The organism is Paenibacillus glycanilyticus NBRC 16618, assembly GCF_004000805.1.
GTDB classification, from domain to species: domain Bacteria; phylum Bacillota; class Bacilli; order Paenibacillales; family Paenibacillaceae; genus Pristimantibacillus; species Pristimantibacillus glycanilyticus.
Genome location: NZ_BILY01000046.1, coordinates 1 through 54,279, shown reverse-complemented (window position 1 = coordinate 54,279; position 54,279 = coordinate 1). Strand labels below are relative to the sequence as shown.

Annotated in this window: 46 protein-coding genes; 40 read left to right on the top strand and 6 right to left on the bottom strand. The window is 47.8% G+C overall.

The genetic code is table 11. From position 1 onward, the window contains the following. Nucleotides 1-148 precede the first annotated feature (148 nt). The gene (locus tag PGL01S_RS26815) at nucleotides 149-2,266 is read left to right on the top strand and encodes a glycoside hydrolase family 36 protein (protein ID WP_127498131.1); all 2,118 of its coding nucleotides are present in this window, start codon (nucleotides 149-151) and stop codon (nucleotides 2,264-2,266) included. Between the two features lie 1,060 nt (nucleotides 2,267-3,326). Here PGL01S_RS26815 and PGL01S_RS26810 read toward each other — a convergent pair. Next, nucleotides 3,327-4,010 (bottom strand): PDDEXK family nuclease, encoded by a 684-nt coding sequence (locus tag PGL01S_RS26810; protein ID WP_127498129.1) that lies wholly within the window; start codon nucleotides 4,008-4,010, stop codon nucleotides 3,327-3,329. A gap of 960 nt (nucleotides 4,011-4,970) precedes the next feature. Continuing rightward, nucleotides 4,971-5,312 carry a bacillithiol system redox-active protein YtxJ gene (gene ytxJ, locus PGL01S_RS26805; protein WP_127498127.1) on the bottom strand — a complete coding sequence of 114 codons (342 nt, stop codon included), beginning with the start codon at nucleotides 5,310-5,312 and terminating at the stop codon, nucleotides 4,971-4,973. 189 nt (nucleotides 5,313-5,501) lie between these two features. On the opposite strand from ytxJ, the gene PGL01S_RS26800 reads away from it, so the two are divergent. The 24 genes from PGL01S_RS26800 (at nucleotide 5,502) to PGL01S_RS26685 (ending at nucleotide 32,969) form a co-directional block, all read left to right on the top strand. Further along, nucleotides 5,502-6,608 carry an ABC transporter ATP-binding protein gene (locus tag PGL01S_RS26800; protein ID WP_127498125.1) on the top strand — a complete coding sequence of 369 codons (1,107 nt, stop codon included), beginning with the start codon at nucleotides 5,502-5,504 and terminating at the stop codon, nucleotides 6,606-6,608. Then, the gene (locus tag PGL01S_RS26795) at nucleotides 6,598-7,422 is read left to right on the top strand and encodes an ABC transporter permease (RefSeq protein ID WP_127498123.1); all 825 of its coding nucleotides are present in this window, start codon (nucleotides 6,598-6,600) and stop codon (nucleotides 7,420-7,422) included. Before PGL01S_RS26800 ends, PGL01S_RS26795 begins: the two co-directional genes overlap by 11 nt. Beyond that, nucleotides 7,400-8,203: an ABC transporter permease gene (locus PGL01S_RS26790; protein WP_127498121.1), complete on the top strand. Its 804-nt coding sequence runs from the start codon at nucleotides 7,400-7,402 to the stop codon at nucleotides 8,201-8,203. The genes PGL01S_RS26795 and PGL01S_RS26790 overlap by 23 nt, the downstream gene beginning before the upstream one ends. Beyond that, nucleotides 8,200-9,270, top strand: coding sequence for an ABC transporter substrate-binding protein (locus tag PGL01S_RS26785; RefSeq protein WP_127498119.1), 1,071 nt, complete (start codon nucleotides 8,200-8,202; stop codon nucleotides 9,268-9,270). Before PGL01S_RS26790 ends, PGL01S_RS26785 begins: the two co-directional genes overlap by 4 nt. Before the next feature lie 524 nt (nucleotides 9,271-9,794). Next, entirely contained in the window at nucleotides 9,795-11,936 is a 2,142-nt protein-coding gene (locus PGL01S_RS26780) for an S-layer homology domain-containing protein (RefSeq protein ID WP_127498117.1), read from the top strand. A 165-nt stretch (nucleotides 11,937-12,101) separates the two neighbouring features. Further along, entirely contained in the window at nucleotides 12,102-12,866 is a 765-nt protein-coding gene (locus PGL01S_RS26775; protein ID WP_127498115.1) for a YveK family protein, read from the top strand. Beyond that, the gene (locus PGL01S_RS26770) at nucleotides 12,847-13,539 is read left to right on the top strand and encodes a CpsD/CapB family tyrosine-protein kinase (protein WP_127498113.1); all 693 of its coding nucleotides are present in this window, start codon (nucleotides 12,847-12,849) and stop codon (nucleotides 13,537-13,539) included. Before PGL01S_RS26775 ends, PGL01S_RS26770 begins: the two co-directional genes overlap by 20 nt. Nucleotides 13,540-13,824: 285 nt before the next feature. Continuing rightward, nucleotides 13,825-14,712 carry a UTP--glucose-1-phosphate uridylyltransferase GalU gene (gene galU, locus PGL01S_RS26765; protein ID WP_127498111.1) on the top strand — a complete coding sequence of 296 codons (888 nt, stop codon included), beginning with the start codon at nucleotides 13,825-13,827 and terminating at the stop codon, nucleotides 14,710-14,712. Nucleotides 14,713-14,730: 18 nt separating this feature from the next. Then, nucleotides 14,731-15,432 carry a sugar transferase gene (locus PGL01S_RS26760; protein ID WP_127498109.1) on the top strand — a complete coding sequence of 234 codons (702 nt, stop codon included), beginning with the start codon at nucleotides 14,731-14,733 and terminating at the stop codon, nucleotides 15,430-15,432. Nucleotides 15,433-15,451: 19 nt separating this feature from the next. After that, nucleotides 15,452-16,390, top strand: a complete 939-nt coding sequence (gene fcl, locus PGL01S_RS26755) for a GDP-L-fucose synthase (protein WP_127498107.1) — start codon at nucleotides 15,452-15,454, stop codon at nucleotides 16,388-16,390. 33 nt (nucleotides 16,391-16,423) lie between these two features. Continuing rightward, nucleotides 16,424-17,518: a GDP-mannose 4,6-dehydratase gene (gene gmd / locus PGL01S_RS26750; RefSeq protein ID WP_127498105.1), complete on the top strand. Its 1,095-nt coding sequence runs from the start codon at nucleotides 16,424-16,426 to the stop codon at nucleotides 17,516-17,518. A gap of 3 nt (nucleotides 17,519-17,521) precedes the next feature. After that, nucleotides 17,522-18,778 (top strand): glycosyltransferase family 4 protein, encoded by a 1,257-nt coding sequence (locus PGL01S_RS26745; protein WP_127498103.1) that lies wholly within the window; start codon nucleotides 17,522-17,524, stop codon nucleotides 18,776-18,778. Between the two features lie 40 nt (nucleotides 18,779-18,818). Beyond that, on the top strand, nucleotides 18,819-19,679 hold the full coding sequence (locus PGL01S_RS26740) for a glycosyltransferase family 2 protein (RefSeq protein WP_218032387.1): 861 nt from the start codon (nucleotides 18,819-18,821) through the stop codon (nucleotides 19,677-19,679). A gap of 52 nt (nucleotides 19,680-19,731) precedes the next feature. Next, the gene (locus PGL01S_RS26735) at nucleotides 19,732-20,841 is read left to right on the top strand and encodes a glycosyltransferase family 1 protein (protein ID WP_127498101.1); all 1,110 of its coding nucleotides are present in this window, start codon (nucleotides 19,732-19,734) and stop codon (nucleotides 20,839-20,841) included. 6 nt (nucleotides 20,842-20,847) lie between these two features. After that, nucleotides 20,848-21,924: a glycosyltransferase gene (locus PGL01S_RS26730; protein ID WP_127498099.1), complete on the top strand. Its 1,077-nt coding sequence runs from the start codon at nucleotides 20,848-20,850 to the stop codon at nucleotides 21,922-21,924. Between the two features lie 19 nt (nucleotides 21,925-21,943). Further along, on the top strand, nucleotides 21,944-23,239 hold the full coding sequence (locus tag PGL01S_RS26725; protein WP_127498097.1) for an O-antigen ligase family protein: 1,296 nt from the start codon (nucleotides 21,944-21,946) through the stop codon (nucleotides 23,237-23,239). A gap of 78 nt (nucleotides 23,240-23,317) precedes the next feature. Then, nucleotides 23,318-23,845 (top strand): acyltransferase, encoded by a 528-nt coding sequence (locus PGL01S_RS26720; RefSeq protein ID WP_127498095.1) that lies wholly within the window; start codon nucleotides 23,318-23,320, stop codon nucleotides 23,843-23,845. A gap of 172 nt (nucleotides 23,846-24,017) precedes the next feature. Next, nucleotides 24,018-25,427 (top strand): lipopolysaccharide biosynthesis protein, encoded by a 1,410-nt coding sequence (locus tag PGL01S_RS26715; RefSeq protein ID WP_127498092.1) that lies wholly within the window; start codon nucleotides 24,018-24,020, stop codon nucleotides 25,425-25,427. Nucleotides 25,428-25,875: 448 nt separating this feature from the next. Continuing rightward, the gene (locus tag PGL01S_RS26710; RefSeq protein WP_127498090.1) at nucleotides 25,876-26,916 is read left to right on the top strand and encodes a GDP-mannose 4,6-dehydratase; all 1,041 of its coding nucleotides are present in this window, start codon (nucleotides 25,876-25,878) and stop codon (nucleotides 26,914-26,916) included. 211 nt (nucleotides 26,917-27,127) lie between these two features. Beyond that, nucleotides 27,128-28,504, top strand: a complete 1,377-nt coding sequence (locus PGL01S_RS26705; protein WP_127498088.1) for a sugar phosphate nucleotidyltransferase — start codon at nucleotides 27,128-27,130, stop codon at nucleotides 28,502-28,504. After that, nucleotides 28,504-29,598, top strand: a complete 1,095-nt coding sequence (locus PGL01S_RS26700; RefSeq protein ID WP_127498086.1) for a hypothetical protein — start codon at nucleotides 28,504-28,506, stop codon at nucleotides 29,596-29,598. Before PGL01S_RS26705 ends, PGL01S_RS26700 begins: the two co-directional genes overlap by 1 nt. A 2-nt stretch (nucleotides 29,599-29,600) precedes the next feature. Further along, complete coding sequence (locus tag PGL01S_RS26695) at nucleotides 29,601-30,938, top strand: UDP-glucose dehydrogenase family protein (protein ID WP_127498084.1); 1,338 nt, start codon at nucleotides 29,601-29,603, stop codon at nucleotides 30,936-30,938. 28 nt (nucleotides 30,939-30,966) lie between these two features. Next, entirely contained in the window at nucleotides 30,967-32,007 is a 1,041-nt protein-coding gene (locus tag PGL01S_RS26690; RefSeq protein ID WP_127498082.1) for a hypothetical protein, read from the top strand. 20 nt (nucleotides 32,008-32,027) lie between these two features. Next, entirely contained in the window at nucleotides 32,028-32,969 is a 942-nt protein-coding gene (locus PGL01S_RS26685) for a stalk domain-containing protein (RefSeq protein ID WP_127498080.1), read from the top strand. A gap of 62 nt (nucleotides 32,970-33,031) precedes the next feature. Here PGL01S_RS26685 and PGL01S_RS31495 read toward each other — a convergent pair whose 3' ends face one another. Continuing rightward, a complete protein-coding gene (locus PGL01S_RS31495) occupies nucleotides 33,032-33,163 on the bottom strand; it encodes a hypothetical protein (protein WP_268960397.1) in 132 nt (43 codons plus the stop codon). Nucleotides 33,164-33,584: 421 nt separating this feature from the next. Here PGL01S_RS31495 and PGL01S_RS26680 point away from each other — a divergent pair, with 421 nt between their 5' ends. Then, nucleotides 33,585-34,124 (top strand): VanZ family protein, encoded by a 540-nt coding sequence (locus PGL01S_RS26680; RefSeq protein ID WP_127498078.1) that lies wholly within the window; start codon nucleotides 33,585-33,587, stop codon nucleotides 34,122-34,124. A gap of 110 nt (nucleotides 34,125-34,234) precedes the next feature. After that, nucleotides 34,235-35,680, top strand: a complete 1,446-nt coding sequence (locus PGL01S_RS26675) for a nicotinate phosphoribosyltransferase (RefSeq protein WP_127498076.1) — start codon at nucleotides 34,235-34,237, stop codon at nucleotides 35,678-35,680. Nucleotides 35,681-35,729: 49 nt separating this feature from the next. Here PGL01S_RS26675 and PGL01S_RS26670 read toward each other — a convergent pair whose 3' ends face one another. After that, the gene (locus PGL01S_RS26670; RefSeq protein WP_127498074.1) at nucleotides 35,730-36,611 is read right to left on the bottom strand and encodes an AraC family transcriptional regulator; all 882 of its coding nucleotides are present in this window, start codon (nucleotides 36,609-36,611) and stop codon (nucleotides 35,730-35,732) included. Between the two features lie 183 nt (nucleotides 36,612-36,794). On the opposite strand from PGL01S_RS26670, the gene PGL01S_RS26665 reads away from it, so the two are divergent. From PGL01S_RS26665 to PGL01S_RS26620, 10 genes are all read left to right on the top strand, one after another. Further along, nucleotides 36,795-38,189, top strand: a complete 1,395-nt coding sequence (locus PGL01S_RS26665) for an MATE family efflux transporter (RefSeq protein WP_127498072.1) — start codon at nucleotides 36,795-36,797, stop codon at nucleotides 38,187-38,189. A gap of 28 nt (nucleotides 38,190-38,217) precedes the next feature. Then, a complete protein-coding gene (gene infC, locus PGL01S_RS26660; protein WP_127498070.1) occupies nucleotides 38,218-38,706 on the top strand; it encodes a translation initiation factor IF-3 in 489 nt (162 codons plus the stop codon). Nucleotides 38,707-38,865: 159 nt separating this feature from the next. Further along, complete coding sequence (locus PGL01S_RS26655; protein ID WP_127498068.1) at nucleotides 38,866-40,584, top strand: ABC transporter ATP-binding protein; 1,719 nt, start codon at nucleotides 38,866-38,868, stop codon at nucleotides 40,582-40,584. A 179-nt stretch (nucleotides 40,585-40,763) separates the two neighbouring features. Then, a complete protein-coding gene (locus PGL01S_RS26650; protein WP_127498135.1) occupies nucleotides 40,764-41,657 on the top strand; it encodes a decaprenyl-phosphate phosphoribosyltransferase in 894 nt (297 codons plus the stop codon). 12 nt (nucleotides 41,658-41,669) lie between these two features. Beyond that, nucleotides 41,670-42,011: an EamA family transporter gene (locus PGL01S_RS26645; protein WP_164775603.1), complete on the top strand. Its 342-nt coding sequence runs from the start codon at nucleotides 41,670-41,672 to the stop codon at nucleotides 42,009-42,011. Nucleotides 42,012-42,026: 15 nt separating this feature from the next. After that, entirely contained in the window at nucleotides 42,027-42,443 is a 417-nt protein-coding gene (locus PGL01S_RS26640) for a divergent PAP2 family protein (protein WP_127498133.1), read from the top strand. Between the two features lie 69 nt (nucleotides 42,444-42,512). After that, nucleotides 42,513-44,159, top strand: a complete 1,647-nt coding sequence (locus tag PGL01S_RS26635; protein WP_127498064.1) for a hypothetical protein — start codon at nucleotides 42,513-42,515, stop codon at nucleotides 44,157-44,159. Nucleotides 44,160-44,190: 31 nt separating this feature from the next. Then, nucleotides 44,191-45,822 carry a hypothetical protein gene (locus PGL01S_RS26630; RefSeq protein WP_127498062.1) on the top strand — a complete coding sequence of 544 codons (1,632 nt, stop codon included), beginning with the start codon at nucleotides 44,191-44,193 and terminating at the stop codon, nucleotides 45,820-45,822. A 218-nt stretch (nucleotides 45,823-46,040) separates the two neighbouring features. Continuing rightward, on the top strand, nucleotides 46,041-46,511 hold the full coding sequence (locus tag PGL01S_RS26625) for a cupin domain-containing protein (RefSeq protein WP_127498060.1): 471 nt from the start codon (nucleotides 46,041-46,043) through the stop codon (nucleotides 46,509-46,511). Then, the gene (locus PGL01S_RS26620) at nucleotides 46,511-47,722 is read left to right on the top strand and encodes an MFS transporter (protein ID WP_127498058.1); all 1,212 of its coding nucleotides are present in this window, start codon (nucleotides 46,511-46,513) and stop codon (nucleotides 47,720-47,722) included. Before PGL01S_RS26625 ends, PGL01S_RS26620 begins: the two co-directional genes overlap by 1 nt. Nucleotides 47,723-48,311: 589 nt before the next feature. Here PGL01S_RS26620 and PGL01S_RS26615 read toward each other — a convergent pair. Both PGL01S_RS26615 and PGL01S_RS30985 read right to left on the bottom strand, forming a co-directional pair. After that, nucleotides 48,312-50,087: a 5'-nucleotidase C-terminal domain-containing protein gene (locus PGL01S_RS26615; RefSeq protein ID WP_127498056.1), complete on the bottom strand. Its 1,776-nt coding sequence runs from the start codon at nucleotides 50,085-50,087 to the stop codon at nucleotides 48,312-48,314. 16 nt (nucleotides 50,088-50,103) lie between these two features. After that, nucleotides 50,104-50,241 carry a hypothetical protein gene (locus PGL01S_RS30985; protein ID WP_164775602.1) on the bottom strand — a complete coding sequence of 46 codons (138 nt, stop codon included), beginning with the start codon at nucleotides 50,239-50,241 and terminating at the stop codon, nucleotides 50,104-50,106. Nucleotides 50,242-50,426: 185 nt separating this feature from the next. Between PGL01S_RS30985 and deoR the strand changes: the two genes are divergently transcribed. The 3 genes from deoR to PGL01S_RS26600 all read left to right on the top strand — a co-directional run bounded on the left by deoR (nucleotide 50,427) and on the right by PGL01S_RS26600 (nucleotide 53,700). Then, nucleotides 50,427-51,377 (top strand): DNA-binding transcriptional repressor DeoR, encoded by a 951-nt coding sequence (deoR, locus tag PGL01S_RS26610; protein ID WP_127498054.1) that lies wholly within the window; start codon nucleotides 50,427-50,429, stop codon nucleotides 51,375-51,377. A 28-nt stretch (nucleotides 51,378-51,405) separates the two neighbouring features. Continuing rightward, nucleotides 51,406-52,095 (top strand): deoxyribose-phosphate aldolase, encoded by a 690-nt coding sequence (deoC, locus tag PGL01S_RS26605; protein ID WP_127498052.1) that lies wholly within the window; start codon nucleotides 51,406-51,408, stop codon nucleotides 52,093-52,095. A 204-nt stretch (nucleotides 52,096-52,299) separates the two neighbouring features. Continuing rightward, nucleotides 52,300-53,700, top strand: coding sequence for a SulP family inorganic anion transporter (locus PGL01S_RS26600; RefSeq protein WP_127498050.1), 1,401 nt, complete (start codon nucleotides 52,300-52,302; stop codon nucleotides 53,698-53,700). Nucleotides 53,701-54,279: the final 579 nt, after the last annotated feature.

The window sequence follows — 54,279 nt, the reverse complement described above, 5'->3', positions numbered from 1 at the left end:
GAGGTAACGTTATTCGGCCTATTTTTGCAAAATGTGCAGGGTTTGATGGTGAATAGCGTGTCTGAGTTTCGTTAGATTTGAAAAAGCTGAGAACTTAGCGAAATAAGAATATGAGGTTTCGTTAGAAACGGAAAGGCGGGAATAGGAGATGGAGAAATTGGCTACGGCGGCGGGGATAACGAAGATCGAAGAGAATGGCCTGCATTTGATGTATGAGGTGCGGGAGAATGGCGATGTGCTGCTGCTTCACTTTGGCACGCAACCATGGTTGGAAGAGTCAATTACGGCTAAGCAAAAAGACGGCTTCCGCCTGATGGAGCTCCAACTAACCGGCGAGGACCGTGCGGAATATCATGGCCGTACACACCGGGCTTCGCAGCCGGGGCTGCGGATGGTGTATGACGGATTGACCGATAGCCGTAATGAGTTCGGACGGAAACTGGTGCTGGGGCTCAAGGATCCGGTTACCGGCGTATCCGCCTTGTGGAACGTTCAGTTCTATGACGGCGTAGCGGTTGCGCGCTGCTGGACGGAGCTGGTGAACGAAGGCGAGGAGGAGGTTGGCGTCGAGTACGTATCTTCCTTCGCGCTGACCGGCTTTGATAAAGACGGCGAAGGCGACCGCAATGACAAGGTAACGCTTACCCTTGCGCATAACGCATGGCAAAGCGAGCTGCAATGGCGGACGTATACGCTGCCGGAGCTGGGCATGTCGCATCTGATCGACCGCGGCTCGAAGCGTCTGGCTTTCAGCAACACCGGCTCTTGGTCGGCGGCCGAGCTTATTCCAATGGCTATTATGTCGAACACGGCTTCGGGTGAAAGCCTGTTCTGGCAGATCGAGCATAACGGCTCTTGGCATTGGGAGCTGACCGACCAGGTGGACCGCCTGACGCTGCTGATCAGCGGACCAACCGAGCATGACAATCATTGGTGGCTGAAGCTGGCTCCGGGCGAGACATTCGTATCGGTGCCGGTTGCGATTGGCGCGGTAGAGGGCGGAGTCGAGGAAGCGGCTGAGCAACTGACCGTGTACCGCCGCCGGATTCGCCGCGAGAATGACGATAACAAGCTGCTTCGCGTTATCTTTAATGATTACATGAACTGCCTATGGGGTTCGCCGACTACTGAAAAGCTACTTCCGCTAATTGATGCGGCTGCCGATGTAGGCTGCGAATACTTCTGTATCGATGCGGGCTGGTACGCGCCGGGCGAATGGTGGGATGGCGTAGGCCAGTGGCTGCCGTCGGAAGAACGCTTCCCGGAAGGGATCAAATACGTGCTCGATTATATCCGCGGCAAAGGGATGATTCCTGGCTTGTGGCTAGAGCTTGAGGTTATGGGCATCAACTCGCCGAAGCTGGCGGATACCGACGACAGCTGGTTCTTCATGCGTCACGGGAAGCGGGTGAAGGACCGCAGCCGCTACCAGCTGGATTACCGCAATCCGGCCGTCATCGCCCATGCGGATGAGGTGATTCGCCGCTTGGTCGAGGACTATGGCGTAGGCTACATCAAGATGGACTATAACATCAACGCGGGTGTAGGTACGGAGACGGACGCGGATAGCGTTGGAGATGGTCTGCTCCAGCATAACCGTGCTTACCTGGCATGGCTGGACGGCGTGTTTGCCCGTTATCCGGAGCTTGTGATCGAGAACTGCTCCAGCGGCGGCATGCGGATGGACTATTCGATGCTGAGCCGTTACAGCATTCAATCGACCAGCGACCAGGAAGATTACGTCAAATACGCTTCGATCGCGGCGGGTGCGCCTGCCGTGCTGACACCGGAGCAGGCGGCCGTCTGGTCGTATCCGCTTCGCGAAGGCGACGACGAGGAAGTCATCTTTAACATGGTTAACGCGCTGCTGCTCCGCGTACACCAATCCGGCCACTTGGCCGAGCTGAGCCCGCGCCGCCGCGAGTTAGTTAAGGAAGCGCTGGATTATTACAAAACCATCCGCGGCGACATCTGCGAGGCGCTGCCGGTATGGCCGCTTGGCCTGCCGGCGCATGGCGACGACTGGCTGGCGCTGGGCTTGCGCCGCGGCGACAAGCTTTACCTCGCCGTATGGCGCATCGGCGGCGAGTCGAGCGAGCTTGCTCTGCCGCTGCCGGAGCTCGGCGGAAAGCAGCTTGCCGCGCGCTGCGCTTACCCGGCAGCCGCGGGCGATACCGGCTGCAGCTGGGACGCCGCCGCAGCCGAGCTGCGCGTGACGCTGCCAAGCCCGCGCACCGCACGCTTGTTCGAGCTGACGCTGGGCTAAGCCCCGGCCAGCTGGGGTTAAAGATTAGGCCACGGGCTATTCCCGTGGCCTTTTGCTCGTTCAGTAGCTAGTTAGTGGAAGTACCGCCGTGCGCCTACGTTGCACGAAATGCACCAGATTAGTGCGTATCCACCATGTAGCTAGTTAGTGGAAGTGCCGCCATCCGCATAAGTAGCGCGCTGTGTGCCATAGTAGTACGTGTCCACCAAGCAGCTAGTTAGTGGAAGTACCGCCATCTGCATAAGTAGCACGCTGTGTGCCATAGTAGTGCGTATCCACCATGTAGCTAGTTAGTGGAAGTGCCGCCATCTGCATATGTAGCACGCTGTGTGCCATAGTAGTGCGTGTCCACCAAGTAACTAGTTAGTTTAAGTACAGCTGCCATCCACCTACGTTGCACGAAATGCATCATAAAAGCGCAAGGCAGACCAATAACCCGAGATATCCTGCACGAAATGCAGGATATCGGAGAAAATCAGCCTCAATAAGCACAAATCGGGGCTATATCCTGCATTCTATGCAGGATAACTCACCCAGCTGGCCCTAGATGGGCCAATATGCTGCATTTCGTGCAGCATATCCTAATAGCCCAGCTATTGGGGGTGGGGAGAGGGGAGGTTGAATTGCCGCCACCCGCACTCGCCGCCGTTGTGCATCAGGGTAGTGCATAGCCTCCCAGAAACTAGTTAGTTTAAGTACAGCTGCCATCCACCTACGTTGCATTAAATGCATCATAAAGGCGCATGGCGGTCCAATAACCCGAGATATCCTGCACGAAATGCAGGATATCGGAGAAAATCAGCCTCAATAAGCACAAATCGGGGGCTATATCCTGCATTCTATGCAGGATAACTCGCCCAGCTGACCCTAGATGGGCCAATATGCTGCATTTCGTGCAGCATATCCTAGTCCAGCTATTGAGATGAGGGGAGAGGGAGAGAAGCTGATCTGCCACCATCAGCATCCTGCACGTTGTGCAATTAGCGCATATGAGACAAGTAGCTGGTTACACGTTGTGCACCATTTGGTTAGTCTTCTACCAAGCTAGTTAGCTGTGCAGTTACAGATGCTCAATAGCACGGTCGTTCAGCTCATAATATCGAATCTGGACTCCACGCTCAATGGGCTTTAGCATTCCTTTTGCAGATAGCGACTGAAGTCTTTTACGCGCGGTGCGGAAGCTGATTCGGAAATGATCGGATAAATCCTTGGGACCGACACGTCCTCCCGTGTGAAAAGCTAGCCGAAGAATGTCTCTCTCAACAGATGGGATGAATAGGTTCCCGGCGTTATGCCTGCCTCGAATCATCTGCGTGCCGAGAACATGCTTCAGCAGCATAATGCATATCTCGGGACGGTTCTGCACATCGTCGAAGGAGAAGTGAATCATCTTCCAACCCATCCCTGTGAGGAATGTATCTCGATTTAAGGAGTAGCTGAATTTCTCACGGTCCATATCTTTTACATGGCTTTGGAAGCCGTCGCACTCGATGGCAAACATGCCTTGTGGGGGTAAATAAGCGAAGTCTATGAATTGCGATTTGCGATTCCAATCATAGACCTCATATTCGGGATGCAAATGCTCGAAGCTGCCGAATAGCGGCCACCACACGTTCTGCAGGAACAGCTTCTCGGCGAAGTTATGCCCTCTGGAGAGTCTCCCCTTACGCTCTCCCGTTCTTCCTTCCATATGAGTCTCAATAAACCGCCGATGTGCCTCCTCATAGTCATCGTTAAACGTCATAGCACCAACCAACCTCCCCTAAAAATAAAAAAAGAACGTCCCAATGCTGCCAATAATGGCTTGGGACGTTCTTCGTCTGAGGTTAGTGTAGCATACCTTTTTTGGTAAAAACAGTATTATCCTATGCTTTCAGGATATATACTGCCCGAAATGCAGCATATAGGCCTATTTCGGGCATGGTGGGCGAGTTATCCTGCACAGAATGCAGCATATAGTCCGAATTTACACTTATCGTGGCCATTTTAATTCAATATCCTGCATTCTATGCAGGATATACTGGGTTACTGGGCTGCGATGCGCCTTTATGTTGTATTTCGTGCAACGTAAGTGGAAGGAGGCCGTACTCCATTAACTAGTTACTTGGAGCGTACCCGCCATATATTGCACATCGTGCAACGTAGGCGGATGGTGGCGGTGGCACTAAAACTAACTAGCTACTTGGAGACGGCCGCATGATGGCACATTGTGCAACGCATAAGGATGATGGAGGTACTCACTTTCCCCTAATGGCTGGCATCGTAGGATATACTGCCCGAAATGCAGCATATAGGCCTATTTCGGGCATGCTGGGCGAGTTATCCTGCACAGAATGCAGCATATAGCCCGAATTTACACTTATCGTGGCCGTTTTCATTTAATATCCTGTATTCTATGCAGGATATACCGTGTTACTGGGCTACAATGCGACTTTATGATGCATTTCGTGCAACGTATGCGTATAGCAGCACTAAACGAATGAGCTACTTGGTGGTGACCCGCTTTACGATGTATTTCGTGCAACGGAGTCAGATAGCCGTATGGCCGGCCCGAATAGGTGACCGAAGCTGTCCGTTTTCCCGCCAAATGAAGCGGGTATTGATTAGAACCAGGCAATTATAGCCAACCTAATAAAAAGCAGCAGTGCGACTCCCCTCAAAGAGGGGAATCAACACTGCTGCACGCTAGCACTTATAACGAAGCTTAGTCCAATACTGCCGTAATATGCTCTTTCGTGATGGACCAGTGGGACGCGGACCATACTTTCGCTTTTTTCTCGAGGAAGATGATTTGCGGCGATTCGTGCTTCACCGATGTGTCTTCCGCGATTTGGAGCGATACGGGGCGGGACTCGATCACTTTAACAAGTACATAATCAGCATCTTCGCGCGGGCTGCCGTTCAAATATTCATTGAACTCGCGGTACGCATTCGCGCTTACCGGGCAAGTTGTGCTGTGTTTGAAAATAACGGTTGGACGGTCGCTCGAAGCCTCGAACGTCTCGTTCCAGCCTTCCATAGAATCAATCTCACGGTACTGTACCATAGGATTATACACTCCTTTTTATTGTAAATAGGTTTTTGATAGATACTTATTTCTGTATTATACCCCCGGATAAGCAAAAAGTCATGCGCGTACACGCAACCATCATGTATAATCAAATGCTGAAAGCAATCGTTAGGAACCTAAACCATTAACTATGTTTACCTCCGGGTATGAAGGAGTGCAGCTATCATGTCGGATCAAACGATCATCCGATTCGAGCAAGTTACGAAGCAATACGACGATCAGACGACCGTCTTAAGCGAAGTCAGCTTCGAGATTGAAAGAGGCAAGTTCTATACGCTGCTTGGCCCGTCGGGCTGCGGCAAAACAACGATCCTTCGGCTGATCGCCGGGTTCATCGAACCGTCCAAGGGTCAGATTTACTTCAACGGCACGGTTATTAACCGGATCCCGCCGAACGAGCGCCAAGTGAACACCGTATTCCAGGACTACGCGTTGTTCCCTCATCTTAATGTGTTCGAAAATGTCGCCTTTGGCCTTCGCATCAAGAAGCTGAAGAACGCGGCGATCACGGCCAAGGTAAAAGAAGCGCTCCGCTTCGTCAACCTGGAAGGCTACGAGACGCGCAATATCAGCGAAATGTCCGGCGGCCAGCGCCAGCGCGTCGCGATTGCCCGCGCGATCGTGAACGAGCCGGAGGTTATCCTGCTGGACGAGCCTCTCTCCGCGCTGGACCTGAAGCTCCGCACCGAGATGCAATACGAGCTTCGCGAGCTGCAGCGGCGTCTGGGCATTACGTTTATATTCGTTACGCATGACCAGGAAGAAGCGCTTGCGATGTCCGACGAGATTTTTGTCCTGAACCAGGGCAAAATCGAGCAATCCGGCACGCCGAACGATATTTACGATGAGCCGATTAACCGGTTTGTGGCTGATTTTATCGGGGAATCGAACATTGTAGCCGGCCGCATGAAGCAGGACTTCGAAGTCGAGTTCGCGGGCCGTACGTTCGAATGCGTCGACCAAGGTCTGAATCCGAACGAGCCTGTGGAGATCGTCATCCGTCCGGAGGACCTCGAAATTACGACAACCGAGCAAGGCAAGCTGCAGGTGCGCGTCGACTCCCAGCTGTTCCGCGGCGTTCACTACGAGATCTCCTGCTACGATGAAGCGGGTAACGAATGGCTTGTCCACTCTACGAAAAAAGCAGCCGTAGGCGAGCAAATCGGCCTGTACTTTGATCCGGAAGCGATTCACGTCATGCGCTTCGGCGAGACGGAGGAAGAATTCGATAAGCGTCTGGACGCGTACAGCGAGGGTCAAGATGAGAACTAATACGCGTAATTTCTATCTCATTCCGTATCTCCTGTGGATCGCGCTATTCGTTATTACGCCAATCGTGCTGGTCGTCTACTATTCCTTCTTCGACGTAGAGGGGAACTTCACGTTCGGCAATTACGAGAAGTTTTTCACGCCGGTCTATATGAAGATGACGCTCAGCTCGTTCTGGTACGCTTTTCTGATTACCGCGTTCTCGCTATTGGTTGCCTATCCGGCTGCTTACTTGCTGACGCGAACCAAGCATAAGCAGCTATGGCTGCTGCTCATTATCCTGCCAAGCTGGATTAACCTGCTGCTCAAGGCTTATGCTTTCCTTGGCCTCTTCGGCACATACGGCGCGGTTAACGGCTTGCTCAAATTTATTGGCATCGGTACGCAGCAAATTTTGTTTACCGATTTCAGCTTTATCTTTGTATCGGTCTATATTTTTATCCCGTTTATGATCCTGCCGATCTTCAATTCGCTGGAGGAGATGAATCCTTCGCTGGTGTTCGCGGCACGGGATCTTGGGGCATCGCCTTGGACGGCGTTCCGCCGGGTAATCTTCCCGCTGACGCTGAATGGCGTGAAGTCCGGCTGCCAGGCGGTCTTTATCCCCGCGCTGTCGCTCTTTATGATTACGCGGCTTATCGCGGGCAACCGGGTAATTACGCTCGGTACGGCGATTGAGCAGCATTTTCTGGTCACTCAGGACTGGGGCATGGGCGCTACGATCGCGGTGTTCCTCATTATCGCGATGGCGATTATTATGCTGTTAACGGGCAGCAGAAAGAGAGGGCTGCAGAATGAAAACCGCAAAGCTGTCTAATGTGTATCTGATCGCCGTATTTATCATCCTGTACGCACCGATCTTCTTTCTGATTTTCTATTCGTTCAACAGCGGCGGAGCGATGCGCAACTTCGAAGGCTTTACGCTAGAGTGGTACCAGGAAGTCTTCGCGGATACGCGGCTGCTCATTATCGTACTGAACACGTTTGTGATCGCGCTGCTGTCGTCGGCCATCTCGGTTATTTTCGGCATTGCAGGCGCGCTTGCCATTCACTATGTAAGAAGGCGCCAGCCGAAGAACGCGCTGCTGTCGCTCAACAACGTGCTGATCGTCAGCCCGGATGTCATCATCGGCGCTTCGTTCTTAATCATGTTTACCATTATCGGCATTAAGCTTGGCTTCGTGTCCGTGCTGCTGTCGCATATCGCCTTCAGCGTGCCGATTGTCGTTATTATGATCCTGCCGAGGCTGCAGGAAATGAGCTCCACGCTGATTGACGCGGCCCGCGACCTTGGGGCAAGCAGCTGGCATGTGCTGACGCGCGTTATTATTCCGTTTATCAAGCCGGGCATCTTTGCCGGATTTTTTATGGCGTTAACGTATTCGCTGGACGACTTCGCGGTGACCTTCTTCGTAACGGGCAACGGCTTCTCCACCTTGTCGGTTGAGATCTACTCGCGGGCCCGCCAAGGGATTGCGCTCTCCATCAATGCGTTGTCCACTCTGATCTTCCTGTTCACCATTCTGCTGGTTATCGGCTACTACTTCATCAATCAGCGGAATAGCCGGACTTCGGCGCGATCGGAGGGACGGGGATGAAATCTTTAGTTCAGACGTTTATCGCCGTACTGGTCGTTTCCTTCGGGCTGATGTACCTGACCTCCTACCTCAATTCGAGCGCGGGCTACACGGGCAAGGATACGCTGACGATCTACAACTGGGGCGATTACATCGATCCGGAGCTGCTGGAAGAATTCCAGAAGGAGACGGGCATCAAGGTCATTTACCAGACGTTTGATTCGAACGAAGCGATGATGACCAAGATCGAGCAGGGAGGCACGACCTTCGACGTCAGTATCCCTTCGGAATATGCTATTGACAAGATGAAGGAGGAAAATCTTCTCATCCCGCTCGACAAGAGCAAGCTGCCGAATCTGAAGTACATCGATCCCAGCTTCCTTAACCTGAGCTTTGATCCGGATAACAAGTACTCGATTCCTTACTTCTGGGGAACGGTTGGGATTGTCTATAATCCCGATCTGACCGACCTCAAGTTCCATAGCTGGAATGACCTGTGGGATCCAAGCCTGAAAAACCAGATCCTGCTGCTCGACGGTGCTCGCGAGGTTATCGGGATGGGGCTGAACAGCCTTCATTACTCGCTGAACGATACGAATGAAGAGCATCTGCAGGCGGCGAAGGCGAAGCTTAGCACGCTCACTCCGAACGTGAAGGCGATCGTGGGCGACGAGATCAAGCTGTTGCTCGCGAACGAAGAGGCGGCGGTAGGACTTGTATGGTCCGGCGACGCGTCGGAGATCATGAGCGAGAACGAGAAGCTCGACTACGTCGTGCCGGAGGAAGGCTCGAACCTGTGGTTCGATAACATGGTCATTCCGAAGACGGCGAAGAACATCGAAGGAGCGCACAAGTTCATCAACTTCATGCTCGATCCGGAGCATGCGGCGCAGAATGCCGAGTATGTCGGCTACTCCACGCCAAATGCCAAAGCGCTTGAATATTTGCCGGAGGAAATCTCGGGCGACAAGCGCTTCTACCCAGGCAAAGAGCTGACGGAAAAGCTTGAAGTCTACAAGAATCTCGGCAAAAAAATGCTCGTGCACTATAACGAATTATTTCTAGAATTTAAGATGCATCGAAAGTAAAGTTTTACATTTATTGTCATAACCGTGTTATCGGCCGACGAGAGTCTCTTATTTGTGACAGAATAGGACCTCTGCCGGCAGATGGCACGGTTTTTATTTTGTCGAATGGGAGAAGGAAATTTAATTTCCAGCATTAAATATCGACTGAAAACGCTACCATATTGGGAAAATATCCCGTAAAACTAGGTCGATATGATCATTTTTTGTCGAATACTAGGAAATATTGCGAAAGTGCTGATTCCCCAGTTCTATTCTGCTATAATGGGCATCAAGTATTTTCCTAGGTACATTTTAACAATAGGCAACAGATAGGCACAGATTTCCCAAGGATCCCTATGGCGGAATGGACCATTACTGGAATCCGATTAACAGAAATGGATAACGAATTGGCAATTAACTAGAGGGCCTGGCGCTCGCACTAGTCGCTTTGTCACGTTATTAGTGTCTGTAAATACCAACATTTGGTATAGGTAGTAACAAGTTACATACTGTCACACTATTAAACTACGAGGTGAATGTAAGAAATGACGATCAAAAAGAAGATTATCGTATCCACAATCGCAGCAAGCATGGCGGCAACCGCATTCGCGGGAATTCCGCTCAGCAGCAAGGGATTGGCAGAAAAGCTGGGGTTTAATAATACGGCTTACGCAGCAGCGGCATTCCCAAGCACGGGAATCGTAGATTATGCGAACAAACTTCGCGCGGCGCTTGTAGCAACCGGTGGCCTGGATGAAGTGCAAGCTCTGCGCACGGCAATTCAAGCACTGAGCACGAACGATCTGAAATCTATTGCAAGCCCGATTACTGGCAGAGTAACAACGAAGCTTGGCGCGTCTTTCGATGAGAATGACAAGCAAGCGGTTGCTGATCTCGTTCTCGATGTAATCTCGATTACATACGATCCGAACCTGACTGAACTGGAAAGAATCCGCAATACGGATGAATACCGTGCGGTTCTGGCTGAACTGGCTGTAGGCGCTGGCTTCACTCCACAGCAAGTAGATGACGTGACCGTTGACGAAGTGGCCCAATATTTCTTCACACTGCAAGAAAAATTAGCCGGAATTCTGAAAAACCTGCCTACTGAACAGCTTATTGCGGCGCTGACTGATCCTGTTAAGAGAGATGCTCTCATCCAACAAGCTCTCGAAGCCTTGTCCGCTGAGAAGCTGGTTGTTCAAGATATCTTTGATGCTTACGGCATTACGACGGCCGACCTGAAAAGCGTTGTAGCAAACGCTCAAGGAAAAGTAGACAGCACAGTGGTTCTTAAAGCAGCTACAGCTCTCTATGGCGCTTACCTGAAAATGAACGAAACGACTTCCCCTGGCGGTGGCGGCGTTATCGGCGGCGGAGATACAGGTACGGTTGAGATTCCGAAAGCTGTTACGGATCTCATCGACGACATCAAGAAAAAGCTTGCAAATGCAACGGACGCTGAGAAAGCGGCAATCCTTGCAGAAGCGGTTCAAAAAGCAACTGCGCTCGTAACGAAGCTGTCGACATTTGATCTGTCCAGCGACGTGAAAGTATCGAACGGTCAAGCTTCCGTGCAAGTGAGCAGCTCGTCTGTATTGTCCGCTATCGCGGGTATCGGCGAGATCCTGAAGAACGTGAAAGCACTGGCTCCAGGCGTTACGGTTCCGGCACCTGTTCTGAACCTTAACCTGGGCAATGTTGCGCAAGACAACGTGAAGATTGGCCTCGACAATGCGGTTATCCAAGAAGCAATCAAAGCAGGTCTTGGCGGCATCAACCTGACGGTTAACGGCCTTAGCGCAGTTCTTCCGGTTGGCGGACAGTTCAACGGTGCTATTGACTTCAACATCAACAAATCGAAAGCCGATTCCTCGACAACGGGCGAACTGAAAGCAGCTTCCGATGTATACAGCTTTGGTCTGACGATTGGCGGCCAATCGGTTACTTCGTTCGCGCAGCCAGTTACGGTTGCTATTCCGCTTGGTAACGTGGATGGCGTGGACAAAGAGCTTCTGTCCCTCGCGAAGATCGTTGACGGCAAGCTTGTGTTCCAAGGCGGTACGGTTCAAGGCAACCTGATTGTTGAACATCGCGATACGTTCTCCCAATACGTAGTTGTTGAGAACAAAGTAAGCTTCACGGACATCGCGTCCGTTCAATCGTGGGCTGGCCGTGCGATTGAAGTAATCGCGGCGAAAGGCGCAATCGAAGGCAAGAAAGCCGGCGTATTTGCTCCAAAAGATAACGTAACTCGTGCAGAGTTCGCGAAAATGCTGACTCGCGCTCTTGATATTGATAACAGCTCTGCAAAAGAAGATTTTGCGGACGTGAAGGATACGGACTGGTCCGCACCTTACATCGGTGCAGCGGCTAAGCTTGGCATTATCCAAGGCCGTTCGGCTACGAAGTTCGACCCTAACGCGCAAATCACTCGTGCAGAGATGGCAACGATGATTGCTCGCGCACTAAAAGTAACGAAAGGTGCTCAAGACGTAACTGACGTGACTGCAGCACTGGCAGGATTCAAGGATGCTAGCTCGATTAGCGCTTCCCTGAAAGCTGGCGTAGCGTTCGCTTCCAAGAATGGCATCGTAATTGGCAACAATGGCAAGTTCTCGCCGAATGCATCGGCTACACGCGCTGAAGCAGCGGTTATGATCTACCGCGCAGTGAACTTCAAGTAATTAATAGGACTAAAGACCTTCCTCTCAGATGCAGCAGTTGGGAGGAAGGTATTTTTTCGCTAAATAATAGAAAAAGTTGGTTTCTTTACAAAATTTGTCTACAAAGATTAGGACTAACGTATTACAATCATCATAGGCAACTAGGCAATCAGGAGGAGGCTAATAGTGTCCGAGGAACTAGACTTAAGAGAGTACTTCCTTATCGTAAGGAAGAGATTGTTGCTTATCGTTATTTTTGTGCTGGTATGTACCGTTGCAGCTGGTGCGTACACCAAGATGTTCAAGGATCCCATCTATGAGGCATCAACCAAGATCGTCGTGAACCGCACGAATGAGTCACTGGCTGTGGGAGCACTGGATATCAACGCCATTAACTCCAACATCAAGATGATCGAAACCTATAAAGAAGTCATTAAGACTCCGGCTATTCTTGGAAAGGTCGCTGAGAAGTATCCGCAGCTGGGCTTATCCGCGAAGGAACTGGCCAAGAAGATCAAGGTCAGCTCTGTAAATGACACACAGGTTATGACACTGGCCGTACAGGACATCTCCTATCGCCAGGCCGCTGAGATCGTTAATGCTATATCAATTGTTTTTCAACAGGAAATACCTAATATCTTTCAGGTTCAGAACGTATCCATCCTGAACGAAGCGCTGCTGGATGACCAGCCTGCACCGGTATCGCCTAATGTCACGCTGAATATTATCATCGCATTTATTGTGTCCCTTATGATTGCGGTTGGTATTGCTTTCCTGCTCGAATATATGGACGACACCATTAAGACGGAGGCGGATGTCGAGCGTTACCTAGGTCAGCCGACTCTGGCCATGGTTGCAAGGGTTGAAGCAAGCGAATTCCAGACGGGATCTTCGCGGGCAGAGAACAGACAGAAGGCAGGAGGACTGGAGAATGTCACCATCGGAGAATAAACGCCGCCTGATTAGCGTCGCCAATCCGCGTTCCCCGGTATCGGAAACGTACCGTACGCTTCGGACGAATATCGAATTCGCTGCCATCGACTCTGCTATTCAGGTCATTATGGTATCCTCCGCAGGACCGGGTGAAGGGAAGTCAACCACCATTGCCAATCTGGCCGTAACGTTCAGCCAATCCGACCGCAAGGTTGTTCTGATTGATGCCGATATGCGGAAGCCAACGGCACATAAGACGTTCCAGATTTCCAACCGGTTCGGCTTGTCGTCAGTCATCTCCCAACAAAGCACCCTGCAAGAGGTTATTCAATCGACGGACGTTCCGAATCTGGACGTCATTACGGCTGGCCCGATTCCTCCGAATCCGGCGGAGATGCTGGCGTCGAAGCGGATGACGGCACTGCTGGATGAGCTCCGTACGATGTACGATATCGTCCTGGTGGATACACCGCCACTCTTAGCTGTAACGGATGCGCAGATTGTCGCTACGAAGAGCGACGGGGTTGTTCTTGTTGTCGATCAGGGCCGGGTGAAGCGCCAGTTCGCTCAGAAGGCGATTCAGAATCTGCAGAACGTGAATGCCCGCATTCTTGGCGTTGTGCTGAATAACGTGAAGCGCCGGTCGAATGAAGAGGCTTACTACTATTATTATAGTGCTGACGTGAAGTAGGGAGAGCGGCTACAACAACCGCTCAAGGTTAAGTCTGCTGCACCTTTATCACTGCAGGCACTCGGTCACGCTGTGGGTTTGGTAGCTAACCTTAGGCATTATTGCCAATGGTGTGATGTGAGGAGGGGTTAAATGCCCCTATTTTCAAATAACTAAATGTTCGAGCTATGTTTTTCTGCCGAAGAAAGACATAGCTCGTATATTTATACCCACCTTTTATCCAATATCCACCACATACATAGACAAAATAGAGAGAGAAAAGAAAGAAAAGAGAGGGAACAAAACATGACGAAAGTGAAAAAGGCCATTATCCCGGCCGCTGGCCTTGGAACCCGGTTCCTGCCGGCGACCAAAGCCATGCCGAAGGAAATGCTCCCGATTGTAGACAAGCCCACGATTCAATATATCGTGGAAGAAGCTGTTGCCTCGGGAATCGAGGACATTATTATTGTGACCGGCAAGGGCAAGCGTGCGATCGAAGACCACTTCGACAGCGCCTTTGAACTTGAACACAATCTGATGGAGAAAGGCAAGCTGACGCTGCTGGATGAAGTACAGAAATCTTCAAGAGTAGATATCCACTATATCCGCCAGAAGGAAGCAAAGGGCCTTGGGCATGCCGTATGGTGTGCGCGTAATTTTATTGGTGATGAGCCGTTTGCCGTACTTCTTGGAGATGACATTGTTGACTCGGCGGTTCCTTGCACGAGGCAGCTGATGGACCAGTTCGATCAGACTGGGCGGTCGGTTATCGGCGTGAAGCCGGTTCCGATGAATGAAACGGAGCGTTATGGCATTGTAGAATACAGCGAGAAGAACGGGCTGTTAAGTCTGGTTGACCGTTTTATTGAGAAGCCAGCACCGGGAACTACCCAGTCGAATCTTGCTATTATGGGTCGTTATGTACTTACTCCGGATATCTTCAAGTTTCTCTCCAAGCAAGAGAAGGGTGCCGGCGGCGAAATCCAATTGACGGATGCCATTCAGAAGCTGAATGAGTCGCAGGGCGTATATGCTTATGAGTTTGAAGGCAGACGCTTCGATGTAGGCGAGAAGTTAGGTTTTATTACAACAACGCTAGATTATGCACTGCGGAATGAATCGCTTAAGGGACCTCTGCTGGAAGCTATGAAGGAAATTTTAGAGCGGGAGCTTATCCATAAATTCAAGTAAATAGGGGGAGACAACAACATGGCGTTATCGCCTCTTCGGAAAGAATCCGAGATGACCATAGACAGCCATTTATCCATTGCTCAACGTGTTCAAGCCAAAACAAGAAGTACGAAACGCACTTATCTGATGATTAAGCGCATGATGGATCTGGTTGGCGCGGCATGCGGGATCCTGTTTTTATCCCCGTTGCTGCTGGTAATTACCCTGCTGATTAAGCTGGAGAATCCGAAAGCACCGGTTTTTTTCTATCAGACACGGGTGGGCATTAATGAAAAGAAATTCCGAATGTACAAATTCCGGTCCATGGTCCCGAATGCAGAGGACTTATTGAAGGACCTCTTACATAAGAATGAGATAGAAGGTGCCATGTTCAAGATGAAACATGACCCGAGGATTACAACTGTTGGAAGATTTATACGCAGGACCAGTATTGACGAGCTTCCTCAATTGTGGAATGTTGTTCGCGGCGATATGTCGCTTGTTGGTCCGCGCCCACCTCTCCCAAGGGAGGTTGCTGAATATAGCAGCTATGATAAACTCCGCCTTCGCGTGAAGCCAGGCTGTACCGGACTGTGGCAGGTAAGCGGCCGGAACGAACTGAGCTTTAAAGAAATGGTAGATCTGGATCTTGAGTATATAGAGAAACGAAATGTGTTATTTGATCTGCAGATTATCGCGAAGACCGCTAAGGCGATGGTTGGATCGGATGACGCATACTAGGAGAAGGAGTGGATAGAGAGTGGAACTCAATTCGAAAATTTTTGTAGCAGGACACAGAGGACTAGTAGGCTCGGCTATTCTAAGAGCTCTTGAAGAAAAGGGTTATACCAATCTGGTCTATCGCACCCGTGCTGAACTCGATCTGCTCGACAGAGATCGGGTTCTCTCTTTCTTCGAGGAGGAAGGTATTGATTATGTATTCCTGGCAGCAGCCAAGGTTGGCGGCATAGTCGCTAACAATGAGTATCCGGCAGATTTCATCCGCGACAATATTATGATTCAGACGAATGTCATCGATGCCGCATACCGCAACCAGGTGAAGAAGCTGCTATTCCTGGGCTCAACTTGCATCTATCCGAAGTTCGCGCCTCAGCCGATGAAGGAAGAATACCTGCTGACTGGCGTACTTGAGCCTACGAATGAGCCTTACGCCATCGCGAAGATCGCTGGCATTACCATGTGCCAATCCTATAACCGTCAATACGGAACGAAATACATCTCGGTTATGCCAACCAATATGTATGGACCTAACGATAACTTTGATCTTAAGACCTCGCATGTGCTTCCTGCGCTTATTCGCAAATTCCATGAAGCGAAGGTGAATCAATCTCCAGAGGTTGAAGTATGGGGAACGGGAACCCCTCGCAGAGAATTCCTCCACTCCGATGATCTGGCCGATGCTTGTCTCTTCTTGATGAATACCTACGAAGAGAACGAGATCGTGAATATCGGCGTTGGTGAAGATATCAGCATTAAGGAACTGGCTTATTTGATAAAAGACGTAGTGGGCTACGAGGGCGAAGTTGTATTTAATACTTCTGCTCCGGATGGTACTCCACGTAAGCTTGTAGACGTCACGAAGATTAACGGACTGGGCTGGAAAGCAACGATTCCTCTTGAAGAGGGAATTAGAGCCGTTTACGAAACCTTTCAGAATGAATATCTGGTACGGCAATAAGATTACAAAGAGAGATTATAGGGAGTGGAAACGATGGTTAAGCGCGCATTAATTACAGGTGTAACAGGACAAGACGGTTCCTATTTAGCAGAGTTCTTATTGGAGAAAGGTTACGAGGTTCACGGTGTTATCCGCCGCAGCTCCTCCTATAACCAAGAACGTCTGGAAGATCTTCTTACAGAAGAAGAGGCAAGATCTATTCTTAACAACCAGAACTTCCATCTTCATTATGGCGATGTTACCGATGCTCTTAACATTACACGCTTAATCGGCGAGATCCAGCCGGATGAGATTTATAACCTCGCTGCACAATCGCATGTACGCGTATCCTTCGATATGCCTGGTTATACGCTTGATGTTGACGGCAAAGGAACACTGAACATTCTTGAAGCTGTCAAATTCCTTGGCCTTACAGAGAAGACTCGCGTATACCAGGCTTCCACTTCCGAGCTTTACGGCAAAGTTCAAGAAGTCCCTCAGAAAGAAACAACTCCATTCTATCCTCGCTCTCCTTATGGCGTTGCGAAAATTTATGGCTTCTGGATTACGAAGAATTATCGTGAATCCTATAATATGTTCGCGGTTAACGGCATTCTGTTTAATCACGAATCCGAACGCCGCGGTGAGACATTCGTTACCCGGAAGATCACCCTTGCTGCAGCACGCATTGCACAAGGCAAGCAGCAGAAGCTGATGCTTGGCAACCTGGATTCCCTCCGTGACTGGGGTTATGCCAAGGATTACGTAGAATGCATGTGGCTGATCCTTCAGCATGATAAACCAGAGGATTTTGTTATCGCGACAGGCGAAATGCACTCGGTTCGTGAATTTGTGGAGCTGGCCTTTAAGCATGTGGGCATTCAGATTGAATGGCAAGGCAACGGCGTAGAGGAGAAGGGCATTAACAAGAAGACAGGTGAAGTCATTGTTGAAGTCGATCCTACCTTCTTCAGACCGGCCGAAGTGGATCAATTGCTTGGCGATCCAACTAAAGCTAGAACGTTATTGGGATGGAATCCTACTAAGACTTCCTTCGAAGAGCTCGTAAGCGTAATGGTGAAATACGACATGGCTAAAGTAAGCTCCGAAGAAGGCAGCAGAAAGATGTTCGATGGGGTGCTAGTGTAGAGCATGACAACCGAACCGAATATAAAGAAGAAGCTGCTTATCTATGCTCATTACTATCACCCGGACGTCGCATCAACCGGCCAGATCCTGAAGGAACTGGCCGAAGGAATGCTTGATTCCTTTGACATAACGGTTATTTGCGTTGTTCCTTCTTATACAGGCAGCGTAGCTGCGGAATATAAAACCAAGATGTTCTACTACGAAGAGATTAACGGTGTGAAGGTGCTGCGAATCCGCGTACCGGAATTCAGCAAGAACAATAAGATGAGCCGAATCAAGAACATTCTGGCGTACTTTGTTGGGGCCATGCTGGCTACTTTTAAGGTGGGTAAGATGGATTATGTGTATTCCATCTCGCAGCCGCCTGTCCTTGGCGGACTTATTGGGGTATGGGGCAAGTGGATGAAGAGGGCTAAGTACATCTACAACATTCAAGACTTTAACCCCGAGCAGACGATGGCTGTCGGATACAGCAAGAACAAGCTAATCCTGAATGCTATGTTGTGGTTCGATAAGTTCAGCTGCAAATGCTCGGATAAAGTCATAGTAGTTGGCCGAGATATGGTGGAGACCGTCAAACACCGTTTTAAGGGGAAAAAGGTTCCGAATCATTCCTTCATTAATAACTGGATTGATGAGAAGGAAATCTATCCGCTGCCTTCTGATCATAAACAAGTCGTATCCTTCAAAAAAAAGTATGGCTTGGAGAATAAGTTCGTCATTATGTATTCCGGCAATATCGGCCTGTACTACGACCTTGAGAATATTATGCATGTCATTAAGGAGTTTAAAGAACAGGATGATATTGTATTTGCTTTTATCGGCGAAGGTTCAGTCTTGAGTAACTTGGTTGACTATAAAGAAGAGCATGATCTCAAGAATGTAACGTTTATTCCTTATCAGAAAAAGTCAGATCTAATCTATAGTCTGAATGCTGGAGATATTCACTGGTGCATTAATGCTAAAGGAATAAAAGGAGTATCCGTTCCTAGCAAATTATATGGAGTGTTAGCGGCAGGTAAACCGATAATAGGTGTTCTAGAAGAAGGTTCTGAAGCAAGGATGATTATTGAAGAAATAGGATGCGGGTTTGTAACAGAACCGGGTAACTACAGTGAGGTTGCAAGAATAATTCAGAGATTAATAGATGAAAAACAAATTGTAAGTTCAATGGGAGCCAGGAATAGAGAGTATTTGGTTAATAACCTGGCCAGGGATGTTTCTGTGAAAAAGTATATTAAAGAGATCTTGGATTGTTAAATGCTGTATAGTCATTATTTTAATGATTGGGGCAAAGAAAATGGGAAATATGGCTGACATAACCGCAATAATTCTTACAAAGAACGAAGAGATAAATATTAGAGACTGTATTTTATCTATTAAAGAGGTTTGTAAAAGAATTGTAGTAATTGACAGTTTTAGTACTGACAGAACTATTGAAATCGCTGAAAGCCTTGGAGCTGAAGTCTATCAAAATAAATTTATTAATTATGCCAAACAGTATATATACGGTGTTGAGGTTGCAAATATTCAAACTGTTTGGACCCTGCGCATTGATGCGGATGAGAGATTGACGACTGAATCTGCAGCTGAACTTGCTAGTATTGTTAATATGAACATGAATACAGATATTAACGGCATCGTACTGCGATTTAAGAAAAATTTTCTTGGAAGAGATTTATATCATGGTGGAGTCTATCCATGGAAGAAGATGAATGCATATAAGACTAGATATGGGTCTATTGAGGATAGATCCATGGATGAACATATTGTTCTTTCCCAAGGCAAGGTAGTTCATATGAAAAAAGATTCATTACATTATGACTTTAAGAATATCGAGTATTGGATAAATAAACACAATTGGTATTCGTCCAGGGAAACGGTAGATTATTTTGATAATCTTAATGAAAGTAAAAGTAAAACTGATTTGGATTTAAAAACTTGGTTTAAAATGAAATTCTACTATAAGCTTCCAATGGGTGTTAGAGCCAGACTCTATTACGTATATCGTTATTATGTACGGCTAGGATTTTTAGATGGAAAAGAAGGACAAATTTACGCTTTTTTACAAGCTTATTGGTACAGGTATTTAGTTGATGTAAAGATATTCGAATGCGAGAAAATGGAAACGAGATATGAGGGTGTTGGGGAACTTAAATGAGAAATACCCCGTTAAAAGGTAATGATATGCCAATAAGACTGGGGATTTTTAAATGATAAAAGTATTAGTTGTTGTTAAAACCTTAGAGGTTAACGGAGTAAGCAATGTAATAATGACTTATTCTAGAAATATAAATAGAGAATTAATTGAAATGGGATTTGCGACAAGTGAACACATAGCCGAGTCCTTTAAGTCTGAGATTAATAATAATGGTGATAAATTATTTGTTATAAATAATAGGGACTCAAACCCAATCAAATACATTTATAAATTAGCATCAATTGTTAGAAGAAATAAGTATGATATTGTTCATGTTCACGGTAATAGTGCTCTTATTACAATGGAACTTCTAGCGGCAATGCTTGGGGGAGCAAAGGTGAGGATCGCACATAGTCATAATACCACGTGCAATCACCTAAAACTCGATAAGATGTTAAGACCACTTTTTAATCTATGCTACACTAAAGGAATAGCTTGTGGTCGAGCTGCTGGGGAATGGATGTTCAGAAAAAGGAAATTTACAACGATACATAATGGGATTGATTTGGGAGATTTCACTTTTTCTGAGAAAAGTAGAGACGAAATAAGATCTCAACTTGGACTTCAAGGAAAAATGGTGATTGGTCATGTTGGTGCTTTTAATTATCAAAAGAATCATGAGTTTTTAATTGAACTATTTCAAAGACACTTGAACATCAAGAAAGATTCAACATTGCTCTTAGTTGGAGACGGTCAACTTCGTGAAGAGATGGAAGACAAGGTGAGAAAGAAAGGTATTGAGGATAAAGTTGTTTTTTTTGGTATTTCTAATGATGTTAAAAGCTTAATGATGGCAATGGATGTGTTTGTTCTTCCTTCAAGATTTGAAGGCCTACCTTGTGTTCTAGTAGAAGCTCAAGCCCTTGGATTGTCATGTATTGTTAGTGATGCAGTTTCTCAAGAAGCTGCATTAACGGATAACATAGCCTTCTTACCTTTAACAGCAGATTTGGATGAATGGTGTGATAGAATAATTAATTTCAAAATTTCGGATAGACAAGTTGGATCTCAAATTGCACATGCTCAATTAGCTGATAAAGGTTATGACATAGAAATTAGTACTAAAGCACTAGAGGCGATATATTCAAATACTACTAAAAAAGTGGAGTGGGGAGCACAGTGAGCAATAATGTATACAAATGTTACGAATAAAAAAATGGCATTTGTTGTTGGTAGGCTTGGGGGCGGTGGAGCTGAAAGAGTATTAATGCTTTTAGCAGATGCATTTCATGAGCACAGCTATGATGTAACGATAGTTGCATATACAGAATATCAACAAGAATACTCAACTAATTGCAAGATTGTAAAATTAAATCCAACGGATACAGCTTTGAGTAAGTTTCAACAAGTAGCTGTCTTAAGAAAGGCTTTAAAGGAAATTGATGCAGATGTGGTTATATCTTTTGAATATCCACTAAATATGAAGACAATTTTGGCGGCCTTTGGTTTAAAATCTAAAGTTATTGTTTCTGAACGGAATGATCCGAATGAGATTAATAATAGAAAGAAGCTAAAGATTGCGCGAGATCTATTATATCGTATTTGTGATACTTTAGTATGCCAGACATATGATGCAAAAGAGTATTTCTCGAAAAAAATTCAGAAAAAGTCGGTTGTCATTGCTAATCCAGTGAAACGTGATTTACCTATTTGGAATTTATTTGACTCTAATGAATATATTGTTAACTTTTGTCGGTTAGAGAAACAAAAAAATATTCCTTTATTGATTGATGCCTTTGCTGGTTTTGTTAAAGAGTATCCAAACTATAAATTAATTATCTATGGTGAAGGGTCAGAAAAGTCGAATATTATAGAAAAAATAAAAAGTGAAAATCTCCAATCGGTTATAGAAATTAGAGACTTTTCATTAGGGGTTCATGAAGCAGCTTCAAAGTGTCGAATGTTTGTATCTACTTCGGATTACGAAGGTTTGTCAAATTCAATGTTGGAAGCAATGGCGATGGGGATGCCTGTAATTTGCACGGATTGTCGAATTGGTGGTGCAAAGATGATGATAAAAAACAATGAAAATGGTATTTTGGTGCCTTGCGGGAATAGTCTTATGGTATTAAATGCAATGAAATCCATCGCTGCCGATCCTGCATTTGCAATAAAATTGGGGAAAGAAGCATTACATGTACGTGAAGACTTAGACTTGAATAATGTGTTTAAAAAATGGGAAATGATTATCCATTCCAAGCTTTAGTATTTCTGTGGGAGGTAACATGAGATTGGGATTTAGTAGTAAGGGAGTACTAAGCATATTATTCGCATTATATTTATGTTCATATTTATTGGTGAATGTTAGTTGGATTAGAGAGATTTGTGCCTTTTTATTTTTTGGAACTGCAATATTGATATATATAGCAAATAAAATTGTTCGAATAAAAACATATTTCTTGTTAGAATTTTTATTTCTTATTTATGGTTCATTACAATTAATGGCGGGTATTCCGACAGATGCTGTTGCAAGCTATAAGAGATTGATGATTATTGCAACTTTATTTTTTATAAATGTTGGAACATTCTGTTATATTCTATATGTTAATAATTTCGATAGAATTATTAGAGTGTTTACCAAAACCGTATTATTCTCGAGTGTATTTTTGACTTTTAATTTTTATAAATCAATATTGCAAGATGGACGCTTGACGGCTAGTGACTCATCACTTTCATTACTTGGACCTTTTTGGGGCGGAATAAGTTCAACTGGCCTTAGTGCTATAATTTCAATTAGTTTTTCATTCTACTATATAAATTATTATCAAAAGGAAAATAAGCTTAAGTTTAATTTTATTACTATCCTTCATATTGTTCTTTTAATTTTAACGGGTAGCAGAAAAGTGCTACTTCTTGTATTAGTCGTAATGATTTGTGTTCCGTTCTTTAATGATAAAAGAGCCAAAGTTGTTAAAATAATTAAGTATTCCCTGTTTGCTTTTATGTGTTTAGGAGGCGGGTATTACATTTTTATGAAAGTGCCTTATTTATATAATGCTTGGGGTTCGCGACTGGAATCCGTTGTGTTATTTTTTACAAGAGGCACAATTGATGATGCTTCTATTGAAGCGAGAGTGGGATTAATTTCAATTGCAAAACAAGCTTATAGCGAAAAACCGATTTTCGGGTGGGGGCTTGATAATTTCGTTTCCGTTTTTACTCATGGCGGCTATTATGCACATAATAACTTTTGGGAGTTGTTATCCACTTGTGGGTTAGTAGGGTTTACTATTTACTATAGTAGGTATCTATTCTTATTTAAATCTTTGTTTAACATTAGAAAACAATCTGGATTTTCTGAGAAAGCGGTTATTAATTCATATATAATCGTGTTTCTTATTTCAGTAGTTATGGAGTATTGGCAGGTAACTTATTTTTATTCCACAATTATGGTTTGTTTTGTACTAATGATCGGACACGTCGAACAATTAAAGCAAGCTAATAAGGAAAATGATATTTTCTTACCGGATTCTAAAAAAGTTGTAGGGATTGATAGAGAGAATAGCCCTTTATTACATTGATAATGGGCACAAACCATTATTTTTCAGTAATGGGTGTTGATTTTAACTACGACCAAACTTTTTAGTGAGGGGAAGTAAATGAAAAATAAGTTATTAAACCTACGTTTAAAATTTATGACACCTAGGGGAAGAGCCGACTACCTTAGAAATAAAGGTATTTTGAAATTAGGGGTAGGCTGCGAGATTTATGAGAGAGAAAGTCTCGGATCAGAACCTTATTTGATTAAACTTGGCAACAGAGTAAGAGTTCCTGCAGGGGTGAGATTTATAACACATGATGGTGGTATGTGGGTATTAAGAAACCTTGGGTGGAACGAAAAAGCTGATAAAATGGGGAAAATAGAAGTTGGGGATAATGTATTCTTCGGAATAAACTCGATTATTATGCCTGGTGTAACAATTGGCTCTAACGTGATTATTGGTGCCAGTAGTGTAGTTACGAAAAACATACCGGACAATATGGTTTACGCAGGCATCCCAGCTAAACCGATTTGTATGATTGAAGATTACTATAACAAAAATAAAGCTTATATTTATGATACAAAACAATTGAGTCACACTGAGAAAAAATTATATTACACAAAAAAATTCAATATAGATCTATAACTTGAAAATGTTATTAATAGGATATAACGAGCAATATGCGCAACTGGACTAATTTTCTATTAGATAACAAGCTTGTAGACTTAGTAGAGCACCAATTTCTTGATGGTAAATCCATTGTAATGCCAAAGCACTTTAAGGATTATGCGGCCTTAGAGAGGAGTAACAATTATTTATGCAAGGAAAAAGGTTGATTAAAAAAACTGGGTTGTATTTAATCGGGAATTTATCGTCAAGAATTATGACCGCTATAATAATACCGATATATGCATTCTATATTCAGGCCAATGATCTTGGCTATTTTGATTATGCGCAGACCATTATGGGGATTGTAATTCCTATAATTTTTGTAGCTATTTGGGAAGCGATACTGCGGTTCTTATTGTATGAAAACGATGATTTGTATAAAACAAAAATTATTGCAACATCTGTAGGTTTTATCATCTTTATTATGGGGATTTTTATAATAGGTTTAATAATATATGGATCTTTTTTTGCAACCGAAACTAAGTCAATCTCACTTATCGGTTTAATGTTTATAACTAATGGTGTCTCTCAAATATGGCTATATTATGCAAGAGCTTTTGGGGAAAATAAACTTTACATTACGGCAGGTCTAGCAGGAACGGTTATACAATTTGTTTCTGTTCTGTTGTTTATTTGCATATTGAGATATGGGCTTAATGGGCTATTCATTACTTCGATATTAGGACAATTATCAATATTTGTAGTGTTAGAGTATCGTTTGCATATTTTAAGTAAGTTTAAATTTAAATATTTTGAATTTAGAATGCTAATGAGCTTGTTGAAATTTTCTGCTCCGTTAGTTTTGAACTTATCTTCTGCGTGGATATTGTCGGGGTTTGGAAGGTTTCTAATTGTTCAAAAGTTAGGAAACGAAATGAATGGGCTCTTTTCTTTCGCAAATAAATTCTCAATTCTTATTACTATGATGGGTTCAATTGTTACAATGGCTGTTATAGAAGAAGCAATAATTACTGCGAAAACAAAAGGGTTTGACTCAGACTTTACTAAAACAATTGAATTTATTTTTAAACTCTTCATGGAATTGACCCTGCTTGCTGTACCGGCTATTAACATATTCTATGCATTCATAAAGAGTACAGATTATTATGTTTCATTTAATTATGCTTCATGGCTGCTCCTCGCTGCTGTTTTTACAACTATGGCTTCAAATATGGGTTCAGTTTTTCAAGCGATAAATAAAACCCAATACCAATTCTTCACAACGATGATTGGAGCCATTGTATCAGTCCTGACATCATACGTTTTGATTTCAGCTATGGGGATATACGCTGTCATTCTTGGTCAAATACTAGGGGCATTATTAATGCTGCTCTCTAGATATGTGATAATTAACAAATACATTGATTTTAAAATTAAGTGGAATCCGATTTTAATAAAGTCTGGCTTGTTTATAGGTATAGTAATAACAAGTATAAATTCATTGCTTCTCGTTAATATCATTATTTTATTAGTAATTACCGTAGTGTTGAGTTATTTGAACAGTAGCTACTTGTTAAATGGCTATAATTTAGTAATGAAAAAGCTTAGAAGTGTATAGTCCATTAAATAGTTATGGGTCAAGGAACTTGTATAACTGATGGATTAGAATAGATTAAACGTAAATGCGATCCTGAGTTTAAATATATAAAGCGGACCTAGAGGATTATATGTAGGGGGAATTATGATGCTGGAATAATGAACTGAACTACCGATTATCAACCAGACTATCAAGAAAGCAGATTCGATTTTTATTAGTAAAGGAACACTGTGAGCAATCGGATGGTTCGGGTTAACTATCCTACATTGCAGCCAAGCAAGAACTGTACAAATTTTCAAAGTGGTGCATGACATCTCTCTCACCTTACAGAAGTCGCTTCGGTTCAGTGACTCCCATTCCCTGAATGAAGGAGTGCTTGTTAATTGAATAAGGCTGTTCCCAGTCTACATCGTTGCGGTAATCGGAAGACAATCTACTAGTAAAGAAAGAGTAAAGGAGTTAAAAGACGATGAATTTCAATACTCTCGATACGAGTAAAACCTATTTAATAACAGGAGCAGCTGGTTTCATCGGTTATTATTTATCTAGAACGCTTCTAGAACGAGGCTGTCGAGTCATTGGTATTGACAATATTAATAATTACTACGATGTTAACCTGAAGTATTCACGCTTAGAGATTCTAAACCCTTTTGAGAAGTTTACTTTTATTAAAGGCGATATCTCGGACAAGAACATGATTGCAGCTATATTTGAAGAACATAAGCCTCATGTTGTCGTTAATCTAGCAGCTCAAGCTGGTGTAAGATATTCAATTGAGAATCCAGATGCATATATTCAAAGCAACATCGTCGGTTTCCATAACATCCTGGAAGCGTGCAGACATCATCCTATAGATCATCTCGTATACGCATCTTCTAGCTCAGTTTATGGTGCTAATCATAAAGTACCTTTTGAAGAATCTGATAGAGTTGATAACCCAGTTTCACTTTATGCAGCTACAAAAAAATCTAATGAGTTAATGGCATACACCTATAGTCATCTCTATAAGATTCCTGCGACTGGTCTACGTTTCTTTACGGTATACGGTCCATTGGGCCGTCCAGATATGGCTTATTTCGGATTTACAAAGCAGTACTTCTCAGGAGGAACTATTAAGATTTTCAATAATGGCGACTTTGAGAATGACCTCTATCGTGACTTTACTTATGTGGATGATATTGTAGAGGGGATTGAGCGTCTGCTCTGTAATCCGCCGTTAGAAGAAGATAATGTTAATCATCGAGTGTATAACATTGGGAATAACAGTCCGGAGAAGCTAATGACATTCATACAAACTTTAGAGAAATGTTTAAGCAATTCACTGGGCAGGGAAGTTATTTTTGAAAAGTCATTTGAGCCAATAAAACCAGGGGATGTACCCGCTACATACGCTTCAACGGATTTATTAGAGAAAGCTGTTGAGTTTAAACCGAAGACTTCAATTGAAGAAGGACTTCAAAAATTTGCAGATTGGTATTGTGAGTTTTATCAGTTGAGTATTTCTAAGTAATTTATGGATCTTTTTATATTGGATATAATAAGCCGAGTAGGTCGCTTGATGAGTCGGTCTATTCGGTTTATAACTAGAGATTAATCGGTTCTAGTAATGAGAGTTTATGCCATAATATCTTGTTGTAATATATCAAAAAGATGATTTGAAAAGTATTTTAATAGTTATAAGATGAAATATTAATAATACTAAGAATCAATTGGAGGTAACCTTGAGAATTGTCCTATTATCTGGCGGTTCCGGAAAACGTCTCTGGCCCTTATCCAACGATGCCCGCTCAAAGCAGTTCTTAAAAGTTCTTGAAAACGAAGATCAAGAACTCGTCTCCATGGTGCAACGGGTATGGGGGCAAATCAGTGACAATGGTTTAGCTGATTCCAGCTATATCGCAACAGGCAAAGCTCAAATCGAGATGATGCATAGTCAGATCGGACCGTCCGTACCGCTTATTATTGAACCAGAACGTAGAGATACGTTCCCGGCCATTGCCTTAACAGCCTCATATTTATACTCAGTCGCCAATATTGATTTGGACGAGGTTATAGCAATTTTACCAGTGGACCCTTATGTTGAGGGCCACTTTTTTTATGCCGTCAAACAGTTAGAAGCTACCATTCAACAGACTCAGGCTGATTTAGCCCTAATCGGAGTGAAGCCTACATACCCTTCGGCCAAATACGGCTATATTATTCCTGAACGTGAACAAGAGGCATCCGATGGTGTTCTAAAGGTCAGTCATTTTCAGGAAAAGCCTACTGAAGAAGCAGCTGTCGGCTTAATTGAACAGCATGCTCTATGGAATTGTGGCGTGTTCTCCTTCAAGCTTGGTTACCTCATTAACATTCTTAAGGAAAAGGGCTATCCGATTCAATATGAGCAGCTTGTTGAGCAATATCATAAGCTGCCGAAGATCAGCTTCGATTATGAAGTTGTTGAGAAGACCAAGAACATTGTTGTAGTACCGTATGCTGGTTATTGGAAGGATCTTGGTACGTGGAATACATTAACGGAAGAGATGGGACAGAGCCAGATTGGCAGAGGAACGATCAGTGAGGACTGTGTAAATACTCATCTGGTTAACGAGCTCGAGATTCCGGTTACTGTACTTGGAGTATCCAATGTTGTTGTAGCTGCTAGTCCTGACGGTATTCTTGTGACGGATAAGAGTGCAAGTCCCCGGATTAAAGATTTTATTAATTATGATCAAGGCCCTATGTTCGAGGAGAGAGAATGGGGTTGGGTCAGAATACTGGACGATGAGCGTTACGAGGATGGTCGTACCGTAATAACGAAGCGTGTGGCCGTCAAAGCGGGTAGGAATTTTAGTTATCTCATGCACTTAAACCGCGAAGAAGTATGGACGGTTGTCAAAGGTGAAGGGGAGTTCGTACAGAACGGCGTGCCGATGAAAGTGAAAGCCGGTAATGTCCTTCATATTCCAATGAAGACTTTGCACAGTCTTAAGGCAATTTCCGATATGGAGATGATTGTTGTTCATAGCGGATATTCGGATAAGGATAAAGTGATGGAGCTGTATTCCACCTGGTCTGAAATGTCCGAACACTGCCTTAATATTTCAATGAGATAATGAACACGAAAACGATCTTTTATTATGTTTCCGATTATGGTTATGGCCACGCTACAAGAAGTATTGCTGTTATTCGTGCTTTGCTTCAAGTTACAGAGCAGCCGTATAGACTTGTGCTATGTTCATCAGACAAGGTATTAGCCTTTATGCAGGCTTCACTTTTCGACTATCAAGAGATTATTCAATATCGTCGATGCATCTCGGACGTGGGTTATGTTCTTCAGCCAGACAGCATTGAACCTGACACAGTGGCCTTTGCAGCAAAGTATCTCGAATATATGGAGAACTTGCCTTATGAGGCGGCAAGGGAGACAGATTTTCTTCGAACGGCTGGGGTCAATCTCGTGATCTCAGATATTTCTCCTATTGCCTTTACAGCTGCGAGACAGGCTGAAATACCCTCGGTGGGAATATCTAATTTTACATGGTATACGGCTTATTTAGAATTGATCAATCATTCTGCTCTACAACCATTATTTGAAATCTATTCTGCAATGGATTATTTTGTTCGTTTGGAGGGTGCTCTTGAACCGGACTGGGGGCAACGAGGAACTTTTCAAGCGGATTTCTTCAGCAGGGAAGTGGATCAGCAGGAACTAAGCCGTATTTTACAGACCATTAATCCTGGCAGGCAGAAGAGAGTCGTCTATTTTGGTATTGGAATGAGTATAAATGTACAAGAATTGGCCGCGTTGAAGCTATGGGACGATGATGCTTGCCTCTATATTGTGTCAAGCAACATGAAGGTGGAGCATAGGAATATTGTAGCGATTCCGGCTTCCTATACGGAGTCGCAAAATTATGTTGCAGCATCAGATCTTGTTATTAGTAAGCCGGGATGGAGTACGGTTGGAGAAGCGGTGGCGCTTCGAAAGCCATTACTCCTGCTTCATCGAAGCAAGATGAAAGAAGATAAGAATACGATTCTGGCTCTTCAAGACCGTCACCCCTATCGAATGATAGAGTGGGGGCAATTAATGGCAGACAACATGCATGACTTTATAGATAGAGAGCATTTCTTTGAAGATAATCGGCAACGTAATGGAGCAGTTCATATTGCTGAATATCTCAAACAAATTGTAGGGAGTGAGTGAGAATGAAGCTGGCGGTAATTGGTACCGGATATGTTGGCTTAGTCTCTGGGGTATGTTTCTCTGAACTGGGCAATGAAGTTATTTGTGTAGACAATGCCACATCAAAGATCGAGTTATTGAATAATGGTGAAGTCCCTATTCATGAGCCTGGTCTTAAGGAACTAATTGCAAGCAACACGGAAGCGGGGCGATTGTCCTTCACAACGGATCTGGCTGCTGCGGTAAATGCTTCAGAGATCATTATTATTGCTGTTGGCACCCCGTCCTTGCCAGATGGAAAGGCCAACTTGGCCTACATTGAGCAAGCGGCGGCGGAAATTGGCCGTGCCATTAATGGTTACAAGGTTGTCGTTGTGAAAAGTACGGTACCGGTAGGAACGAATGAGAAGGTTGCAGCTATCATTCGAAATTATGCGACGGAATCCTTTGACTTTGCTTCTGTTCCTGAATTCCTGCGAGAAGGAACAGCTGTTAAAGACACATTGAATCCGGATCGAATTATTATCGGGACGGAAAGTGAGCGCGCAGCAGAGATGCTTACTGCGCTGCATCGTCCATTAACGGATCAAATTACCATTACTGACGTCCGCAGCTCGGAGATGATTAAGTATGCTTCAAATGCTTTCCTGGCTACAAAAATCTCCTTCATTAATGAGATCGCCAATATCTGTGAAAAGGTAGGGGCGGATGTGGAGGAAGTAGCGAAGGGAATGGGGATGGATCGGCGTATCGGCTCTTCTTTCTTGAAGGCGGGTATCGGGTACGGCGGATCTTGCTTCCCGAAGGATACGCAAGCTCTCATACAGATCGCGGGACAGATGGATTATGATTTCAAGCTGTTGAAATCCGTAGTTGAAGTGAACCGGGATCAAAGATTTAATGTCATTCGAAAGCTGGATGAACTGCTTGGAGATGTTCAGGGAAGAACGATTGGGATCTGGGGATTGGCCTTCAAGCCGGAAACGGATGATGTGCGTGACGCTCCAGCCTTTGAGATTATGGAAACCTTACTGGAGCGGGGAGCATTCGTTAAAGCTTATGATCCTATTGCTTCGAGTAACTTCGAAAATGCTTTTGACCGTTCCGAGGTGGAATACTGTACTTCTGCCCAAGAGGCTGCTGAAGGTGCGGATGCTCTATGTATTCTAACGGAATGGAAAGAGTTTATTAATATCCCATTGTCGGATGTTCAGAAATGGTTAAAAACGCCTAACCTCATTGACGGCCGGAATATTTACCGGGAAGAAGATTTGGAGGAGACTCCTTTCGCCTACTACTCCATAGGAAGACCTAAGATGAATAATGGAGTGAAGGAGACCAATCCTATTCTTTCTTTCTAGATTATTATTAATGTAGATAGGAGACATCATGGAAACGCCACGTAAGCAAAAACCAAAAAAGAAGCTAAAGCCTTGGATGAAGTGGGTAATCGGTACCGCTTCATTTTTTGTTGTTGTCGGATTGATCTTTATAGGAGTCACTTACTATTACATCAAATCCATTGATATTAAGGATGTTGCAGCCCGCCATAACAGTGATGTAGTGGATGGCTCTGGCGAGGAGAGCTCAGAGCCTAAGAAGCTGCCAGCTATTATCGAGAAACCAGTCGAAAAAGCTAGTCAGCTAATTGGCGGTGAAAAGATCGACAGCGCAGATGCTCTTGATGTAGCAGCCATTCTACTTAACTCGGGTCTTAGCTTGAAGCAGATTTCTTATCTTCAAGGTAACGCTACAACGGATTTACCGGTTGAGGAGAAGCAGAAGATTCGAGATCTATTATTAACTAAACTCTCTGACGAGGAGATAAAGTTATTAAGCTCGATTACAAAGCAGTATGGTATTGCTCTTAATATCCTTAATCCAGATTATCCGATAGAGTGGGTTGGAGAACGAGACCCGCAAAAGATGAAAGAGAATTACGATGCTTGGATGAAGATGCAACAGCAACCTAGCAGTTCAACAAAAGGTACAAATACCGGAACCAAACCAACTGATAAACCTGCCGAAACCAGCAAGCCAACAGAAGAACCGGAAAAAACACCAGCACCAGAGCTTACTACTGATCTGAAGCAGGTTAAGCAATCGATTGATTCTAAGACGGAGTCGCAATTAGCTTCACTGTCAGGAACCTGCAAGGCAAAAAGCAACGCCATTCTGCAACAAATCGTTGGCAGTGCAGACGGTGTTACGGTTGAGGATCTTCAAAATAAATATCTAGGTAAAGTCATGGAGGCCGAGGGCTCTTGTGATGCGAAGTTTCAGGGCATCGTGAGTCAAGCGGCCTCTAGTTATGCTGACGCAGGAATTGATAGCCGTGCAATGCCGGATTGGAATGCGAAGTATGAAGCAAGCAAGCAAAGTGTACGAGCATCCGCGATTAGCGCTATTGCCAAAGCTATTAAATCATAATAAACAAGAGGAGAATCAAAATGATGAAAAATTTACGTCATTACACACTCATGCTGTTAATTGTCGCTTTATGTACCGTTCTGCCGCTGACAGCCGGTGCTGCATCCAGCTCGGTAACAATTAAGACACAGGCGGTTAACTTGAAGTTTGATGGACAGTCGCTTGCCTTGCCGGATGGACAATATGCCTTCATCTATCAGGACCGTACTTATATTCCGGTTCGCTTTATCTCTTACGCGCTGCAGAAGTCGGTGAAGTGGGATCAAAAGACCTCCAAAGTTACTGTCTCCGAACCAACTGCAGCGGAGAAGGAAGCTCTTTCGAAGCTGCTTGCTGGCGCAGCTGCTGGCGGTGCACAACCTGTTGAAAGTAAGAACATCACCATTAAGCCGGTTCAAGCTACGCTTGTCTTTGATGGACAGGCAAAAGCTCTTCCTACAGGTCAGTCGCTTTATTCGATCAACAACAGCATCTATGTTCCGCTTCGCTTCATGTCCGAGGCTGTGGGAACGGATATTAAGTGGGATCAGAAGACTAACAGCATTACAGGCGAATCCGCGGCATACAAAGCTGCGCAAGCTGGAGGAAATAATGGTGCTGGTACTAATCCAGGAACCGGTACGGGTGGCGGTACAGATCCAGTAGAACCTGCTAAACCTACAAAAGCATCCATTGAAGCGGCTGGTTCAGCTAAGCTTACTGCACTTGAAGCCAATTGCAAGGCAACACTGATGGCCATGATTAATCCGTATTTGACTGGTGATGAAGCTACTAAAGAAAAAATTAAAAAAGAAGCTCAGCAAACGGTTGATCAATGTACGGCCGACTTTAATAAACTTGTTGCAGATACGACTGCTGAGCTGACGAAGTACGGATATAGTCTTGAAATTATTGATGCTTATAGAGCTCAATTCGATGCTGAATTGAAGGCAGGCTTGGATTTTGTCAAAGGATTAGCGTAAGAAAGCCAGACACCCCCGGCAGCTAGACTGCCGGGGGTGTCTTTATTATTTATGTAAGGAGATTATCGGAACAGCCGAGAGCGTTTGTTGTTTCGGTATTTGTACCAGTAGTCGCCGTTCTCGTCTTTAAATACTCGTATGCCTACCACCTTGAAGGGTGTCCAAATCTCGGAGAACATCAAATAGCCAGCCATTCTCTAACCTCCTAAAATGAATGATCACACAAATGTCCGTTTTCAAGGACATTCGTGATGGTTCATGCTTCGTAAGCATGGCCCTAATAAAAAACTAACCACAATAGAATTTATTAGCTTCAAAATACAATGAAACTAGAAATTCTATTTGGCGATAAAACCTACCTATAAACGCGGTCGCTCATCATTGATTGACTGCGATAAAAGGTTTTATCACAAGTTTCATATATTTGTATAATACCAAAGAATGGATGTTAAAAACAAGAGTTTATAGGACTTTTTACTCAAATTTACATTACCTTAGTCTTGTTTTTGCTAGGCGAATCGGTAGATTTCCATTTCCTTTATGAATCTGATACAATAACTGACCAGAGATAGATAAAGGGTGGAACGGATTGTGTCGAAGGAGTGTTGAAGAAAAATGTTAAAAAAGGATAGAAAAAATTCTATAATATGGTTTTTTGTCGTATTTTGTTGGATATTTTTCATTTTTACATTATCGTCTGAATCGTATAACCAGCAGTCCATCAAGCCGACGTTAAATAAATGGGTCACCAAAGAGGAATTGGCTCAGAAGCTTCCGGATACCTCCATTACGTATCATGGCAGCACGGTTGTGGCAAAAAAAGACCCGTACGGCTTCGTGGAGTTCTTCTTCCGCAAAGGGGCCCATTTGTTCATGTACGCCGTGTTATGCGTATCGCTGTACATGTTCATCCGCAATCTGATGGCACGCAGGCAGATGGTGCTGCCGGTTATTATGGCGCTGATCCTGACGGGCGGGATAGCGGCGCTTGATGAGACGAATCAGCTGAGCAAGGTCGGGCGTACGGGGAACCCGACGGATGTGATTGTGGATTTGACGGGCGGCTGCATTGGCCTGATCATCTGCATCTCAATTAATTATTGGTTTGAACGAAGACGCCGGAGGCAGGAATACCGGTTCGTCCGGAAGTTCTAGAGCAGGCAGCAATAGCGGCAGCCTTTCGCTGATGTGGCGGAAGGCTGTTGTTTTTGCTTATTATGGATATGCTGTGAGTAAGAACAACTAGAGAGGTGTGTCGAGGAGTAGTGGACGGTGCTAATAACTTAACGCTTCATACGGATAAATATCAGATTAATATGATGTACGCCCATTGGATAAACGGCACGGATGGGGAAGGCGCCGTATTCGAGGCTTTCTTCCGCAAGCTGCCATTCGGCAACGGTTATGCGGTATTCGCTGGCCTCGAGAGAATCGTGGAATTCATCCGGCATCTGAAGTTTGGGGAAGAGGAGCTCGCTTACCTGGCGAAGCAGGAGGAGAATTATGATCCGGGCTTCCTGGAGGTGCTCCGGCAGTTCCGCTTCAAGGGAACGGTGCATGCGGTGGAAGAAGGCTCGCTGGTGTTCCCGAATGAACCGATCGTACGGGTAGAAGGCACGATCTTCGAGACGCAGCTGGTGGAGACGGCGCTGCTGAACTTCATGAACTACCAGACGCTGATCGCGACGAAAGCTTCGCGGATCAAGCAGGTCGCTACGGGAGATATTCTGCTGGAGTTCGGGACGCGCCGGGCGCAGGAGGCGGATGCGGCGGTATGGGGAGCGCGCGCGGCTTATATTGCCGGCTTCCATGCTACCTCTAATATGCATGCCGGCATGATGTTCGGCATCCCGACCAAGGGAACGCATGCTCACTCCTGGGTGCAGGGGCATGAAACCGAGGAGGAAGCTTTCTTGGCCTATGCGAAGGCTTTGCCGGACGGCGTTACGCTGCTCGTGGATACGTACGACACGCTGAGAAGCGGAGTACCCAATGCGATTAAGACAGCCCGCTATCTGGAGAGCATCGGCAAGCGGCTTGGCGGCATCCGGCTCGACAGCGGCGACTTGGCTTATCTGTCCAAGGAAGCACGAAAGATACTGGATGCGGCAGGGCTGCAGGATGCGAAGATCGTAGCCTCGAACGACCTCGACGAGACACTGATCTTCAATCTGAAGGCGCAAGGCGCCAGGATTGATACATGGGGCGTTGGCACGCAGCTGATTACGGCGGCCGATCAGCCGTCACTTGGCGGCGTGTACAAGCTGACCGCCCGCAAGTGTGACGGACAATACATACCGGTCATCAAGATCTCGGGCAATCCCGAGAAGGTGTCCGCTCCGGGCAAGAAAGACGTGTACCGGATTATGAACAAGTCCACGGGACTTGCCGAAGCGGATTATATGACGCTGCATGAGGAGACGGATATTCTGAACGGCGAGCGGATCAAGCTGTTTGATCCGGTTCATCCGTATATCCATCGGTTCATTAGCGATTATGAAGCGGTGCCGCTGCTGAAGCCGATCGTGGTGGAAGGTGAGATCGTGTACAAGCTTCCGCTTCTGGAAGAGATCCGCAGCTACCACGAGCATCAGCTCAGCCTCTTCCGGCCGGAGATTCTCCGCAAGCTGAATCCGGATCTGTATCCGGTTCATCTAAGCGAGCAGGCTTGGCAGCTGAAGACGGATCTGATCAAGGCTCATCAGCAGTAGGCGCGCCCGGGTTTCCGTACCGCCGCGGCTGCTGATGCAGCCATGCGCTTCAGCCATGCGAGAAGCGCTGGCGGTATTTGCGCGGCGATATGCCCTCGTACTTGGCGAAGCAGGAGGTGAAGTAGGCGGCGGAGTTGAAGCCGACCTCTTCGGCTACCCTTGCAATCGTATAGTTCGTCTGCAGCAGCAGCAGCTTCGACTGCTGAATGCGGAAGCGCAGCAGGAAGTCGAACGGCGAGCAGCCGAATTCTTTTTGCATGCATCTGGCGATATAGACAGGATGGAAGTTGATGCTCTCGCCAAGCTGCTGCGCCTTAATATCCTCGCGGTAATGCTTCCTTAAATACGAAGCGGCGAGCTCCGCGCATTGCGACGTTGGCGTTGTGCCTTGCGTCTCGATCGAGGCGGACAGCTGCTCGAAAATTTCCTGGAACAGCACCTGCTGCTTCCAGCTGACGCTGCCCAGATGGTTGCCGTGGCCGAGCTCCATCAGCTGCTGGATCTGCTCGACGATCTTGGCGGGCTGAAGCAGCCTGGTGTATTGCGGCACCTGCTTGATGAAGGTTTGCGTAGTGAAAATTTGGGGATTTAAGCCATGCGGCTCCCTGCCTTGAATAATTCGCGGTGCATATTCCTCCGAAGCCGCCCACCGTCCCGTTGTCTGGAAGTGAAGCCAGTAATAGGCGGAGGGCTCTTCGCATGCTTTTGTCGCGTAATGATGATTGTCCGGCCCCAGGATTAAAGCCTCCCCAGCTCGTACCTCAAACGTGGAATCGCCCTCGCCCATAAAGAGACAGCCCTCCGTAACGACAAGCAAATCGAATACGCCAATCCGGTATCTGCTGGGATGCTTGAACCCGGCGGAGCTCTTCGTATAGCCCGATGCAATGTAGTGCGGAAGCGGCGGAACGGTAAAATGAAACAGGGTCATGTCGGCACCTTTTTATACCCCTAACGGAGGTTTGAATTTTGAAAGTTTCGGTTGTAAAACTGATACATTATCCGAAGTATAGCATCTATAATATGAAATTGCATGACTAATATAGTGGCGTATTGGAGTTGCCGTTTACTTAAACATCGGCTGCAGCATGTGTACGCTCGGGAGGATTATAAAATGCAAAAGCGTGAACATCACAAGTTTTCGCTATGGATGCTTGCATGGCCGATATTTATTGAGTTATTCCTGCAATTTCTGTTAGGGGCAGCCGATACGCTGCAGGTGAGCAAAATCTCGGATAATGCGGTTGCCGTCGTCGGCTTCTCGACGCAGCTGTTCAGCGCCTTGATGACGCTGTTCATGACGGTAGCGAGCGGGGCGGGTATTCTGATCGCGCAGCGGATTGGGATGAGGAAGAACGAAGATGCCCGGACGATTGCGATTATGGCTGTCAAAGTCAGCGCGATTATAGGGCTTGGAATCAGCGTGCTGCTGTATTTGTTCCCAGGGCCGATCGCTTCCGCGCTTCATCTGCCGGATGAGTTATTGCCGCTTGCGAAAACGTATATTTCAATTGTAGGCGGCGGGATGGTGCTTGTGGCCATTATGGCGGCGCTGAGCAATGCGATCCGCAATACGGGCAACACGAAAGGCCCGATGTATACGGCCATTGGCATGAATATCGTGCATGTCGGGATGAACTACGCTTTTATTTTCGGCAAATTCGGATTTCCGCAGTGGGGACTCAAAGGGGTTGCGATCTCGACGGACATCAGCCGCCTGCTTGCGGTTATTGTGCTCTTGATCATGTTCCTTGGTGCCTTCGAACGCCAGATTTCGCTTCGCGACTTCAAGCTGTTCGACAGCAAGCTGTTCAAGGAAATTCTGAAGATTGGCTGGCCGCTTGGCATTAACATGTCCTGCTGGGTCTTCTCCCAGCTTCTTATCTATACGTATATCGCGCAGCTTGGATCGGTGGAGCTGTCGGCGCGTACGTATATGAATACATTGGAATCGTTCTGCTTCATGCTTGGTTATTCGCTTGCGCTTGCGCTTCAGATTCAGATCGCGCATCTGTTCGGAGCGGGGAAGGTGCAGGAGGCTTACAAAAACTCCTACCGCGCGCTGTGGATCGGGCTTGCGATCGTAACGGTGAACGCGCTGGTGCTGTATTTGATCGGCGGTACCATTCTCAAGATCTTCACGAACGATCCGGAGATTATCGCGATGGGCGTCTCCCTGCTTGGGATGAACCTGCTGCTGCAGCCGGGCAAAATGCTCAACATGGGCATCGGCAACGCGCTGAACGCGGTTGGCGACACCCGTTACGTGATGTGGACTTCTATTACTTCGATGACCTTGATCGCGACTATCCTTTCTTATATATTTGGGATAACGCTGGGATGGGGACTTGTGGGTATCTATGCGTGCATGATTATGGACGAATACATCCGCGGCATATGGGTGCTTAGACGGTGGAGACAGAAGAAGTTCATGACGACGGGCCAGGAGAAGCCGGCAGCCGTCTCGCCTAACGGAGCGGGAGGCTCGGGCGCAACGTTAGAGGCCTAACAGACAGTAGACGGGGGTTATACGATTTATGTTAATTATGAATGAGAAAATAAAAGCAGCCGAGGTACGCCTCACCGGTCTCGACGGTGAATCGCTTGGCATCGTGTCGCGCGATGAAGCGCTTCAGATGGCGAAGCAGTTGAAGGTGGATCTCGTCTGCGAATCGCTGATGAGCAGTCCGCCTCCGTGCAAGCTGATTGTGCGCGGCGGAGCCAAGCAGCAGGCGAGCCAGCAGAAGCGGGCGGAGAAGGTGAAGAGCGAGCCTGCTAAGGTGAAGGAGTTGCGGCTTAGCGTGGATATCGAGCAGCATGATTACGACACGAAGCTGCGTCAGGCTTCGAAGCTGCTGGAATCCGGCAACGCGGTCCAGCTGGTTATCCGCATTCAAGGCAAAGAGGGAGCTAGAGCGAAGGAGCTTCTGGAACAGCTGCTCGCGGATCTGAAGCCGTACGGCACGAAGCAGTCCGGCATTCAGCTGAGCGGCAAGCAAGCGGCGGTTCAAGTGAACCCGAATTAATTGACAGTCATGCCTATCCCATATATGATAATGATTATCAACTAGTGAAAAAAGGCTGCTTCGTCAATAGGAGGAGCAGCCTATGTTTTCGCGGTGAAATATAAGTCTGGTAGATGATAAATCTTGCTAGCTTATATTTTTTCGAAAAAGGAGATCCGGATGCTTAAGAAGTTTTTTGCTTATTACAGGCCTTATCGTAAGTTGTTCCTGCTCGACTTCTGCTGTGCGGTCGTTCTGGCTGTTCTGGAACTATGCTTCCCGCTGGCGGTCAGCCATGTCATCGATACGCTTCTTCCGGAAGGGAATCTGAAGTTAATTATTGGCGCCTGCGCGATTCTGCTCGCCGTCTATGTGCTGAATACATTCCTGTCCTTTGTCGTGACGTATTGGGGGCATATGCTTGGCATCAATATCGAGACGGATATGCGCAAGAGGCTGTTCGATCATGTGCAGAAGCTTAGCTTCCGTTTCTTCGATAATACGAAGACCGGCCATCTGATCTCGCGTATGACGAACGATCTGTTCGAGATCGGTGAAGTGGCGCATCATGGTCCGGAGGATATGTTTATTGCCGTTATGACTCTGATTGGCGCATTCGGCATTATGGCGTACATTAACCTGCCGCTGACGATCATGACGTTTATCGTTGTGCCGATTATTCTGGTGCTTGTTCTGTACTTCAATGGTAAAATGACGAAGGCTTCCCACCGTCTCTTCGGGGATATGGCCGACTTCAATGCCCGCGTCGAAGATACCGTTGGCGGTATCCGCGTTGTGCAGGCTTTTTCGAACGAGAAGCATGAGAGCAAGCTGTTCGCAGGCAACAACAGCCGGTTCCGTCAAGCGAAGCTGATCTCTTACAAAATCATCGGTCTCAACTCGTCCATTACTTATTTCCTGATGAGACTGGTCACGCTGTTTGTATTGCTTGCCGGTACTTGGTTCGTTATCAACGACAATCTTCATTACGGGGAATTCGTTGCGTTTGTCCTGATGACGAATATTTTCTTCAAGCCGATCGAGAAGATTAATGCCGTTATCGAAAGCTATCCTCGCGGAATCGCGGGCTTCCGTCGTTACGTGGAGCTGCTCGAGACCGAGCCGGATGTAGCGGATGCTCCCGATGCGAAGTCGGTTGACCGTCTGCATGGCGATATCGAATACAAGAACGTGACGTTTGGTTACGAAGGCGAAGCGAAGGTGCTGAAGGATATCAGCCTGTCGATTCGCGCGGGTGAGACCATCGCGTTCGTTGGTCCGTCCGGCGCCGGCAAAACAACGCTCTGCAGTCTGCTGCCGCGCTTCTATGAAGTGGATGGAGGCAGCATCTCGGTGGATGGTCACGACATTCGCGATCTGAAGCTGGAATCGCTTCGCAAGCAGATTGGCATCGTGCAGCAGGATGTGTTCCTGTTCGCCGGTACGATCCGCGACAATATCACCTACGGCAAGCTTGGCGCATCCGACGCGGATATTATGGAAGCGGCGCGCCGCGCGAGACTGGAAGAGTTTATTCTGTCCCAGTCTGACGGACTCGACACGGTTGTCGGGGAACGGGGCGTGAAGCTGTCCGGCGGCCAGAAGCAGCGGATGGCGATTGCCCGCATGTTCCTGAAGAACCCGCCGATCCTGATCCTGGACGAAGCGACTTCGGCACTTGATACCGAGACCGAACAGGCGATCCAGCAGTCGCTGGCCGAGCTGTCCGAAGGCCGGACAACGCTTGTCATTGCGCATCGTCTGGCGACGATCAAGAACGCGGACCGCATCGTGGTGGTGACCGAGAAAGGCATCACCGAGGAAGGCCGTCACGAGGAGCTTGTGGCAACGGGAGGCATTTACAGCCGCTTGCATCAGGCGCAATTTGGAGCTTTGTAAGCGTAATTTAAGGGCTTGCCATCGCGGCAGGCTCTTTTTTACGAAAATTTTGCTCCATTCTGTAACTTTTTTTCGCAAAAATGCTACATTTAATGACATTAATAATGTTACGATAGCCCCAAGTTAATCTCTTAGAGATATCGTTGGAGGAGGTAGAGGACTTGGAACCGGAAATTCAAATGGGCAAAAGCCTGACCCAGGCCCATCCAGGCGTACCCATATCATTAATTAAGCTTCTAAGGCCCAAACAATGGACGAAAAATGCATTAGTATTCGCGGCCCCCATATTCTCGCTCAGCTTATTGCACTGGTCGTTGTTTTGGCAGGCTATCATCGGGTTTTTCCTATTCTGCTTTGTATCCGGATGCGTGTATATCTTAAACGACTTCTTCGACAGGGAAGCCGACCGCAACCATCCGGAGAAGAGGCATAGACCTATCGCTTCGGGTGCGGTTAATCCTTACGTCGCATTGGTCTTTGGCTTCCTGCTCCTCACGACCTCACTTACAACGGCCTTTATCTTCAATCCTCTCTTCAGCGGACTGCTTCTTGTGTACTTCCTCATGAATGTCGCTTACTCCATGAAGCTTAAGCATGTCGTTATTATGGACGTTATGATTATCGCCTTCGGGTTCGTGCTTCGCGCGATCGGCGGCGGATTAATGATTGACGTGCCCCTTACGCCTTGGTTCCTTGTCTGCACGATGCTCTTATCCCTGTTCCTTGCGATCACAAAGCGGAGGCACGAAATCTTCCTTCTCCAGAATGAGAAGGAGGGGCACCGGAAGGTGCTTGAGAAATATTCCATTCAACTGCTCGATCAGATGAGTAACATCGTTACGACGGCTACAATTATGGCTTACTCGCTGTTTACCTTCACCTCCGGCCGGACGGTGCAATTAATGTGGACGATCCCGTTCGTTATCTATGGGGTGTTCCGTTACCTGTATCTCGTTCATATGGAAGGGAAGGGCGGCAAGCCGGATAAGGTGCTTCTGGAGGATAAGCCTATTCTGATTACGGTTGTGCTGTACGGTATTTCGGTAATCTTGATTCTACTCTTTTTGGAATAAGTGGTGATGCTCATGTGGAATATGGTATGGATTCTGGTGTCTGTTATTATGGGTGCGGCGGGGCAGGTGCTTCTGAAGTTCGGAGCGATGCATCCGAACGAGTCGATGTCCGGACCGCTTCGCATGCTCAACTTCTATAATGCCGGCGGCATCTTCCTGTACGGGGCGAGCGCGCTGATCTGGATGTTCGTGCTGCGCAAAGTGGATCTCAGCTACGCGTATCCTTTTGTCAGTCTGGCTTATATTATCGTGCTGGTGGCTTCTTATTACTTCTTCGGGGAGTCCATCAATACGTACAAAATCGCGGGGCTTGTCCTCATCGTAGGCGGTATTGCCTTCATATCTAGAGCATAGCAGGGAGTGGTTGTTCTGCCTTATTTTCTGGCACCTCTCATCGGGTGGTTCGTATCCGGTATTCTGAAATTTGCGATCAATTATATTCGCTTCGGCAAAGAAGCGAAGCAGCGCGTTGGCAACGGGGGATTCCCCAGCACGCATACGACGGTGGTCACGACGCCTTCCATGCTAATCGGCTTGTCGGAGGGCTTCAACAGCCCGATGTTCGCTCTTGCCGCTGCCGTTACGTTTATCGTCATTATTGATGCTACAGGGCTCCGTAGGGCGGTCGGGCGCCATGCGGTAGCGATCAATATCATGACATCGGACTCTTCGGCTATTCAGCCTACAAAACTGCGGGAGAGCATGGGGCATACGCGGCTCGAGATCATCGGAGGTCTCGTGCTCGGCTGTCTGCTCGGCTCTCTTCTATATGGGATTGCGGGTTAACGTATGGCGTATCCGCATTCGGTTGCAGACGATGTCGATGTCACCAAGGTTAGGAGTGCTAGCTTACATATGACTACAGTAACTGCCAAGGCGCATCTGATGAAAGGAGCCTTTATCCTATCCGGAACGGCGATGACCGGGCTTGTCTCTTTGAAGGGAACAGCCTTCCATGTCGCCATCGGTGTTCTATGCTCCTTTCTTATTTTGTGCTGGGCAGCCTATAAGTCCGGGTATCTCGACAAGGTGATCCCGGTCGTTCGGAAGAAGGACATCCTTCTTCCTCTAATCTTTGCCGTCGCGATAGACGCCAGCATGATCGATTATTTCTACAGGCAGCGAACGCTCAAGAACGTGCGGGAGATGCTGCGGGATACGGGCTATATGCCGTACAGCGACGAGATTGCCGCGGCCATCTCGGTTATCGTGGGAATCGCGGCATTCTATTTCCTCTTCCTATGCGTCTATCTGCTATGGCCTAAGCTGGCCTCGGTCGTTCTGGAGTTCGCCAGAAATTTGACCAAGCTGGAGAAAAGGTACCTGATCATCTCCACGGTCCTGCTTGCCGTTGTCGTTATTATCGCGTTTAACGTGAGCAGCGTTTTCTACGAGACAAGGGACCGGAGCGGGGAGATTGTCCGATTCGACGTCGTCTATACGACCGATACGGCGGATCTGGTGGACAGCAATGTGTATCTCAACATCAGCTCCGTGCAAAATGATCTCAAGCAGCCGCTGTTCGGCCTGTTCGCCTTGCCTTTCGCGCTGGTTGGCGTGGTATTCTCGAAGCTGTTTTTCTTCGTTCCGTACAGCTATCCGATTATGATGCAGATCATTCAGGTATTCCTGCTGCAAATGGCGATGATTCTGGTCAGCCGGATGCTGAAGCTGAGGTCCATTGATCAGCTGATTTTCCTGTTGTTCCTGAATGCGTCTTATCCGGTGCTGATGTTCTCACTGAATATGGAGCAGTACATTTTCTCGCTGTTCTGGCTGATTCTCTTCCTCTATTCCTGCCAATTCGGCTGGGGGCCGAAGGTATATTATTTCATCGGTGCGGCAGGCTCCCTTCTGACAAGCGCGGTATTGTTCCCGTTGTTGTCGAGGTCGAAGCAGCTAAGGGGAATTCTGAAGGATGCGGGCAGGGTAGCGCTCCAGGCGCTTGTCATCATGGTTTTGTTCGGCCGCCTGCCGTTATTGCTTGAAGTCGCCTCGTCGGTGAAGGAGAACATGGAGTTTACGGGAGCTGCGATCAGCTCCGGGGACAAGTGGCTGCAGTATGTGAATTTTGTGGCCTCCTGCTTCGTGAAGCCTGGCGCGGGTGTCGACAAAACAACCTTCGAGCATGTCTCTTATCAGCTTCATCCCGTTCATTCCTTGAATATCCTCGGGTTGATTCTGATGATTATGGCCTTAGCCGGCTTCCTGCTGCATTACAAGCAGCGTTTTATGAAGATTTGCGTCCTGTGGGTGAGCTTCTCCTTCATTATGCTGTGCGTAGTGGGCTGGGGAACGGCGGAGAACGGGCTTATTCTGTACAGCTTGTACTTCTCATGGGCTTTCATGGCTCTGCTCTTCATGCTGATCGATAAACTGTTGGCCCGGCACCATTGGGTGAAATATTCCGTTCATGCGCTGCTGCTTGTCGTCATGATCGGACTGAACGCCCAGGGCCTGTACGATCTGATTCGGTTTGGAGCAGAGTACTATCCGGTATAAGAGTTAAGTTGCCATATTAGGAGGAGTCAAGATGCCAGCCAGAAGTTCTATTCTTCGTCTGCTGTTTATTGCTTCGGGAGTCTGCATGACGGCCCTGCTTACGTTAAGGGGAACGGCCGTGAACGTGTTTATCGGTCTGTTATGCTCTCTCTTGTTATTGTTTTGGTTGACGTACAAGCGCCAGGTCGTGGAAAAGGTGACGCGGGAGCTGAGTGCCGGGCGGATTTTCTTCGCCGCCTTGTTTACGCTTGTAGGCGTGTATTACCTGACGCAATACTCGTATATCAAGTACAGCAAGCTCTCCGGCGAGATTTTCTATCGGATCGGCCTAGATATCGGCGGTCATAACGACAAGGTGATCTCTATTGCTTTGGGGGTCTGCTCGCTAACTGCCGTGTTCCTGGTGCTTTGCTGGTTCCTGCCGAAGTTCTATGCAACGGCGAAGGAACTGATCGGGGGCTTGGACCGGCTGGAGAGGCGGTATTGGATTATCGCAAGCGTCGTTATGGCGGCTGCCATCCTGATTATCTATAACCTGACGAACGTGTTTTACGGAGCGCATGACGCGGCAGGCAAAATCATCCCGTACGATGTCGTGTATACGGCTGACTCGATCGATCAGGTGGAGAGCAATGCATTCCTGAATATCGGCACGTACGAGAATGATATCCGTCAGCCGTTGTTCGGCCTGTATGCCGCTCCGTTCGCTCTGATTGCGATGATCCTGTCGAAGGTACTCTTTTTTATCCCGAACAGCTATCCGATTATGATGCAGATCATCCATGTGATTGTGATGCAGTTCGCCATGATTCTGCTTGCGAGAATGATGAAGCTGCAGTCGATGGACAAAGTCTTCTTCCTGTTGTTCCTGTCCTTCTCCTATCCGTTCCTGTTATTTATGTTTAATATCGAGCAGTACATATTCGCGGTATTCTGGCTGATTCTATTCATCTACTCGTATCTGTTCCAGTGGGGGAGGAGGGATTTCTTCTTCATTGGCGCGGTAGGCTCCCTTGTGACGACGGGCATCTTGTTCCCGCTCTTGTCCCAGGCGAGGAAGCTGAAGGAATGGATCAAGGATATGGCGGTGAACGCCTTCAAGTTCCTCGCTGCGGCTACGCTCTTCGGACAGCTTCCGGTTATTCTCGAGACCCATACGGAGTACAAGGGACTGATGGCTTTCTCCGGTGCGGAAGTGACGACGCTCGACAAATGGTATCAGTACGTCAATTTCTTCGCCTCCTGCTTCGTATGGCCAAGCGCCGGCGAAGACCGGACAACCTACGAGCATGCTTCCTATCAGCTTAGAATTGTAGATTCGCTTAATATGGTTGGCGTAATTATTCTGGTGCTGGCTGTCATCGGCTTCCTGCTTCACTACAAAGACCGGTTTGCGCAGATCTGCATGTTCTGGCTCGCCTTCTCCTTCGTGATTCTATTCGCCGTAGGCTGGGGGACCAAGGAGAACGGACTGATTCTGTATTCTTTCTATTATTCATGGGCGCTCTTCGCGCTGATCTTTAAGCTGGCGAATCGTCTGCTTGCCCGGGTAGAGCCGCTGAAGTTCGGCGTGTATGGGCTGCTGCTAGGCGTGATGGCGGTCATTAATATAATCGGTATCTATGATTTGATTGATTTCGGTATTCGAAACTATCCGGCTTGACGGATGGTGAAGGACAGAGAGTCTGCCTCTGCAGCAGCTGGAACGGTTCGCCGTTCTTGCTGCCGCAGGGGCAGACTTTTTTGTTGCCGGATGTGGTGCGGTTGGGAGAAAGAGGCCTTGCATCCACAAGTCGCGCATTGACGATCGGGGCATTGCATAGTACATTGGACTGAACCTAACAAAAAGATAGTGCGAGAGATAGAGAGGAGAGGGCTATATTGTCGGCAACTGTTGTAAAAGAAATATCCCCGCTGGTAGCGGCGCTTGAACTGAAGCCTCATGTGGAGGGCGGCTGGTACAAGGAGATTTGGAAGGCGAATTTTGAAATTCCGCAGGCGGTATTGGGCGAGCCGTATTCCGGACCGCGCTTTGCGGCATCTTCGATTTATTTCCTGCTTCATCCGGAGGAGTTCTCGGATTGGCATACGGTCCATTCGGATGAGCTGTGGCTGTGGCATTCCGGCAGTCCGCTTGTGCTGACGCTAGGCGGTACGGGCGAGAACCCCGAAGTGCGCAAAGAGATTATCGTTGGAGGCGACGTTGCGAATGGCCAGCATCCGCAGGCGCTTGTTCCTGCAGCAGAATGGCAGATGGCGCGTCCGCTTGGCGATGAGCCGGTTCTGGTGTCTTGCATCGTAGCACCGGGTTTCCATTACGATGACTTCAAGCTGATCGAACGTAAATTTTAATGAAACCGGCAGAAAAGCTCTGGACGAAAAATTTCATTCTGCTGGCGTTGTCTAATTTATTTTTATTCTTTGGTCTTGAGATGCTGCTTCCCACCCTTCCGCTCTTCGCGGATGAGAAGGGGGGCAGCGGCTCGCAGATCGGCATGATGCTGGGTATCTTCACGTTCTCGGCCGTTGTGTCGCGTCTGCTCATTGGCATCGGGCTGAAGCATTTCGGCAAGCGCAAATTGCTCCTGATCGGCGTAACGATCTGCCTTATCGGGATGGCATGTTATTATGCGGCCAACTCGATCTCGGCGTTGCTGGCGCTTCGCGTCGTTCATGGCTTCGGCTTCGGGATTGCTACGGCGCTGTACGGCACGCTGGTATCCGATGCGATTCCCGCCGAGCGACGGGGAGAGGGGATGGGCTATTTTGCAATGGGCAATGCCGTTTCCTTCTCGATCGGACCCATGCTTGGCTTATGGCTTCTTGATCAATACGATTATGCCGGCTTGTTCGGAGCCGGAGTGGTCTTCCTCGCGATTACATTGGTGCTGACCTTGCTGGTTCGGCAAAAAGGCGCCCAATCCGTCGAGATTGCCGCGGCTGAAGCGGCTGCTGCAGCGGAGCTTCATGCGGCAGGGGCGAAGCCTTCGCCATGGGCTGAGATTATTGAGCCGAAGGTGCTTGTGCCTTCGATGCTTGGCTCGCTGGTTGGTTTTGCTTTCGGCGGTATGCTCAGCTTCGTAACGCTGTTCACCAAGGACATAGGCATAACGCAGACCGGCTACTTCTTCCTGGTTGTGGCGATCAGCGAGGTGCTGATCCGGTTCATCAGCGGTCCGTTATTCGACCGGAAAGGGCCGTTCTGGGTATTGTTCCCCACGGCGATCCTTTGTATGATTGGCTGCGTCCTGCTCTATTACACCGATTCGATGGCGATGCTGCTGCTCGCCGGCGTATTCTACGGCGCGGGCTTTGGCGCGATGTTCCCGGCCTTGCAGGCATGGGTCATCAACCTGGTACAGCCGGAGCGCCGCGGCGTTGCAACCGCGACGTATTACAACTTCTTCGATATCGGGATCGGGCTGGGCTCGATTCTGCTCGGCGTAGTCGTAACCGCGACAAGCTACACGACGATGTTCCTGCTGTCGGGTATCCTGTATGTGATTTATCTAGCTGTATATTTCATTTACCTGAGCCGCCAGCGCGCGCGGGCTCAAGGGTAACTTGGATTTGGAAAAGAGCGGTGCCTGGGGCACCGCTCTTTTTGTTAGGAGCCCCTGTGGGCTGACGTTGCACGAAGTGCAGTATATTTCGCGAAAATCAGCTAAGCTGCTTTTGGGCGGATATGCTGCATTTTGTGCAGGATAAGACGAGTTGCTTGGCTCAAATGATCCATTATGCTGCAATTCGTGCAACGTAGGCGGACGGTGTACTTAAAGCTAGCTAGTATAGGGAAGTATGTTGCACGAAGTGCAGCGTACTAGGCGAGAATGGGGGTTACTCGAGCGATACGCTGCACGGAATGCAGGATATTTCGCAAAATCAGCTTGTATCAGCTGTTTTTGAGCGAATATGCTGCATTCCGTGCATGATAATACGAGTTACTTGGCTCAAATGCTCGATTATGCTGCAATTCATGCAACGTAGGCGGACGGTTGGTACTTAAAGCTAGCTAGTTAAGGGATTTATGTTGTACGGAAGTGCAGCATACTGGGCGAGAATGGAATTTCGTGCAGCGTAGGCGGAGCGTTTATCATTCAGGTACAAGACAAGGGCTGTTCCCTGAGGGAACAGCCCTTGTTGCTCTGCCGCTTAAGCAGCAGGCAGCTTGATTTTTTGCCCCGGATAGATGAGGTTCGGGTTCTTGATATGGTTCAGGTCGCGAAGCTTCTGCCAGGTGGTGTTATTCTTTTTGGCGATAGCCCAGAGCGTATCGCCTTGCTTCACTACATAGACGGCTGGCTTTGCCGGCTCCGGTTTAGGTTCCGGCTTCGGCTCCGGTTTAGGCTCCGGTTTTGGCTGTGCAACAACAGGAGTTGCGCCAGCCGTAATGCGGCCTTCCACCTTCGGATTCGCGGTGCCCAGCTTGGCGATGTAGGCGATCAGCGCTTCATCCAGCGAACCGTACATGCCGGCTTGCGGATACGGGCTGAACATCGTGTATTCATCGCCGCCGGCAGCCATGAAGTCGTTTGTTGCCAGCAAATAATCGGCTTTCTCGTTTAAGGGCTTGCCCTTAACGGTCACGGAATGGACGCGTTGGCCTTTTGGCTTGGCTACATCAATCTTGAAGGCAATGCCCGATACTTGAGGGAAGCCGCCTTTCGAATTCGGGTAGTCGGATACGCCGGTCTCGAGAGCCGCTTTGATATCGGTGCCTTTGACCTTCAGCGATACGATCTGATTGCCGAACGGAAGGACGGTAATGACCTCGCCTTTTGTAATGGTGCCTTCGTCAATAGAGGCGCGGATGCCGCCGCCGTTAGTGATGGCAACATCGGCTCCGGCCGCATCGCGAATCGCGTCGGCGACCAGGTTGCCGAGGTTCGTCTCTCTGGTGCGGACCTGCTCGCGTTCGCCGTCCAGCTTTACGCTCGCCGTGCCCACTTCTTCAGCGAGAATGGTCTCCTGGCTCTTCTGAATAGAGGCCACCATATCCGTGATCTCGGCGTTAGGCGCAATGCTCGCCGCGGTATCTTTGTTCTCGAGCTTCGCTTCCTTCTTCACGACTTTGCCGCCGTCTACCCACAGATCCACGACGCCCAAGTACTTCGTATATTCGCCGGCGCTTGCGATCAGCGTGTCATGGCCGGCCGTAAGGCCATGCTCCAGCACGGTGTGGCTATGCCCGTCGATAAAAACGTCGATGCCATCTACGGCTTTGACGATCTTCAGGCTTGTATCGACGCTGGAGGCATCCTGGCCGATGTGTCCCACTGCAACGATGACGTCGGTCTTGTCTTTGAGCTCGTCCACAATAGCTTGAGCTTCTTTGGTTGGATCAGAGAAGGTTAAGCCTTCTACGTTTTTGGGATGCGTCTTATAAGCGGTCTCCGGCGTTGTCAGGCCAAAGATCCCCACCTTCACGCCATCCACTTCCTTAATAATATAAGGCTTGAATAAGGACGTATTGTCTTTAGCGACCTTAACGTTTGCGCTGAGAACCGGGAACTTCATCATCTGTTCAAGCTCAAGCAGCCGCTTGTAGCCATAGTTGAAGTCATGGTTGCCCGGAACAAACGCGTCATACCCCATCTTGTTCATCACCTGCACGACACTCTCGCCGTTCACCAGCGTGGCGAAGGTAGTCCCGTGCGTAGCGTCGCCCGCATCAAGCAACAGGCTGTCCGGATTAGCCTTGCGGTAGCTGTCGATAATGCCGGCAAGCTTAGCATAGCCCATTTCTCCCGAGGTTCCCTCCACGGCGCGCGCGTGCATGTCATTCGTGTGCAGAAGCGTGATGTGCTTGGCGGAAGCGGGTACTGCCGTTTTGTCTGCTGCTGCCACAACGCCGACAGACGCAGCAAAAAGCGATGCGGCAAGCAGCGTCCCCGCTGCCCACTTCATTTTTCTAAGCTTGATAAGCATCGTATCCCTCCACTTTTTATTTTTCTTTTATCGACAGTACGTATTCGGTATTTGGAAGGGATCTCCTTTCAAATTCTTGTAAATTATCTGAAAATTTAGCAAATTGAGTCGTAAGTCCTTTTTCCATTCGTCCATCTTTCCTAGCTTTCGACATCGTTATTTCACCTCCTGTGCACAATAGTTACACTAGTTCCTTGAACAAATGTCAAAAATTGGCGTTAAATATAGCCGGCTGTTGCTCTGGCTGGTAGGTGCACGTATAATAGTCCTGAAATATTGTCATATTAATTCGATCATATTCTCATAACTTAAAGGCAACTCTGCGAGAGGGGAAGACGGATGGAGGAGCTAAGTGATAAACGGGTGAAAATGCTTGAAGCGGCCCGTATGTATTACGAGCTTGACTACAATCAACAGGAGATAGCGAAAAAGCTGGGCGTATCGCGCCCGACGGTTTCGCGTTTTCTGCAGCAGGCGAAGGAAGACGGCATCGTGCAGATTCGCATTATGGACCCGGCCTCCGATAACCGGGAACGCGCCCGCATGCTCAAGGAACGCTTTGGCCTGAAGGAAGCGATTGTAGCTTCCGTTCCGAAATACGAGGACGCCATGGTCAAGAAGGTCATTGGCGAGGCTGCGGCTAATTTTCTGAACGATACGGTACAAGATGGCGATACGATCGCCGTCACTTGGGGAACAACACTATATGAAGTGGCTACTCGTCTGCCGAACAAGCATACGAAGAAGGTAAAGGTTGTGCAGCTGAACGGCGGCGTAAGCCATTCCGAGACGAATACGTATGCGTATGAGATTGCGCAGCTGTTCGCGAAGGCGTATCAGACATCGCCATACCTGATTCCGCTGCCGGCGATTGTGGACCATGCGGTCGTGAAGCACGCGATTGAAGCGGACAGGCATATTCGCAAAATCCTCGATATGGGCAAGCAGGCCAATATCGCGGTTGTCACGGTAGGGGCGCCGACGGAAGATTCGGTCCTGATCCGCGCGAATTATTTTTCCGACGAGGATCTGGGCATTATTTTATCGCGCGGCGTTGGCGATATTTGCTCCCGGATTATCGATATTAACGGGCAGCTGTGCAGCGAGGAGCTGGATCACCGTACAATCGGCATAGACTTAAACGAGCTGAAGAAGAAGGAATGGTCCGTTCTTGTTGCCGGAGGACCAAGCAAAGTGGAAGCGATATACGGCGCATTAAACGGCCAGTATACAAATACGCTAATAACCGACCAGGTTACGGCGCAGCACTTGCTGGAGTTCAAAGGATAATAGAGTAGATAAATATTGGAGGATGGGTATGAGTAATCAAAAAAATCTGTCGGCAGGGGAAGTAGCTGCTTACATTGATCATACTGCACTGAAAGCGGAAACGACGAAACAAGAGATTATCAAGCTTTGCGAAGAAGCGAAGCAGTATCATTTTGCAACGGTATGCGTGAATCCGGGTTATGTCGCGCTTGCGGCGCAAGAGCTAGCGGGCTCCGGCGTTGGCATCACGACGGTTGTAGGCTTCCCGCTTGGAGCGACTACGACCTTTGCGAAGGCTGAGGAAGCGAAGGACGCGATTGCGAATGGCGCGACGGAAGTCGACATGGTGATCAACGTTGGCCTGATCAAGTCCGGCGACTTCGAAGGCGTGAAGCGTGATGTGGAAGGCGTAGTGCTGGCGTGCAAAGGGAAAGCCGTTCTGAAGGTAATCCTGGAGACTGGCCTGCTTACCGACGAAGAGAAGGTACGTGCCTGCGAGATCTGCAAGGAAGCGGGAGCGGACTTCGTCAAGACGTCGACGGGTTTTGGCAAAGGCGGAGCTACGGCGGAAGATATCGCGCTGATGCGCCGTACGGTTGGTCCGGATCTAGGCGTAAAAGCATCCGGCGGCGTTCGTGATCTGGAGACTGCGCTCAAAATGATTGAGGCAGGCGCAAGCCGAATCGGCGCAAGCTCGAGCGTAGCGATCGTGACAGGCGGACAAGGCGAAGGATACTAAAAAGCTTAATGTTGGGAAGGGGCGGCCGCTTATGGTCGTCCCTTCATTTGGGATTGACCCTTTGCGGAAGTGGAGGGTATCATGAAGATAGTCGAATGACCGGCTCGTTGAGCTGGTCTTTTTGTTTGTCGTTTCGTTTCGAGGATGAGGTGCCGGACCGGGGTGAACTGGTCGGACGTTATCATAGATTAGTTGAGGTGAACCATGAGTTTGAAGACTTCATGGCGGGAGCAGTGGACGAGTAACGCGAGAATGAACATATTGGCCGGCATTACGGCAACGCTGGCACTTGTGCCGGATTCTCTTGCTTTCTCGTTTATGGCTGGAGTCCCGCCGGTCGTGGGCATTTATGCTTCGATTTGTATACTGCTTGTGATTACGTTTCTGGGCGGCAGACCGGGCATGATCTCGGCTGCGGCCGGCTCGATGGCCGTTCTTATGCTAACGCTGGTGAAAGAGCATGGCATCGAGTATTTGTTCGCGGCAACCGTGCTGACGGGCGTCATTCAGTTCCTGATGGGCGTGTTTAAGCTTGGCAAGCTGATGCGGTTTGTCCCTTCAGGCGTGCTGACGGGGTTCATTAACGCGCTGGCGATTATGATTTTCCTGTCGCAGCTGCGGTATTTCAAAGGCGAGTCCTGGGCCATGTACGCGCTTGTTGCCGTAACGCTTGGCATTATCTATCTTGTTCCTCGTTTCTTTAAGGCGATTCCATCGCCTCTGATTGCGGTTGTGGTGCTAACGCTGGCCGTATGGGCGCTTGGCATGGGGGATGTTACGCGAATCGGCGATATCGCCGCGATTGACGCTTCGCTGCCGTCGTTTTTGCTGCCGGATATACCGTTCAGTCTGGATACGCTCTGGATTATTCTCCCGTACTCCTTGTCGCTTGCGGTAGTTGGTTATACGGAGACGATGCTCACGCATAACCTGCTGGACGAGATGACCGGGGAGAAGACGGATAAGAACCGGGAGATGAAGGGGCAGGGCATTGCCAATATCGTTGCCGGGTTTTTCGGCGGAATGGCGGGCTGCGCTTTAGTCGCGGAATCGGTGCTTAACGTGAAAATGGGCGGTAAAAACCGCTTGTCGACTCTCGTCGCTGCTTTATTCCTCCTGCTGCTCGTCGTGCTGCTTGGCGATCTGCTGGCGCTTGTGCCGATGGCTGCGCTGGTGGGCATTATGTTGATGGTATGCATCGCAATCTTCGACTGGAGCTCCGTGTTCCGCATGAACCGTCTGCCGCTCGGCGAGACTGTCGTTATGCTGGTGACGGTTGGCGCCGTGCTGCTCACGCATGATCTGGCGATCGGCGTAGTTGCCGGCGTGTTCGTAAGCTTTATCGGATTCGCGGTAAAAGCCTCCAAGGTGCATATTCAAGACGAATGGAATGGATCAACGCGGACGTACCGCGTGCACGGCCAGTTGTTCTTCGCTTCCGCCTCCGAGCTGGAGGAGCGGATCGAGCATGACTGCGAAGCGGAGGAGGTCCATATCGACCTCTCCGGCACAAAGGTATGGGATCACACGGCGAACCTCGCCATCCGCAAGACGGTCGACCGCTTGCAGAAGAACGGCAAGCAAGTGACGGTTGTTGGCGTGTAAAATGGTTTTTGAGGGCCGCCCTTTGGGGCGGCTTTTTTGTTGTGCTCGTTGTGCCCATGTTGTGCGCTCGCGTGCCCTCGAAGTGCTCTCGACGTGCTCTCGCGTGCCTTCCGCGTTGTGCCTTGTTCGCGCGTTCATCGCACCTTCGTTGTGTCGTTGTTGCTCGTTCGGTGGACCTTCATCGTACCTTCGTTGTATCGTTGTTGTTCGTTCGGTGGACCTTCATCGTACCTTTGTTGTATCGTTGTTGTTCGTTCGGTGCACCTTCGTCGCACCTTCGTTGTATCGTTTGTTGTTCGTTCGGTGCACCTTCGTCGCACCTTCGTTGTATCGTTGTTGTTCGTTCGGTGGACCTTCATCGCACCTTCGTCATGCGTTCCTCTGCGTTCCTTACTCGCACGTTGGATTTTATCCAGTAAAGACAGACCCAAAGTGTGGTTCCCGGCAGCTACGTTGGATTCTATCCACTAAAAGAGCTAGAAATGAGCCGATATTGCTTAGATAAGCCGATTTTACTGTAGCCAATCCAATGTAGCCCGAGCGATTGCCCGATAACATCCCATTTTGTTGGATGAACTC

Coding starts and splice junctions, on each gene's coding strand:
- PGL01S_RS26685 (WP_127498080.1), top strand. CDS start 32,028: ATGATGAAAAATTTACGTCATTACACACTCATGCTGTTAATTGTCGCT.
- PGL01S_RS26815 (WP_127498131.1), top strand. CDS start 149: ATGGAGAAATTGGCTACGGCGGCGGGGATAACGAAGATCGAAGAGAAT.
- PGL01S_RS26810 (WP_127498129.1), bottom strand. CDS start 4,010: ATGACGTTTAACGATGACTATGAGGAGGCACATCGGCGGTTTATTGAG.
- PGL01S_RS26785 (WP_127498119.1), top strand. CDS start 8,200: ATGAAATCTTTAGTTCAGACGTTTATCGCCGTACTGGTCGTTTCCTTC.
- PGL01S_RS26720 (WP_127498095.1), top strand. CDS start 23,318: ATGAAAAATAAGTTATTAAACCTACGTTTAAAATTTATGACACCTAGG.
- PGL01S_RS26715 (WP_127498092.1), top strand. CDS start 24,018: ATGCAAGGAAAAAGGTTGATTAAAAAAACTGGGTTGTATTTAATCGGG.
- PGL01S_RS26680 (WP_127498078.1), top strand. CDS start 33,585: ATGTTAAAAAAGGATAGAAAAAATTCTATAATATGGTTTTTTGTCGTA.
- PGL01S_RS26725 (WP_127498097.1), top strand. CDS start 21,944: ATGAGATTGGGATTTAGTAGTAAGGGAGTACTAAGCATATTATTCGCA.
- PGL01S_RS26690 (WP_127498082.1), top strand. CDS start 30,967: ATGGAAACGCCACGTAAGCAAAAACCAAAAAAGAAGCTAAAGCCTTGG.
- PGL01S_RS26780 (WP_127498117.1), top strand. CDS start 9,795: ATGACGATCAAAAAGAAGATTATCGTATCCACAATCGCAGCAAGCATG.
- PGL01S_RS26695 (WP_127498084.1), top strand. CDS start 29,601: ATGAAGCTGGCGGTAATTGGTACCGGATATGTTGGCTTAGTCTCTGGG.
- PGL01S_RS26670 (WP_127498074.1), bottom strand. CDS start 36,611: ATGACCCTGTTTCATTTTACCGTTCCGCCGCTTCCGCACTACATTGCA.
- PGL01S_RS26710 (WP_127498090.1), top strand. CDS start 25,876: ATGAATTTCAATACTCTCGATACGAGTAAAACCTATTTAATAACAGGA.
- PGL01S_RS30985 (WP_164775602.1), bottom strand. CDS start 50,241: ATGTCGAAAGCTAGGAAAGATGGACGAATGGAAAAAGGACTTACGACT.
- ytxJ (WP_127498127.1), bottom strand. CDS start 5,312: ATGGTACAGTACCGTGAGATTGATTCTATGGAAGGCTGGAACGAGACG.
- PGL01S_RS26740 (WP_218032387.1), top strand. CDS start 18,819: ATGGGAAATATGGCTGACATAACCGCAATAATTCTTACAAAGAACGAA.
- PGL01S_RS26600 (WP_127498050.1), top strand. CDS start 52,300: ATGAGTTTGAAGACTTCATGGCGGGAGCAGTGGACGAGTAACGCGAGA.
- PGL01S_RS26645 (WP_164775603.1), top strand. CDS start 41,670: ATGTGGAATATGGTATGGATTCTGGTGTCTGTTATTATGGGTGCGGCG.
- PGL01S_RS26800 (WP_127498125.1), top strand. CDS start 5,502: ATGTCGGATCAAACGATCATCCGATTCGAGCAAGTTACGAAGCAATAC.
- PGL01S_RS26630 (WP_127498062.1), top strand. CDS start 44,191: ATGCCAGCCAGAAGTTCTATTCTTCGTCTGCTGTTTATTGCTTCGGGA.
- PGL01S_RS31495 (WP_268960397.1), bottom strand. CDS start 33,163: ATGGCTGGCTATTTGATGTTCTCCGAGATTTGGACACCCTTCAAGGTG.
- PGL01S_RS26760 (WP_127498109.1), top strand. CDS start 14,731: ATGGCGTTATCGCCTCTTCGGAAAGAATCCGAGATGACCATAGACAGC.
- PGL01S_RS26655 (WP_127498068.1), top strand. CDS start 38,866: ATGCTTAAGAAGTTTTTTGCTTATTACAGGCCTTATCGTAAGTTGTTC.
- PGL01S_RS26700 (WP_127498086.1), top strand. CDS start 28,504: ATGAACACGAAAACGATCTTTTATTATGTTTCCGATTATGGTTATGGC.
- infC (WP_127498070.1), top strand. CDS start 38,218: ATGTTAATTATGAATGAGAAAATAAAAGCAGCCGAGGTACGCCTCACC.
- deoC (WP_127498052.1), top strand. CDS start 51,406: ATGAGTAATCAAAAAAATCTGTCGGCAGGGGAAGTAGCTGCTTACATT.
- PGL01S_RS26735 (WP_127498101.1), top strand. CDS start 19,732: ATGATAAAAGTATTAGTTGTTGTTAAAACCTTAGAGGTTAACGGAGTA.
- PGL01S_RS26790 (WP_127498121.1), top strand. CDS start 7,400: ATGAAAACCGCAAAGCTGTCTAATGTGTATCTGATCGCCGTATTTATC.
- PGL01S_RS26665 (WP_127498072.1), top strand. CDS start 36,795: ATGCAAAAGCGTGAACATCACAAGTTTTCGCTATGGATGCTTGCATGG.
- PGL01S_RS26795 (WP_127498123.1), top strand. CDS start 6,598: ATGAGAACTAATACGCGTAATTTCTATCTCATTCCGTATCTCCTGTGG.
- gmd (WP_127498105.1), top strand. CDS start 16,424: ATGGTTAAGCGCGCATTAATTACAGGTGTAACAGGACAAGACGGTTCC.
- galU (WP_127498111.1), top strand. CDS start 13,825: ATGACGAAAGTGAAAAAGGCCATTATCCCGGCCGCTGGCCTTGGAACC.
- PGL01S_RS26745 (WP_127498103.1), top strand. CDS start 17,522: ATGACAACCGAACCGAATATAAAGAAGAAGCTGCTTATCTATGCTCAT.
- PGL01S_RS26620 (WP_127498058.1), top strand. CDS start 46,511: ATGAAACCGGCAGAAAAGCTCTGGACGAAAAATTTCATTCTGCTGGCG.
- PGL01S_RS26770 (WP_127498113.1), top strand. CDS start 12,847: ATGTCACCATCGGAGAATAAACGCCGCCTGATTAGCGTCGCCAATCCG.
- deoR (WP_127498054.1), top strand. CDS start 50,427: ATGGAGGAGCTAAGTGATAAACGGGTGAAAATGCTTGAAGCGGCCCGT.
- PGL01S_RS26730 (WP_127498099.1), top strand. CDS start 20,848: ATGTATACAAATGTTACGAATAAAAAAATGGCATTTGTTGTTGGTAGG.
- PGL01S_RS26615 (WP_127498056.1), bottom strand. CDS start 50,087: ATGCTTATCAAGCTTAGAAAAATGAAGTGGGCAGCGGGGACGCTGCTT.
- PGL01S_RS26635 (WP_127498064.1), top strand. CDS start 42,513: ATGACTACAGTAACTGCCAAGGCGCATCTGATGAAAGGAGCCTTTATC.
- PGL01S_RS26650 (WP_127498135.1), top strand. CDS start 40,764: ATGGGCAAAAGCCTGACCCAGGCCCATCCAGGCGTACCCATATCATTA.